Raw genomic sequence first — 56,297 nt, 5'->3', positions numbered from 1 at the left:
GGCGTCCACCTTCTTCTGCATGTCCTGCACCGTGCCCTGCCCCGGGTCCGCGGTACCGGAGGGCGTGGCCGACGGGGCGGGCGGGGCGGCCGAGCCGTGGTCCTGTGCGCAGCCCGCGGTGAGGCCCACGAGCAGGACCACCGCGGGGGCCGCGATCCACAGCGTCCGCCGTCCCCGCATCAGCTCGCCGCCTTTCCGTTCCCGTGGGCCGAGCACCAGCTCTTGACCCCCGCGAGATCCTTCTGCCGCTGCTCCAGCGTCGGTACCAGGGACTTGCGGAAGTCCAGCCGGTGCTGGAGATAGGTGGCGATCTCGGCGTGGCCCGCCTTGTTCGCGTTGTCCACACGCTGCTGGAGCCGCGCGACCGACCCCCGGACGCCCACGCCCCCGTCGAGCCGCTTGAGCGCCCGCTCGATCCGCCGGTCGATCTTCGGCAGCCGCTTGCACAGCGCCTGCGCCCCGTCACCGGTCGGCGCGGGAGCGGTCGGTGCGGAAGCGGCCGAGGTGGCGGCCACCGCCGCCCCGGTCCCGCTCACCAGCAGTGCGGCCGTGGCGAGCCCCGCGAGCAGGGTGCGCTGCCGTCGTCGTACGTTCATCGTCGCCTCCGTTCCCGGACGGGCCTGTCGTCCGTCCGTCGCAACGGAGGCTAGGAAGCGTCTTTGTGGGAACTCTGTGACCGGTTTGCCCCGGCTGTTCCGATCAGCCAGTCCCGTCGATCCGGCAGGGCCCCGCCCGTCCTCGGCAGCCGTATCTCGAACCGGGCCCCGGCACCGTCCGGCCCGTCCATGACCGCGACACTCCCCCGGTGCAGGGCCGTCTGCTGGGCGACCAGGGTCAGACCGAGACCGGAGCCCGAGCTGTCCGGTCCCCGCCGGAACCGTTCGAAGATCCACTCGCGGGCCTCGGGCGGAACGCCGGGCCCGTGGTCGTCCACCGTGATCACGGCCTCGGAGCCGTTTCCGGCCACCCCGACCGCCACGGTCGCCCGCCCCTGCGGATCCCGTCCGTGCGCCAGCGCGTTGACGAGCAGATTGTCCAGCAGCAGCCGCAGTCCGGGTTCCCAGCCGGACACGGTGAGCCCCGGCTCGGCCCGCAGTGTGATCCGGGCCTGCGGAGCGCGGCGCCGGGCATCGGCGACCGCCGCGTCCGCGGCCTCCGCCACGTCCACGGTCCCGAAGGCCTCCGCCTCCACCAGATCGCCGCGCCCCAGCTCACGCAGCATCATCAGCAGGCCGAGCAGGCGGGCGTGCTCGCTGCGCAGATCGGCGAGGACCTCCGTGCGGTCCGGCTCGGGCAGGGCGGGATGGTCGGTGAGGATGTCCAGGTTGGTGCCCATGCTCATGAGCGGGGTGCGCAGTTCGTGCGAGGCGGCGGCGGAGAAGGAGCGGGCCGTCTCCAGGGCCTCGGCGGTGCGGGCGGCCTGTTCGTCGTAGCGGGCGAGGACCGTCCGCAGGGTGGCCGCGAGGTCGTCGACCTCCCGCACTCTGGTTCGCTCGTCGTCCAGCCGGGCGGCGCTGGTCCGCGGGTCGAGACCCGCGGCGCGACGGCCGAGGCGGCGCAGCGGGCCGGTGGCACCGGTGGCGACGCCCCAGGCAAGCAGGCCGGAGAGCGGGGCGGCGAGCAGGGCGGTCAGGACCACCCGGCGCCGCACGAGCCGGAGTTGGGTGCGGTCGGCGGTGTCGGGCCGGAACACCCAGAGGGTGCCGGTGGCGCGGGGGCCCCGGATCGGCACGGCCAGGGCCCGCCAGCTGTGCCCGGCGTCCCGCACGGTGACCGGTCCGACCGACCGCGCGGGCAGGGCGACCGAGGCATCGGGCTGGGGTCCGCCGCTGAAGGTCGCCGTGGGTCCGACGACCCGGACGCCGACGTCGAGCGCGGCGCTGTACAGCTGCCGTTCCCTGGTGTCGGCCGCGCGGGGCCGGTCGGCGGCGGCCGCCCGGAGCAGGGAGCGCGCGTCCGGGGCCACGGCGGCGGCCCGCTGGCGCAGATGCTCGTCCTCCTCGTGGCGCAGGTCCTGGGCGACCAGGCGCAGCAGCAGCCAGCCGGAGGCGAGCACGAGCAGCGGGACGGTGAGCCCCACGGCCAGTCCGATGCGGGTGGACAGTCTCATGACGGCTCCCCCCGCAGGACGAAGCCCACTCCCCGCACGGTGTGCACGAGCCGGGTGCCGCCGTCCGCCTCCAGCTTGCGCCGCAGATAGCTGACGAAGGTGTCGACGGCGTCGGTGCGCACCTCGAAGTCGTAGCCCCACACCCGGTCCAGGAGCTGGTCCCGGGTGAGGACGAGGCCGGCGTTGCGGGCGAGCACCTCCAGGAGCTCGAACTCGCGCCGGGTCAGCTCCAGCGGCCGGCCGGCCCGTTCGGCGGTGCGCGCCGCCGGATCGATCTCCAGGTCCGCGACCCGCAGCAGCTCACGGCCGGCCGGCGGCCGGCGGCGCAGCAGCGCGTGCAGCCGGAGCACGAGTTCCTGGAGGGCGAACGGCTTGACCAGGTAGTCGTCGCCGCCCGCCTGGAGTCCGGCGATACGGTCGGCGGTCTCGTCGAGCGCGGAGAGCATGAGGACGGGCAGGTCCTGGCCCTCGCCGCGGAGCCGGGTGCACACCTCGATGCCGCTCATGCCGGGCATCGACACATCGAGGACGAGTACGTCCGGCGGGGCGTCGCCGATGGCGGCGAGCGCCTCCGCCCCACTGCCGGCGGTGCGCACCGCGAAGCCGCTCAGCCGCAGCCCGCGTTCCAGCGAACGCCGGATGGCCGCGTCGTCGTCCACGACCAGGACGCCCCCAAGGCGTGCCGGATGGCTCATGCGCCCCTCCTCATCGTCCGGACAGGGTACGACCCTCCTTCGAACGGGTGGCAGCGGCGGCCGGCGCCTTCTTCGGCCAGAGCAGATACGTCAGGGCGATCAGCCCGTGGATCACGGTGATCCGCAGCGCCGTCCACTGCCAGGACCTCAGCGGCCCGACGGCGTCCGGGTCGCCCACGTACCAGACCGCCGCCTGGAGCAGGGCGGCTGCCACGGCCGCGGCCAGCAGGGTGCGCAGCCACAGCCGGCCCTCGTGCCGGGCGCGCGGCATCCCGTGGCGGGGCGGTTTCGGCGGGCGCGGGGCACCGGCCAGGCGGTGTGCGGCATGGCCGTCCAGCAGGCGGATCGTGTGATGGCCGTAGGCCACGGTGAAGCCGATGTACAGCGCCGCGAGGCCGTGCTCCCACCCGGGCGCGGCGCCGTTCTTCAGGTCGACGGCCGTCGCCACGAACAGCACGACCTCCAGCAGCGGTTCACCCAGCAGCAACGCCACGCTCGTACGGCGCCACCTGAGCAGATAGCGGACGGCCAGACCGGCCGCCAGCAGCACCCAGAACCCGGCCTCGCACGCCACGATCAACCCGACGATCACGGTTCGCTCCTCTCGTCCCGTTCCCTCCAGGCTCCCTGCGGCCCGCGGCCGGGGCGTCGTCGGCGGTGACGAAGTGCGAGTACATCGAAAGATGCAGTCGAGGACCCTCCCGGGGACGCACGCGGACGGTCCGGGTGCCCTGTTGGATGGAGGCATGGCCCCTCGACTCCCCCACCCCCACCGTGACGATGTGCGGATCGCGGTGGGCGGGCTGTCCGGCGGACTGCTGCTGTGGGGGCTCGGGCTCAGCCCCCGCGTGCTCTCCGACCCGGTGGTGCTGTGGCCGGCGTGGTGGGTGCTGCTGGTGCCGCTCGTCGTCACGGCCGGCTGCGAACTGCTGCGCCGCACCCGCCCGAAGGCCGCCCTGCTGATCGGCACGGCCGCGGTGTGCGCCGACACGGTGACCCGGGGGAACGTGGCCACCGTCGTGATGTTCACGGATCTGATGTACGCGGCCGTCCTCTACGGCACCCCGGCCTCCGCCCGGCGGCTGCCCTGGATCACCGGGCTGCTCACGGTGATCGGCGGGGTCCTGCCGCTGGCCCTGTGGCGCGACCCGCGGGGGCTGCTGATCGGCGTCGGGGTCGGGGTGGTCACCCTCGCGCCCGCCGCCACCGGCTGGGTGGTGCGCGACCACCGCGACGCCGCCGAGGCCGCCCGGCTGCGCGCCGAACAGACAGCGCTGCTCGCCGAGATGGACCGGGCCCAAGCGGTCGTCGACGAACGGGCGCGGGTGGCCCGGGAGTTGCACGACATGGTCGCCAACCACCTCTCGGCGATCGCCATCCACTCCACGGCGGCGCTCTCCCTCGACGACCCGGAGACCTCCCGGGAGGCGCTCGGCGTCATTCGGGAGAACAGCGTGGCGGGGCTCGCCGAGATGCGGCAGCTGATCGGCATCCTGCGCGCGGACGAGAGGGCACCGGCCGCGACCCCCACCCTCGACGGCGTCGGCGCCATGGTGGAGAGCGCGCGCACGAACGGGCTCGACGTCACGCTCGACGCGCGGTGCGGTCAGGTGCCCGCGCCGGTGGAGCTGGCCGCGTACCGGATCGTGCAGGAGTCGCTGACCAACGCCCTCAAGCACGCCGGACCTGGCCGTGTCACGGTGTGCCTCACCCAGGACGACGACGCCCTCGCCGTCCGGGTGACCAGTCCCTACGGCCGCCCGGACGGGCCGCGCGCCCCGGGCTCCGGCTCCGGGCTGGTCGGGATGCGGGAGCGGGCCACGCTGCTCGGCGGTACGTTCGACGCCGGTCCGGACGGGGCGCGGTGGTCCGTGCGCGCCGTCCTGCCCCTCACCCAAGGAGACCCCTCGTGATCCGTGTGCTCGTCGCCGAGGACCAGTCCGCCGTGCGCGCCGGGCTGGTGCTGATCCTGCGCGCCGCCCCCGGCATCGAGGTGGTCGGGGAGGCGGCGGACGGCGAGGAGGCGGTGGCGCTCGCCCGGGAGCTGCGGCCGGATCTGGTGCTGATGGATGTGCAGATGCCGCGCCTGGACGGGGTGTCGGCGACCCGGCAGGTGGTCGGTGAGGGGCTCGCCGACGTCCTGGTGCTGACCACCTTCGACCTCGACGCGTATGTGTTCGGGGCGCTGCGGGCCGGGGCCGCCGGGTTCCTGCTGAAGAACGCGGAGGCCGCGGATCTGGTGGAGGCGGTCCGCACGGTGGCACGCGGGGAGGGGCTGATCGCGCCGGCCGTGACCCGGCGGCTGATCGCGGAGTTCGCCGCGGGGCCGGTCCGGGAACCGCGGGCCGACGCGGCCGTGCTGGACACGCTCACCCGCCGCGAGCGGGAGGTGCTGTCGTGTCTGGGCGAGGGGCTGTCCAACGCGGAGATCGCCACGCGGCTCGACATGGCGGAGGCCACCGTGAAGACCCATGTGAGCCGTCTCCTGCACAAGCTCCGGTTGCGCAGCCGGGTCCAAGCGGCCGTCCTCGCCCAGGAGTTGGGGATCTAGCACTCCACCTGGGGCACTGGTCCAGACCTATTGACCTATGGTCCAGACCTTTCTATTCTCGCCGCACCGTGGGCTGGAGGCTCAGTCATGCCCACGACTCCCGCTGTGGCGCCCCTGGCGCACATCGACATAAGGAGGCGCGGATGCGCTTCAGACACCGAGCCGCGGCAGGGTTCGCAACCCTGTTGCTCCCGCTGGCCGGACTGGTCGGCCTCGCAAGCCCCGCCCCGGCCGCGGCGGACGCCGCGTCGGCCACCGCCACCTACGCCAAGACCCAGGACTGGGGCACCGGCTTCGAGGGCAAGTGGACCGTCAAGAACACCGGGACCAGCACGATCAGCGCATGGACCATCGAGTGGGACTTTCCCTCCGGTACGTCCGTGACCTCCGCCTGGGACGCGGACGTCACCAGCTCCGGCACCCACTGGACCGCCAAGAACAAGTCCTACAACGGCACCCTCGCCCCGGGCGCCTCCGTCTCCTTCGGCTTCAACGGCGCGGGTCCCGGCGCCCCCGCCAACTGCAAGCTGAACGGCGGAAGTTGTGACGGCGGCACCCTCCCCGGCGACAACCCGCCCTCCGCACCGGGCACCCCCACCGCGTCCGGCGTGACCGACACCTCCGTGAAGCTGTCGTGGGCGGCGGCCACGGACGACAAGGGCGTCAAGAACTACGACGTGCTGCGCGACGGCACCAAGGTCGCCACCGTGACGACGACCTCGTACACGGACACCGGTCTGACCGCCGGCACCGACTACGCGTACACCGTCCAGGCCCGGGACACCGCCGACCAGACCGGACCGGTCAGCGGCGCGGTCTCCGTGCACACCACCGGCGGCGGCACCAACCCGCCCCCGACGGGCTCCGCGGTCAAGCTCGGCTACTTCACCGAGTGGGGCATCTACGGCCGCAACTACAACGTCAAGAACCTGGTGACGTCCGGTTCCGCCGCGAAGATCACCCACATCAACTACGCCTTCGGCAATGTCACCGGCGGCAAGTGCGCGATCGGCGACTCCTACGCCGACTACGACAAGGCGTTCACCGCCGACCAGTCCGTCAGCGGTCTCGCCGACACCTGGGACCAGCCCCTGCGCGGCAACTTCAACCAGCTGCGCGAGCTGAAGGCGAAGTACCCGAACCTCAAGGTGCTGTGGTCCTTCGGCGGCTGGACCTGGTCCGGCGGCTTCGCGGACGCCGCCAAGGACCCGGCGGGCTTCGCCCAGTCCTGCTACGACCTGGTGCACGACCCGCGCTGGGCCGATGTCTTCGACGGCATCGACATCGACTGGGAGTACCCGAACGCCTGCGGTCTGTCCTGTGACACCAGCGGGGCCGCGGCCTTCAAGAACGTGATGGCCGCGCTGCGCGCCAAGTTCGGCTCCTCCGCCCTGGTCACCGCGGCGGTCACCGCCGACGGCTCCGCCGGCGGCAAGATCGAGGCGGCCGACTACGCCGGGGCCTCGCAGTACATCAACTGGTACAACGTGATGACGTACGACTTCTTCGGCGCCTGGGACGCGCAGGGCCCCACGGCCCCGCACTCCCCGCTCACCTCGTACAGCGGCATCCCGCACGCCGGGTTCACCACGGCCGACGCCATCGCCAAGTACAAGGCGGCCGGTGTGCCCGCGAGCAAGCTACTGGTCGGCATCGGCTTCTACGGCCGCGGCTGGACCGGCGTCACCCAGGACGCCCCGGGCGGCACGGCCACGGGCCCGGCGGCCGGCACCTATGAGCAGGGCATCGAGGACTACAAGGTCCTCAAGACGTCCTGCCCCGCCACCGGCACCGTCGCGGGCACGGCGTACGCCCACTGCGGCAGCAACTGGTGGTCCTACGACACCCCGGCCACCATCGGCTCCAAGATGGCCTGGGCCAAGTCCCAGGGCCTGGGCGGCGCCTTCTTCTGGGAGTTCAGCGGTGACACCAGCAACGGTGAGCTGGTGAGCGCCCTGAGCAACGGCCTGTCGTAACCCTTTTCGAAGGATTCAGGCCACTGACGCTCCCCCGGCTTCGTCCGGGGGAGCCCACCCAACGAGTGAACGCGGTTACGCCACGTTCACTCGTTGGCCGGGAGGCGCGGCTTCCAGCCACGCCAGGAACCCGGTCAGCGCGTCGTCGCTCATCGCCAGTTCCAGACGGGTGCCCCGGTGGTGGCAGGCTAGGATCACCGCGTCGGAGAGCAGCGCCAGCTCCTCCTCGCCCTCGGGTGCGCGCCGGCCGGCCACCTCGATCGCCGAGCGCTCCAGGACCCGGCGCGGGCGCGGCGCATAGGAGAAGACCCGGAACCATTCGACGCGGTCACCGTTGTAGCGGGCGATGCCGTAGCCCCAGCCCTTGCCGCTGGTGTCGGTCTCCTCCGGGACGTTCCATCGCAGGCTGCAGTCGAAGGTGCCGCCGGAGCGCTGGATGATGCGACGTCTGAGGCCGAAGACGAACAGCCCCACCAGCACGAGTGCCACGACCAATCCGCACGCACTCAGAGCGAGGACCATCGACACCGACCTCCTCGTCTCCTAGGTAACGGAACGGAAAAAACACCCGGATTCGCCTCAGCCGCGACTGGGGCCGGATCGCTCCGGTCCCAGCCGCGGCTGAGTCATGTCTTTACACAGTGTGCTGTGTCAGTGCCCCGACACCGCACGCAGTCGGACCTCCGCGCGGCGCTCGGCGGAGGCGTCGGCCTCCGTCTTCGCCCGCTCCAGGGCCCGCTCCGCGCGCTGAACGTCGATCTCGTCCGACAGCTCGGCGATCTCGGCCAGCAGGGAGAGCTTGTTGTCCGCGAACGAGATGAAACCGCCGTGCACCGCGGCGACGACCGTTCCACCATCACTCGTACGGATGGTCACCGGGCCCGACTCCAGCACACCGAGCAGCGGCTGGTGACCGGGCATGACGCCGATGTCGCCGGACGTGGTGCGCGCGACGACCAGGGTGGCCTCGCCGGACCAGACCTGGCGGTCGGCGGCGACCAGCTCGACGTGCAGCTCAGCAGCCAAGAGAGGCTCCTCGGGTCACCACCCGGCGGTACTGCCGGGTGTTGGGATGAATTCTAGTAGGCGTACGGAGGGGGACGGGACGCGGCCCGGGGTCCGGGTCGGTCTCGTCCCCCTCTGTCACGAGCGCGGGGTCAGGAGACGCCCAGCTCCTTCGCGTTCTTCTTCAGGTCGTCGATACCACCGCACATGAAGAACGCCTGCTCCGGGAAGTGGTCGTACTCGCCGTCGATGATCGCGTTGAAGGCCGCGATCGACTCGTCCAGCGGGACGTCCGACCCGTCGACGCCGGTGAACTGCTTGGCGACGTGGGTGTTCTGGGACAGGAAGCGCTCCACGCGACGGGCACGGTGGACGACGAGCTTGTCCTCCTCGCCGAGCTCGTCGATACCGAGGATCGCGATGATGTCCTGGAGGTCCTTGTACTTCTGCAGAACCGTCTTGACGCGCATGGCGGCGTCGTAGTGGTCCTGGGCGATGTAGCGCGGGTCCAGGATGCGGGACGTGGAGTCCAGCGGATCCACGGCCGGGTAGATGCCCTTCTCCGAGATCGGACGGGAGAGCACCGTCGTCGCGTCGAGGTGGGCGAAGGTGGTGGCCGGGGCCGGGTCGGTCAGGTCGTCGGCGGGGACGTAGATCGCCTGCATCGAGGTGATCGAGTGACCGCGGGTCGAGGTGATGCGCTCCTGGAGGAGACCCATCTCGTCGGCCAGGTTCGGCTGGTAACCCACCGCGGACGGCATACGGCCGAGCAGCGTGGAGACCTCGGAGCCGGCCTGCGTGAAGCGGAAGATGTTGTCGATGAAGAACAGCACGTCCTGCTTCTGGACGTCGCGGAAGTACTCCGCCATCGTCAGGCCCGCGAGGGCCACGCGCAGACGGGTGCCCGGGGGCTCGTCCATCTGGCCGAAGACCAAGGCGGTCTTGTCGATGACGCCCGAGTCGGACATCTCCTCGATCAGGTCGTTGCCCTCACGGGTGCGCTCACCGACACCGGCGAACACGGAGACACCGTCGTGGTTGTTGGCGACACGGTAGATCATCTCCTGGATGAGCACCGTCTTGCCGACACCGGCACCGCCGAACAGACCGATCTTGCCGCCCTTGACGTACGGGGTCAGCAGGTCGATGACCTTGACGCCGGTCTCGAACATCTCGGTCTTGGACTCGAGCTGGTCGAAGTTCGGGGCCTTGCGGTGGATGGACCAGCGCTCGCCCTCGTACTTCTCGTCCACGTTCAGGACGTCACCGATGGTGTTGAACACCTTGCCCTTGGTGAAGTCGCCGACCGGGACGGTGATGCCGTCGCCGGTGTCGGTGACCGTGGCCTGGCGGACCAGACCGTCGGTGGGCTGCATCGAGATCGCGCGGACCAGGCCGTCGCCCAGGTGCTGGGCGACCTCGAGGGTCAGCGTCTTCTTCTGGCCGGCGTTGGCCGGGTCGGCCACCTCGACATGAAGGGCGTTGTACATGTCCGGCATCGCGTCGACGGGGAACTCCACGTCGACGACCGGGCCGATGACCCGCGCGACGCGGCCCGTCGCCGTGGCCGTCTCAACAGTGGTGGTCATGTTCAGTCACTCCCCGCGGTCGCGTCGGCCAGGGCGCTCGCGCCACCGACGATCTCGCTGATTTCCTGGGTGATTTCGGCCTGGCGGGCCGCGTTGGCAAGCCGGGTGAGGTTCTCGATGAGATCCCCGGCGTTGTCGGTGGCCGACTTCATCGCGCGCCGCGTGGCGGCGTGCTTCGAAGCAGCCGACTGGAGCAGCGCGTTGTAGATACGGCTCTCCACATAGCGCGGCAGCAGGGCGTCGAGGACGTCCTCCGCCGACGGCTCGAACTCGTAGAGCGGCAGGATCTCGCCCTTGGGCGCTTCCTCCGCCACCTCTTCGAGGCTGAGCGGCAGCAGGCGGGCGTCGACCGCCGTCTGCGTCATCATCGAGACGAACTCGGTGTAGACGATGTGGAGTTCGTCCACGCCGCCGTCCGCCGTCTCCTTCTCGATGGCCTCGATCAGCGGCGCCGCGACCTTCTTGGCGTCCGCGTACGTCGGCTCGTCCGTGAAGCCCGTCCACGACTCCGCGATCCTGCGCTCACGGAAGTTGTAGTGGGCGACACCGCGACGGCCGACGATGTACGTGTCGACCTGCTTGCCCTCGCGCTCCAGCCGCTCGGTCAGCTGCTCCGCCGCCTTGATCGCGTTGGAGTTGAAGGCACCGGCCAGACCGCGGTCGCTCGTCAGGAGCAGCACCGCGGACCGGGTCACCGTCTCGGCCTGCGTGGTCAGCGGGTGCTTGGTGTTCGAGCCGGTACCCACCGCCGTGACCGCGCGGGTGAGCTCGGTCGCGTACGGCGTGGAGGCCGCCACCTTGCGCTGCGCCTTGACGACGCGCGAGGCGGCGATCATCTCCATCGCCTTCGTGATCTTCTTGGTCGCGCTGACGGATCGGATGCGACGCTTGTAGACCCGGAGCTGGGCTCCCATGAGTCAGGTCCCTTCCTTACGTCACTTGGCGGCAGCGGCAGGAACGTCCTCGCCGAGCAGCTTGCCGTCCGAGGTCTCGAACTGCTTCTTGAACTCGGCGACGGCGTCGTCGATCGCCTGGATGGTGTCGTCCGACATCTTCGCGCCCTCCTTGATGGAGGTCATGAGGCCCTGGTACTTCCGGTGCAGGAAGTCCAGGAGCTCACGCTCGAAGCGGCGGATGTCGACGACCGGAACGTCGTCCATACGGCCGTTGGTGCCGGCCCAGATCGAGACGACCTGGTCCTCGGTGGCCATCGGCTGGTACTGCGCCTGCTTCAGCAGCTCGACCATGCGCTGACCGCGCTCCAGCTGCGCCTTCGACGCGGCGTCCAGGTCGGAACCGAAGGCGGCGAACGCCTCCAGCTCACGGAACTGGGCGAGGTCCACGCGCAGACGGCCGGAGACCTGGCGCATCGCCTTGTGCTGGGCGGAGCCACCGACACGCGAGACCGAGATACCGACGTTCAGAGCCGGGCGCTGGCCGGCGTTGAACAGGTCGGACTCCAGGAAGCACTGGCCGTCGGTGATGGAGATGACGTTGGTCGGGATGAACGCCGAGACGTCGTTGGCCTTGGTCTCGACGATCGGCAGACCGGTCATCGAGCCGGCACCCATGTCGTCGGAGAGCTTGGCGCAGCGCTCCAGCAGACGGGAGTGCAGGTAGAAGACGTCACCCGGGTAGGCCTCGCGGCCCGGCGGGCGGCGCAGCAGCAGGGACACGGCGCGGTAGGCGTCGGCCTGCTTCGAGAGGTCGTCGAAGATGATGAGGACGTGCTTGCCCTCGTACATCCACTGCTGGCCGATGGCCGAACCGGTGTACGGCGCGAGGTACTTGAAGCCGGCCGGGTCGGACGCCGGAGCGGCGACGATGGTCGTGTACTCGAGCGCGCCGGCGTCCTCCAGGGCACCGCGCACGGACGCGATGGTGGAGCCCTTCTGGCCGATGGCGACGTAGATGCAGCGGACCTGCTTCTTCGGGTCGCCGGTGCGCCAGTTGTCACGCTGGTTGATGATCGTGTCGACGGCCAGGGCGGTCTTGCCGGTCTGGCGGTCACCGATGATCAGCTGACGCTGACCGCGGCCGACCGGGGTCATCGCGTCGACGGCCTTGTAGCCGGTCTCCATCGGCTCGTGCACCGACTTGCGCTGCATGACCGTGGGGGCCTGCAGCTCGAGGGCGCGGCGGCCGGACGTCTCGATCTCGCCGAGGCCGTCGATCGGGTTGCCGAGCGGGTCGACGACACGGCCGAGGTAGCCCTCGCCGACCGCGACCGAGAGCACCTCGCCGGTGCGGTGCACCGGCTGGCCCTCCTCGATGCCGCTGAACTCACCGAGGACGATGGCACCGATCTCGCGCTCCTCGAGGTTGAGGGCGAGGCCGAGGGTGCCGTCCTCGAACTTCAGCAGTTCGTTGGCCATGGCCGAGGGCAGGCCCTCGACCTTCGCGATGCCGTCGCCGGCAAGGGTGACCGTACCGACCTCCTCGCGCGAGGCCGCGTCCGGCTTGTACGACTGGACAAAGTTCTCCAGCGCGTCCCGGATCTCCTCCGGCCGGATCGTGAGCTCCGCCATCTGGGTTCCCTGCTCTCCTTGTTGGGCCCGAAGTTTCTGTGGGGGTCTGGGGGCGACCCCCAGGAATCCTCTGCACGGCCCAACGCGGGCCGTAGTACTGCGTATGGAGTTGCTGCTAGCTCGCCATGCGACGGCGGGCGTCCTCAAGCCGGTCCGCGACCGACCCGTTGATCACCTCGTCACCGACCTGCACCCGCATCCCGCCGACGACCTCGGGGTCCACGTCCAGGTTGAGGTGCATCTGGCGGCCGTAGAGCTTGGCCAGTGCGGCGCCGAGGCGCTGCTTCTGCGTGTCGCTCAGCGGGACCGCCGAGGTGACGACGGCGACCATCCGGTTGCGGCGCTCGGCCGCCAGCTTGGACAGGGACTCGATTCCCGTCTCCAGGCTACGTCCCCGCGGCGCGGTCACAAGGCGCTGCACAAGACGCTCGGTGGTCACGTTCGCCCGGCCGCCGAGCAGCCGGTGCAGCAGCTCGGTCTTGGCCGTGATGCCGGCCGCACGGTCCGTGAGCGCGGCGCGCAGCTCCGTGTTGGAGGAGATGATCCGGCCGAAGCGGAACAGCTCGTCCTCGACGTCGTCCAGCGCGCCCGCCTTCTCGGCGCCGGTGAGGTCGGCGAGGTTCGCCAGCTCCTCCAGCGCGTCGACCAGGTCACGCGGCTGCGACCAGCGCGAGCGCGCCATGCCGGCGAGCAGGTCCACGACCGGTCCGCTGACCTGGCTGCCCAGCAGACGCTGGACCAGCTCGGCCTTGGCCTCGGCGGACCGCGCCGGGTCGGTGAGGACCCGGCGCAGACCGGCCTCGCGGTCGAGCAGCGCGGTGACGGCGGCCAGCTCGTCGGCGAGCTGCGCCGCGTCCACGGACGTGGCGTCCGTCAGCGCGTCGAGACGCTCACGTGCGGCAGCCAGGGCCTCGCGGCTCGCTCCGTTCATCGCGCGGCCTCAGCCTTCGAAGCGGCCTCGTCGAGCCCGTCGAGGAAGCGGTCGATCACACGGCTCTGCCGGGCGTGGTCCTCGAGGGACTCGCCGACCAGCTTGCCCGCCAGCTCGGTGGCCAGCGTGCCGACGTCCTGCCGCAGCGTCTGCGCGGCGGCCTTGCGGTCGGCCTCGATCTGCGTGTGACCGGCGGCGATGATCTCCTCGCGCTGCCGCTGGCCTTCCGCGCGCATCTCGGCGATGAGCGTGGCGCCCTGCTCCTGCGCCTCCTGGCGCAGCCGCGCGGCCTCGTGCCGGGCTTCGGCGAGCTGAGCCTTGTACTGCTCGAGCACGCTCTGGGCCTCGACCTTCATGGCGTCGGCCTCTTCGATACCGCCTTCGATCGCCGCGCGCCGCTCCTCCAGAACCTTGTTGATGTTCGGAAGCAGCTTCTTCCAGAAGAAGAAGAACACGATGGCGAAGGCGATGGTGCCGATGAGCAGCTCGGGACCGGCCGGGACGAGCGGGTTCTGCTCGGTCTCCGCGGCCGCCAGCTGCACCAGGTTGGCGATCACATCAGTGCCTTTCGTCGATTCGTGTCAGTAAGAAGTGATTACTTACCGAACACGAACGGCATAACGATGCCGATGAGGGCGAGCGCCTCACAGAAGGCGAAGCCCAGGATCTGGTTGGCGCGGATCAGACCGGCGGCCTCGGGCTGGCGAGCCAGGGCCTGGGTACCGTTGCCGAAGATGATGCCGACGCCGATGCCGGGGCCGATCGCAGCGAGGCCGTAGCCGATCGAGCCGACGGAGCCGTGGACACCAGCGGTGGCGGCGAGGGTCTCAAGAGCGGACATGCCGGTTCTTCCTTCTCTTTCATGGACCGGTGGGGGTTGGCCACCGGACGTCTGGGGGTGTGCGGGCAGGTGGTTCGACTCAGTGCTGCTCGGCGAGAGCGCCCTGAATGTAGGAGCAGGCAAGGAGCACGAAGACGTACGCCTGGACGGCCTGGATGAAGAGTTCGAAGATGATCATGGCGATGGTCATCACGAAGGAGACGCCGGCGGCCGGGATCATGTAGCTGTTCAGCAGGTACCAGGAGGCGACGGTGAACATCACCAGCATCAGGTGACCGGCGAACATGTTGGCGAACAGTCGCACCGCGTGCGTGAACGGGCGGACCAGCAGGTTCGAGAAGAACTCGATGACCATGACGAGCGGCAGGACCGCGCCGAGCGACTTGTCGTAGCCGGTGATGTTCTTGAAGAAGCCGACGAAGCCGTGGCGCTTGAAGGTCAGCGAGACCCACATGATCCAGACGATCGCGGCGAGCACCATCGGGAAGGCGATCACCGAGGAGACCGGGAACTGGGCCAGCGGGATCACCGACCAGACGTTCATGATCCAGACGAAGAAGAACAGCGAGACCATGAACGGGACGTACTTCTCGCCCTCGCGCTTGCCGAGCGTCTCGTAGACGATCCCCCGGCGCACGAAGTCGTAGCCGGCCTCGGCCACCATCTGGAGCTTGCCCGGGACGACCTTGGCGTTGCCGAAGGCCGCCCAGAAGAACGCGACGACCAACACGGTGGTGATCAGCGCGAGCAGCATCACCTTGTTGAACTCGAAGCCGCCCGCCGTGAACAGGGGCTTGAAGAGGAAGGAGTTCAGGCCCGGTGCCGGAAAGCCACACCCGTTGTCGGACAGGATGCGGCAGCTCCAGTCAAAGGCGAGCTGGGTCTGGTCAGCACTCACCGCGGGCTCCTTCGGCGTGACGCATGGGTACGGCAACCTCGTTGTGTCGGCGCGGCGCGCAGCCGCGGATCGGCACCGGACTGGTGTTACGGATGTGGGGGCGGCTGGGGGGCACCAAGCCTCGCGATTGAGCAGGCGTCAGCTCAGATGCCCGCGCCCGCGATGCCGCAGTTGGCACCGGACGATAGCAGGATCTCTCACGCGTCTTTATCCCGGCCCTACCCCTCACGGCGTGGACCCTGTCTTCTCGGGCTTCTCGCTCTTCTCGGAGTCCGGGTCGATGTAGAAGATCTTGGCCTTCATATGCGCGCGTGCCTGCGCCGCCATCCACACGACCGTCGCGATCACAAGTGCGAGCGCGAACGTCTTCGGATCGAAGAGAGAGGTGCCCTTGAAGAGAGCCACGAAGATCAGGAGCAGCAGGAGCTGAGCGACGTAGAGCATCAGCCCCATGGCCTGGAACAACTGCGGGAGCGTTTTTGCCGTCCACTGCAGTACGTAGAGCCCGACCCCCATGAAGACGAGGGCGAGCAGCGTGCCGACGGCCGCACCGAGCGCTCCCTTGCCCCCTGCGACCACGCCACTCACGGCGACGGCGACTACGCCGACGGCCGCTGTGGGCACAGCGATCCGCAGAAGGTTCCGGGCGTCATTGGACGGCATGGCGGCAACTCCGCTTACTGAAGGGGGCAGGGTGTCGTCATGGACGAGCGTAGTCCCGGGGCGAGTGGGGACCTCACGCAGAGGGTCCTCCACGGAGGGCCCTCCGGCTCTATCCCGGGGCTTCTCGTGAACCGTATCACAAACTATTTGATGTGGTCTTTACCAAGGGGTGTGCCCACCGTCACACATGAGAGTGGAGCTGCGCGTCTGTGCGCGCGGAGCACCCAGTTGTCTGGTATTGGGGTGCTATATACCCCCACGAGTTGGCAACGCACTCGTCAGATTCTTACTTTGCGTATCAGCGTGACGACTCGGCTTCGCGCCGCTCCGGACGCGACCGGGCGCCCAGCGCGGTGGCTCCGTTGACCGTCCTGGCTCCTGCGGCGACGGGCGTGCGACGCGTCTCCACGGCCACGGCGACCCCGTTCACCGGCTCCAGGCCCTCCAGACCCTCCCCGCCGGCCCCGGCCGCCATCGGCCCGGCCACGGCGCCGCGCCTGCGGCGGTAGCGCGGCGGCACGAACGCCTCGGCCCAGCGCGGGGCGCGCGGGGTGAACCTCGGCAGCAGGAGCAGCACCAGGCCCACCGCGCTCAGCGCCATGATGCCGAGCACGATCCACATGGACGCCGAGTTGACGGAGTAGGCCAGGGCGCCGAAGGAGATGATCGCCGCCCAGAAGTACATGATCAGCACGGCCCGGCTGTGCGAGTGCCCGATGTCCAGCAGCCGGTGGTGCAGATGGCCCCGGTCCGCGGCGAACGGCGACTGGCCGCGCCAGGTGCGGCGCACGATCGCCAGGAAGAAGTCGGCGACCGGGACGGCGATGATCGTCAGCGGCAGCAGCAGCGGGATGTAGACCGGGACCGTCTGGTGCACCGTCGCCCGCTCGGAACCGGAGAAGAGGTTCATCGCGTCCGGGTCCACCTGGCCGGTGACCGAGATCGCACCGGCCGCGAGCACCAGCCCGATCAGCATCGAGCCCGAGTCGCCCATGAAGATCCGCGCCGGGTGCATGTTGTGCGGCAGGAAGCCCAGGCACATGCCCATCAGGACGGCCGCGAACAGGGTCGCGGGGGCGGCCGCCTCCAGGCCGTAGCCGTACCAGATGCGGTACGCGTACATGAAGAACGCGGCGGCCGCGATGCACACCATGCCGGCGGCGAGGCCGTCGAGGCCATCGACGAAGTTCACCGCGTTGATCGTGATGACGACCAGCGCCACCGTCAGCAGGGTGCCCTGCCACTGCGTGAGCGCGACCAGGCCGACGCCCGGCACGGGCAGCCACAGGATCGTCAGACCCTGCATGACCATGACGCCCGCGGCGATCATCTGGCCGCCCAGCTTGATCAGGGCGTCGATCTCGAACTTGTCGTCCAGCACGCCGATCAGCCAGATGAGCGCGGCACCGGACAGCAGCGCCCGGGGCTCGTTCGACTTGGCGAAGACCTCGTTGAGGTTCTTGAGGTGGTCGGCGACCAGCAGACCCGCGCACAGCCCGAAGAACATGGCGATACCGCCGAGCCGGGGAGTCGGTTCCCGGTGCACGTCCCGGGCCCGGATCTCCGGCATGGCTCCGGCCACGATCGCGAACTTACGTACCGGCCCTGTGAGCAGATACGTCACCGCGGCCGTGATGCAGAGCGTCAGCAGGTATTCACGCACGGGCTTCCCCACAGATCTCGCTGGACGTCCTCAGCCCCACAGCCTAGCTTCGCGTGCATACGGTTGAGGACTCACGGGTAGCCACGATGGTTGCACGCGTGGCTGTGTACTCCGCTGCGTGTACCCCTCAACGGCCGGGATACGGCGGAAATCCGCCGGTGAGCTCCCGCACTTCTTCACGCGCCCGCTTGGGCTCCGTCTCCTCGCGCAGCACGGCGCCGAAGAGAGCGGCGATCCGCGCCATCTCCGTCTCGCGCATGCCCTGCGTGGTGACCGCGGCGGTGCCCAGGCGCAGCCCCCGGACGTCGCCGTGGGGCAGCGCACAGGTGTCGAGGACCATACCGGCCGCCGCGAGCAGTCCGCGGGCGGTGTGGCCCTCCACGCCCAGCGGGGCGGGGTCGACGGTCAGCAGATGGGTGTCGGTGCCGCCGGTGGTCACATGCAGCCCCTCGGCGGCCAGGGCCGCCGCGAGCATCCGGGCGTTGGCCACCACCTGGTGGGCGTAGACCCCGAAGTCCGGGGTCGCCGCCTCCCCGAACGCGACGGCCTTCGCGGCGATGCTGTTCATCTGGGCGCCGCCCTGGGTGAACGGGAAGACGGCCCGGTCCACCCGTTCGGCCAGTTCGCTGCCGCACAGGAGCATGCCGCCGCGCGGGCCGCGCAGCACCTTGTGGGTGGTGGCGCAGACGACGTCGGCGAACGGCACCGGGCTCGGTGCCGCTCCCCCGGCGACGAGCCCGATCGGATGCGCGGCGTCGGCGATCAGATACGCCCCGACCTCGTCGGCGACCTCCCGGAAGAAGGCGTAGTCGACATGGCGCGGATAGGAGATGGACCCGCACACGATGGCCTTCGGACGGTGCGTACGGGCCAGGGTGCGCACCTGCACATGGTCCATCAGCCCGGACTCCGCCTCGACGCCGTAGCCGACGAAGTCGAACCAGCGGCCGGAGAAGTTCGCGGGCGAGCCGTGGGTGAGATGGCCGCCGTGCGGCAGTCCGAGGGCGAGCACGGTGTCGCCGGGCCTGAGCAGGGCAGCGTACGCGGCGAGCACCGCGGACGATCCCGAGTGCGACTGCACATTGGCGTGCTCGGCCCGGAACAGCGCCTTGGCCCGCTCCACGGCGATGCGCTCGGCGACGTCGACCAGCTCGCAGCCGCCGTGGTACCGGGCCCCCGGGTACCCCTCGGCGTACTTGTTGGCGAGCGGGGAGCCGAGGGCGGCGAGCACTGCCGGGGAGGTGAAGTTCTCGGCGGCGATGAGCTGCAGCGTCGTCGACTGCCGGGCGAGTTCCCCGAGGAGGATCTCGGCCATATCGGGATCCTGCCGGCGCAGTACGTCGGTCTCGAGGGTGTGGGTGACCGCCATGGTGGTCTCCGGGGATCCAGGCGTCGGGGTGTACGTCCAATGTAGGCCCGTGCCCCTTGTGGCGCCCGGGCGCCGCGTTTCGCCGAGCCACCCGGCGGACGGCACCGCCAACGCTGTCACGGGCGCCGTGTCAGGCCCGTGCGGGCACTCCCGTCAGTGCGGTCACCACCGGGTCCAGGGCCTGGTGGATCTCGTCCCCGATCGAGCGGAAGAACGTCAGCGGCGCGCCGTACGGGTCGAACACCTCGTCGGCCTCCGCGGTCGGCGCCAGCAACCAGCCGCGCAGGGCCGCGGCGGCCCGCACCAGGGCGCGGGCGCGGTCCACCATGCCGTCCTCCAGCGGAGGCAGCGTGGCGGGGTCTATCGCCCGTACGAGACGGGTGAACTCCTTCAGCGTGAAGGTGCGCAGGCCCGCCGAGTGGCCCATGGAGATCACCTGGGCCCGGTGGTCACGGGTCGCGGTGAGGACCAGGTCGGCCCGGATGACGTGCTCGTCCAGGAGTTCCCGGCCGACGAAGCCGGACGCGTCCGCGCCGAAGTCCGCGAGGACCGCCTCCGCGTTCGCCTCCATGGGGGCACCCTCGTGGCCCCAGGTGCCCGCGCTCTCAACGATGAGGCCGCCCATGACGCTGCCCGCGATGAGGCCGGGCGCGGGGCAGCCCAGCCGGTCCGCGAGAAAGTGCCGGGTCAGCCGCTCGGTGATCGGCGAGCGGCACACGTTGCCGGTGCTGACGTGGAGGATGCGGAAGGTGTCATCCGGAAGACCTGGCTCCGCCAGGCCTCCCGTCCCTCCCCCGCTGCCTATGCCACGCCCCGCGTCGGGCGGTGTCAATTCGCCACCTCGAGGTCGGGTACGACCTTGCGCAGCTCCTCCGCCGACAGTGCGCCCTGGCGCAGCAGCACCGGCACCTTGCCGGTGACGTCCACGATCGACGAGGGGACGTTGCCGGGCGTGGGACCGCCGTCGAGGTACACGGAGACCGAGTCGCCGAGCATCTCCTGCGCGGCGTCACACGTCTCCGGTGCCGGGTGGCCGGTGAGGTTGGCGGAGGAGACGGCCATCGGGCCGACCTCCGTCAGCAGCTCGATGGCGACCGGGTGCAGGGGCATGCGCACGGCGACGGTGCCACGGGTGTCCCCGAGGTCCCACTGCAGCGACGGCTGGTGCCGTGCGACGAGCGTGAGCGCGCCCGGCCAGAACGCGTCGACCAGCTCCCAGGCCATCTCGGAGAAGTCCGTGACAAGGCCGTGCAGGGTGTTCGGGGAGCCGATCAGGACGGGCGTGGGCATGTTGCGGCCGCGGCCCTTGGCCTGGAGCAGGTCGCTCACGGCCTCCGAGGAGAACGCGTCGGCGCCGATGCCGTACACGGTGTCGGTCGGCAGCACCACGAGTTCGCCACGGCGGACGGCGGACGCGGCCTCGCGCAGACCCGTCGCGCGGTCGGTCGCGTCGTTGGTGTCGTATCGCCGTGCCATGTCTAGAGGGCCTCCTCGTACACGTCCTGCTGAGGGAAGAGATGCTGGGGCGCGCTCACGGCAGTGCCTTGCGTGCGGTCGCGAAGCGCGGGCGGTTGTTGAGGTCCGGGTGGTCGGCCGCGTCGGCCCAGCCCCGCTCCTCGGTGAAGATCCACGGCACCTGGCCGCCCTGGGTGTCGGCGTGCTCGATGACGACGACGCCGCCGGGGCGCAGCAGCCGGTGCGCGGTGCGTTCCAGACCACGGATGAGGTCGAGGCCGTCCTCGCCCGAGAACAGCGCCAGGTCCGGGTCGTAGTCCCGGGCCTCGGGAGCGACGTACTCCCACTCGGTCAGCGGGATGTACGGCGGGTTGGAGATGACGAGGTCGACCTGGCCGTCGAGGTCGGGGAAGGCCGTGCGGGCGTCGCCCTGGCGCAGGTCGACCCTGGACCCCTCGACGTTCTTGCGGGTCCACTCCAGGGCGTCCTCGGACAGCTCCACGGCGTGCACCCGCGAACGCGGCACCTCCTGCGCCAGGGCGAGCGCGATGGCGCCCGAGCCGGTGCACAGGTCCACGATCAGCGGCTCGACGACGTCCATGGCCCGTACGGCGTCTATGGCCCAGCCGACGACCGACTCGGTCTCGGGGCGGGGCACGAACACGCCGGGGCCGACCTGGAGCTCCAGATAGCGGAAGTACGCGCGCCCCGTGATGTGCTGGAGCGGCTCGCGGGCCTCGCGGCGGGCGATGACCTCCCAGTAGCGGGCGTCGAAGTCCGCGTCCTTGACGGAGTGCAGCTCGCCCCGCTTGACGCCGTGCACGAACGCGGCGAGCTCCTCCGCGTCATTGCGCGGCGATGGCACGCCGGCGTCGGCCAGCCGCTGGGTGGCCTGGGCCACCTCTGCGAGCAGCAGGTTCACGCTGGTCCTCCGTGGCTGAGCGTTGTGCGGGTACGGGGGCTTACGCGGCCGCGAGCTTGGCGGCCGCGTCCGCGTCGACGCAGGCCTGGATCACCGCGTCGAGCTCGCCGTCCAAGACCTGGTCCAGGTTGTACGCCTTGAAGCCGACCCGGTGGTCCGAGATGCGGTTCTCCGGGAAGTTGTACGTACGGATCTTCTCGGAACGGTCGACGGTGCGGACCTGGCTGCGCCGGACCGCGGCGGCCTCCTTCTCCGCCTCCTCCTGCGCCATGGCGAGCAGCCTGGAGCGCAGGATACGCATCGCCTGCTGCTTGTTCTGCAGCTGGCTCTTCTCGTTCTGGCAGGAGGCCACGACACCCGTCGGGATGTGCGTGATGCGCACGGCGGAGTCGGTCGTGTTGACGGACTGGCCGCCGGGGCCCGAGGAGCGGTAGACGTCGATGCGGAGGTCGTTCGGGTTGATCTCGACGTCGACCTCCTCCGCCTCGGGGGTGACCAGCACACCGGCCGCGGAGGTGTGGATACGGCCCTGGGACTCCGTCGCGGGCACGCGCTGCACGCGGTGCACCCCGCCCTCGTACTTCAGCCGGGCCCACACGCCCTGGCCGGGCTCCAGCTGGCCGCGGGCCTTCACGGCGACCTGGACGTCCTTGTAGCCGCCGAGCTCGGACTCGGTGGAGTCGATGATCTCGGTCTTCCAGCCGAGGCGCTCGGCGTACCGCAGATACATGCGCAGCAGATCGCCGGCGAACAGGGCGGACTCGTCGCCGCCCGCGCCCGCCTTGATCTCCAGGATGACGTCCTTGTCGTCGCTGGGGTCGCGCGGGACGAGCAGGAGGCGCAGCTTCTCCGTCTGCTCCTCGCGCTGCCGCTCCAGGTCCTTGACCTCGGCGGCGAAGTCCGGGTCGTCGGCGGCCAGTTCGCGGGCGGTCTCTATGTCGTCACCGGACTGCTTCCAGGAGCGGTACGTGGCGACGATCGGGCTCAGCTCGGCGTAGCGCTTGTTGAGCTTGCGCGCGTTCGCCTGATCCGTGTGGACCGACGGATCGGCGAGCTTCTTCTCCAGGTCGGCGTGTTCCCCGACCAGTTCCTCGACCGCCTCGAACATCTCCAGCTCCCTGAGTGTCCCCCGCCCGGGTGAGCGTGGGGGACGTACGTACGACAATGAATGGGCTGCACCGCAAAGCGCCGGTCCCGGCGCCCCCGTGCCCGCGCACAGGAGCACCGGAGACCGGCGCTGTGGGCTCGCTACTTCTTGGCAGCGGCAGCCTTGCCGAAGCGGGCCTCGAAGCGGGCCACACGGCCACCGGTGTCGAGGATCTTCTGCTTGCCCGTGTAGAACGGGTGGCACTCGGAGCAGACCTCGGCCCGGATGGTGCCGGACTCGATGGTGCTACGGGTGGTGAACGACGCGCCACAGGTGCAGCTGACCTGCGTCTCGACGTACGCGGGGTGGATGTCGCGCTTCAAGGTGTCTCCTAGGTTTCGGGAGGGCGCCGGGTCGCAGCCGCGGGATGCGGAGGCGTGAACCGGGGCCGACGTACCAGTCTGCCAGGACTGGCCGCATCCCCCAAAACCGGGGGCACAAGCGATCTATTCCCCTTGGCCTCGGAGGGCGCCGAGGGCCGTGGACGCGCGCCCGGACCCGGTCAGGAGGACCTGACCACGTCCGTGGCTTGACCGCTGGCCGAGCCCTTGGTCACGCTCGCCGGGATCGGCCGGTCGTGCTTGAGGGCGTCCCACACCGTCTGGGCCTTGTCCTTCTCCAGCAGGACGCGGTTGGGGTTCGCCGGGTCGTACCGGACCGGCATCGTCACCATGTTCATGTGGGAGGAGCTGATGCCCTTCAGCCCGCTCGCGAAGGACGCCAGGTTCTTGACGGAGCCCAGGTCGGAGTCGGTGGTGACGGTCTTGGTCGCGGTGTCGGCGAGGTTCACCAGCTTGGTGGGGCTGGTCAGCACGCCGAGCTGCTTGACCTGGGCGACCAGGGCCTTGACGAAGGCCTGCTGGAGCTGGATGCGGCCGAGGTCGGAGCCGTCGCCGACGCCGTGCCGGGTGCGCACGAGGCCGAGCGCCTGCCGGCCGTCGAGGGTGTGCTCGCCGGCCTTCAGGTCGAGGTGGCTGTCCTGGTCTGCGATGTCCTTGGTGGTGGTCACCTGGACGCCGCCGAGGCCGTCGACCAGTTTCTGGAACCCGGAGAAGTCCACCTCGATGTAGTGGTCCATACGGACACCGCTGAGCGACTCGACGGTCTTCACGGCGCAGGCGGCGCCCCCGGTGGAGTACGCGGAGTTGAACATCACCCCGGGAGCGGCCGGGTGCACGGTGCCCTTGCCGTCGGTGCACTCGGGGCGGTCGACGAGGGTGTCGCGCGGGATCGAGACGACCGCGGCCTTCTTGTGGCCCTTGTAGAGGTGCACGACCATCGCCGTGTCGGAGCGGGCGCTGCCGTCGTCGGTGCCGCCGCCCAGCGTCTTGTTGCCGCCGGAGCGGGAGTCCGAGCCGAGGACGAGGATGTTCTCGGAGCCGTTGTCGGCCTTCTTGGGCCGGTGGCCGCCGAGGGCCGCGTCGATGTCGACGGTCCTGAGGTTGCCGTCGAGCTTGAAGTAGAGGATGCCGGCGCCGGTGCCGCCCAGGAGGAGGATGCCCCCGGCGGTCCAGGCCGCGACGAGCAGGGCCGTGCGTCCCTTTCCACGCGGCTTGCGGCGGCGGCCCCCGCGACGTGGGTCCGTCGCGGTGCCCTCGTCGGCTATGGCATCGGGTGTGCTCTCGGCGGGCATGTGCTCCCTCTGTCCTCGTCCGGTCGGGTACCCCCCGCGGTCAGGTCCAGGCCTGGCGGAGCGACCCTTTCCCGTCGCTCGGCTCACCCGAGTGGGGGACCCCCGTCGCTCCATCGTCACTCCGTTCGTCAGACGGAGAAACCGGGGCCAGGGTTGCACAACCCGGTCCGGTCGGTACGTACGTGGACGAACACACAAGGTCACAACAAATCTTGGAAGAACGCTGCTCACCTGGGCATTTCCCCGACGGTGCGCCGCCCGGAAAGGCCCCGGCCGCGCCCGGGAGCTGTGGCGAACGTCATCGACGACGTGCCGTCGCGGGCAGGCGGACGACACCGCCCCGGGCAACGCAAAGGGCCGCTCCCCTCGTAGGACGGGGGGAGCGGCCCTTCGACCGGATCAGTCGCCGTTCGGCGTCGGCGTCGTCTTCTGGATCTGCATCAGGAACTCGACGTTCGACTTCGTCTGCTTCATCTTGTCGAGGAGCAGCTCGATCGCCTGCTGCTGGTCGAGCGCGTGCAGCACCCGGCGCAGCTTCCAGACGACGTTGAGCTCCTCGGCGCCGAGCAGGATCTCTTCCTTACGGGTACCGGACGCGTCCACGTCCACCGCGGGGAAGATGCGCTTGTCGGCGAGCTTCCGGTCGAGCTTGAGCTCCATGTTGCCGGTGCCCTTGAACTCCTCGAAGATCACCTCGTCCATGCGCGAGCCGGTGTCGACCAGCGCGGTGGCGAGAATCGTCAGGGAGCCGCCGTCCTCGATGTTGCGCGCGGCACCGAAGAAGCGCTTCGGCGGGTAGAGCGCGGTCGAGTCGACACCACCGGACAGGATGCGGCCGGAGGCGGGCGCGGCGAGGTTGTACGCACGGCCCAGACGCGTGATCGAGTCGAGCAGCACGACGACGTCGTGGCCCAGCTCCACGAGGCGCTTGGCGCGCTCGATGGCCAGCTCCGCGACCGTGGTGTGGTCCTCGGCCGGGCGGTCGAAGGTCGAGGAGATGACCTCGCCCTTGACCGACCGCTGCATGTCGGTGACCTCTTCCGGACGCTCGTCGACGAGGACGACCATCAGGTGGCACTCGGGGTTGTTGTGCGTGATCGCGTTGGCGATCGCCTGCATGATCATGGTCTTGCCGGTCTTCGGCGGGGCCACGATCAGACCGCGCTGGCCCTTACCGATGGGCGAGACCAGGTCGATGATGCGGGTGGTGAGGACGCCGGGGTCCGTCTCCAGACGGAGGCGGTCCTGCGGGTACAGCGGGGTGAGCTTGTTGAACTCCGGGCGGCCACGGCCGTGTTCGGGCGCCATGCCGTTGACGGAGTCCAGCCGGACCAGCGCGTTGAACTTCTCGCGCCGCTCGCCGTCCTTGGGCTGACGGACCGCGCCGGTGAGGTGGTCGCCCTTGCGCAGGCCGTTCTTGCGGACCTGGGCGAGGGAGACGTACACGTCGTTCGGACCCGGCAGGTAGCCCGAGGTGCGGATGAACGCGTAGTTGTCGAGGATGTCCAGGATGCCCGCGACGGGGATCAGGACGTCGTCCTCGGCGACCTGCGGCTCGGCGATGTCGTCACGGCCACGGCGGCCACGCCGGTCGCGGTAGCGCCCGCGACGGCCACGGCCGCGGCCGTCGAAGTCGTCCCCGTCCTCGTCGGCCCGCTGGCGGTCCTGGCGGCCGCCGCCCTGCTGCTGGCCCTGCTGCTGACGCTGCTGGCCGCCCTGGCCCTGCTGCTCGTCGCCCTTGCCGCGGCGGTCGCGGTCGCGGCCGCGCTCACGGCGGTCGCGGCGGCGGCCCTCGCCGCCGTCACCCTGCTGCTCGGACGCGGAGTCGGCGGCCTTGGGCTCGCCCTGCGCCTGCTGGGCCGCGGCCGGGGTCTCGGCCTTCGGCTCGCTCTTCGCCTCGGCGGCGACCGTCTCGGGGCTGCCGGCCTCGGCGGTGGCACGGCGCCGACGGCGCTCGGCCGGAGCACCGTCACCGGCTCCCTGGCCGGGAATCTCGATCTGCTGCGGGGCCACGGACTGCTCGGACTTGTCGGCCTTGGACTCGGCCGCCTCGTCGCCGGTACGGGTCCTGGAGGTGGCCCGGCGCTTCGGCTTGCTCTCGGCGGCGTCCTCGGCCTTGGCCGGGGCACCGCCTCCGGCCTGCGCCTCCTTGATGACCTCGATCAGCTGGCTCTTGCGCATCCGCGCGGTGCCCCTGATGCCGAGGCCGGATGCGACCTGCTGCAGTTCGGCCAGCACCATGCCCTCGAGGCCGGTACCGCGGCGCCGCCGGGAGCCGGCACCGGTGGCAGGCGCGGAAGCGTCCGTGGCGGGCGCGGCAGCGGTGTCCTCGACACGTGCGCCCATCAGATCGGTGGTGTCGCTCACGAAGGGTCCTTCCCTGGAGCGGACGTCGGCCTGTCTGGCTCGGCGACCGGTTGTGCTGTCCGGCTTCGGTCCGGTGTCTGTGGACCGTGCCGGGGCGGTGGTCCGCCAAAGCGGCGGAGGAAATATCTGGAGATTGGCGTTTCCCTGCACGCCGTGGCACCCGGTTTTGTGTCACGCGGCTGGGTCACGCCGATTCCGGAGCGTGCTCTGCAAACAGCTCAGTGTTCGCGTACGACATACCGCTCACGGACGTGATACGGAACACAGCGCGGTTTGGGAAGCTCCCGGAAGAGAGGTTGTCCCGGACGGGGACACGAAGCACCTCGCCATGGCTGGGTCGGGTGCAGACTTGAGATTAACACTACCGGATCCAACAAACATTCCCCCTCTCTAAATCCGGCGACCGTGTGTCAGGGTGCAAGCGGCAACACGCTCGCCCCCTGGCCGTCGAGGTCCAGCCGGTTGGCGGCCCATCCCTCACCCGCCAGGTCGGCCACCTTGTCGGCGCTCGCGTCGTCGGCGAGCGCCAGAACTGTGGGTCCCGCGCCGGAGATGACCGCGGGAATTCCGTCGGCGCGCAGCCGTTCCACGAGCGTGGCGCTCTCGGGCATCGCCGGGGCGCGGTACTCCTGGTGGATCCGGTCCTCGGTGGCGGGCAGCAGCAGCTCGGGGCGTCTCGTCAACGCCTCGACGAGCAGAGCGGCGCGGCCCGCGTTGGCCGCAGCGTCGACGTGCGGCACCGAGCGCGGGAGCAGTCCGCGCGCGGTCTCCGTCAGCACCGGCTTTCCGGGCACGAAAACCACCGGAACGATGGAATCTGCGGGGTCCAGGCGGATCGCCCGGGCGCCGCCGCGCTCCATCCAGGACAGGGTGAACCCGCCGAGGAGACACGCCGCGACATTGTCCGGGTGTCCCTCGATCTCGGTGGCGAGTTCCAGCAGTGCGGTGTCGTCGAGCCGGCTGTCGCCGCCTATCGTCACGGCGCGGGCGGCGACGATGCCGGCGCAGATCGCGGCGGAGGACGAACCGAGGCCACGGCCGTGCGGAATGCGGTTGGCGCAGACGATCTCCAGGCCGCGCGGCTGCCCACCGAGGATGTCGAAGGCGGCACGCAGAGCCCGTACGAGCAAATGGCTCTCGTCCCGCGGGAGCGTCTCGCTGCCCTCGCCGGCGATGTCGATGTGCAGCCCGGAGTCGGCCACCCGGACGACGACGTCGTCGTAGAGCCCCAGCGCGAGGCCCAGGGCGTCGAAGCCCGGGCCGAGGTTGGCGCTGGTGGCGGGGACGCGCACCCGGACGGGGGCGGCGCGGAACGCTGGACCGGCCATCGCTCGATGACTCTCCTTGAGCTGCGTGATGGTCGAATGAATTCGATGCGTACGGAAGACCCGGAGGCCGCAGGGACGACGCGGCACCGCGGCATATGCGGCGGGCGGGTTCGGTACAGCCTATCGAAGGAAGGTTCTGTGGCGACATAGGGCGCACAGGAGGCGCACGATGCGTGTCGTAAGCCCCCTGTGCCCCCTCTGCCGGTTGTCCTCATAGAGGTTGTCCCCCGCGGACGCCCGGGTTACGCGAGTCCGAGCCGCTCGGCCGCCGTGGCCGCGTCGACCGGCACCGTGACCGGCTGCGGGGCGCCGGCGACGGCCCAGTCGGGGTCCTTGAGCCCGTTGCCGGTGACCGTGCACACGATCCGCTGGCCGGCGTCCACCTTGCCCTGCTCGGCGGCCTTCAGCAGACCGGCCACGGACGCGGCGGACGCGGGCTCCACGAACACACCCTCCTGCGCGGCCAACAGCCGGTAGGCGCGCAGGATCTCACGGTCCGTCACCTCGTCGATGGCGCCGCCCGACTCGTCCCGCGCCGCCAGGGCGTAGCTCCAGGACGCGGGGTTGCCGATGCGGATGGCGGTGGCGATGGTCGAGGGGTCCTTGACCACCTCGCCGCGCACGATCGGGGCCGAACCGGAGGCCTGGAAGCCCCACATGCGCGGGGTACGGCCGGCGATGCCGTCGGCGGCGTACTCCTTGTAGCCCTTCCAGTAGGCGGTGATGTTGCCGGCGTTGCCGACCGGCAGGACATGGATGTCGGGGGCGTCGCCCAGCATGTCCACGATCTCGAAGGCCGCCGTCTTCTGACCCTCGATGCGCACCGGATTGACCGAATTGACCAGCGCCACCGGGTAGTTGTCGGACAGCTCCCGCGCCAGCGTGAGGCAGTCGTCGAAGTTGCCGTCGACCTGGAGGATCTTCGCCCCGTGCACCAGGGCCTGCCCCATCTTGCCGAGCGCGATCTTGCCCTGCGGCACCAGAACAGCCGACACCATCCCGGCGCGTACGGCGTAGGCGGCGGCCGAGGCGGAGGTGTTGCCGGTGGAGGCGCAGATGACGGCCTTCGCCCCCTCCTCCTTGGCCTTGCTGATGGCCATGGTCATACCGCGGTCCTTGAAGGACCCGGTGGGGTTGGCACCCTCCACCTTCAGGTGGACCTCGCAGCCCGTGCGCTCGGAGAGCACCTGCGCGGGCACGAGCGGCGTGCCGCCCTCACGGAGCGTGACGACCGGCGTGCTGTCCGACACAGGCAGCCGGTCCCGGTACTCCTCGATGATTCCGCGCCATTGGTGGGTCATTGCTGGTTACTCTCCTTCAACCCGCATGATGCTGGCGACACCCCGCACGGTGTCGAGCTTGCGCAGCGCCTCGACGGTCCCGCTGAGCGAGGCGTCGGACGCACGATGGGTGACGACGACGAGGGAGGCCTCTCCGCCCTCCCGTCGCCCACCACCGCCCTGATCGATGGCGACTGCGTCGCCGCCCCCAGGATTGCGGCCCTGCTGGCGAACCGTATCGATCGAGACGTCGTGCTCGGCGAAGACGGTCGCGACCTGGGCGAGAACACCCGGTTTGTCGGCGACGTCGAGGCTGATGTGGTAGCGCGTGACGACATCGCCCATCGGCGACACGGGCAGGGCGGCGTAGGCGGACTCGCCGGGCCCGGTGGCCCCGTTGAGCCGGTTGCGGCACACGGCCACCAGATCGCCGAGCACGGCGGAGGCGGTCGGTGCGCCGCCCGCGCCGGGACCGTAGAACATGAGCTGCCCCGCGGCGTCCGACTCGACGAACACGGCGTTGTACGCACCGCGCACGGAGGCGAGCGGATGGGTCAGCGGAATCATGGCGGGGTGCACGCGCGCGGTGACCGAGCCCCCGTCCGCGGCCCGCTCGCAGATGGCGAGCAGCTTGATGGTGCAGCCCATCTCCTTCGCCGAGGCGAAGTCGGCGGCGGTGACCTCGGTCATGCCCTCGCGGTAGACGTCGTCGAGGCGCACGCGCGTGTGGAAGGCGATCCCGGCGAGGATGGCGGCCTTGGCGGCCGCGTCGAAGCCCTCGACGTCGGCGGTGGGGTCGGCCTCCGCGTACCCCAGGGCGGTGGCCTCGTCGAGCGCCTCCTGGTACCCGGCCCCCGTGGAGTCCATCTTGTCGAGGATGAAGTTGGTCGTCCCGTTGACGATCCCCAGCACCCGGTTGACCTTGTCGCCGGCGAGGGACTCGCGCAGCGGCCGGATCAGCGGGATGGCACCGGCGACGGCGGCCTCGTAGTAGAGGTCCCGCCCATGCTCCTCCGCCGCCGCGTGCAGGGCCGCCCCGTCCTGGGCGAGCAGCGCCTTGTTCGCCGACACGACCGACGCGCCGTGCTCGAAGGCGGTGGTGATGAGGGTCCGGGCGGGCTCGATCCCCCCGATGACCTCGACGACGACATCGAGGTCGCCCCGTTTGACGAGGGCGGTGGCGTCCGTGGTGACGAGCTCGGCGGGAATGCCCTCCCGCACCTTGGAGGGCCTGCGGACCGCGACCCCCGCCAGCTCGACGGGGGCCCCGATCCGGGCCGCGAGGTCGTCGGCGTGCGTCGTCATGATGCGCGCCACCTCTGAGCCGACAACCCCACAGCCCAGCAGCGCCACCTTCAGCGGACGCGTACGCATCATCCGACCTCGTTTCCTCATGCGGTCTACGGTGGATCCAGTCTCACTCACCGGACGGGGCTTTCTGCCCTTTGTCCGGATCGTGAGACATCTGTTTCATCTTGTCAGCGGCGAAGGACAGGAGATCTTCCGCCGATCCCCGGGGCCCGGCCCAGACTCTCCGGAACGGTCGTCATCCGACATCGAGACGGAGCAGATCCTCCTCCGTCTCCCGGCGGACGATGACCCGGGCCTCCCCCTCGTTCACGGCGACGACGGGCGGCCGGAGCGCGTGGTTGTAGTTGCTCGCCATGGAGCGGCAGTACGCGCCCGTGGCCGGTACGGCGATGAGGTCGCCCGGCGCGAGATCGGCGGGCAGGAACGCGTCCTTCACCACGATGTCCCCGCTCTCGCAGTGCTTGCCGACCACCCGGACCAGCATGGGTTCGGCGTCGGAGGTGCGGGAGACCAGGGCGACGCTGTACTCGGCGTCGTAGAGCGCGGTGCGGATGTTGTCCGACATGCCGCCGTCGACGGAGACGTACGTACGCAGCCCGTCCAGCGGCTTGATCGTGCCGACCTCGTAGAGCGTGAAGGCGGTCGGCCCGACGATGGCGCGCCCGGGCTCGACGGAGATCCGCGGGGTCCGCAGCCGCGCCGCGTCGCACTCACGGGAGACGATCTCGCTCAGCGCCTTGGCGATCTCGTGCGGCTCCCGCGGATCGTCGTCGCTCGTGTACGCGATCCCGAGCCCGCCGCCGAGGTCGATCTCGGGGAGCTCGATGCCGTGCTCGTCCCGGATGTCCTTCAGGAGCCCCACGACACGGTGCGCCGCGACCTCGAAGCCCGACATGTCGAAGATCTGCGAACCGATGTGGCTGTGGATGCCGATGACCTCCAGCCCGTCGAGCTGAAGGGCACGGCGCACGGCCTCGGCGGCCTGCCCGTCCGCCAGCGGGATCCCGAACTTCTGGTCCTCGTGGGCGGTGGCGATGAACTCGTGCGTGTGCGCCTCCACGCCGACGGTGACCCGGATCTGCACCCGCTGCCGCCGGCCCAGGGAGGAGGCGATGTGGGCGACCCGCACGATCTCCTGGAAGGAGTCGAGCACGATCCGCCCGACACCGCTCTCGACGGCCCTGGTGATCTCCTCGGTGGACTTGTTGTTCCCGTGGAAGGCGATCCGCTCGGCGGGCATCCCCGCGGCGAGCGCGGTGACCAGCTCGCCCCCGGAGCACACGTCCAGGTTCAGCCCCTCCTCGTGCAGCCAGCGCACGACGGCACGGGAGAGAAACGCCTTCCCCGCGTAGAACACGTCCGCTTCCGGCCCGAAGGCGGTGCGCCAGGCGCGCGCCCGGGCCCGGAAGTCGGCCTCGTCCAGGAAGTAGGCGGGGGTGCCGAACTGCTCGGCAAGGGTCTTCACATCGATCCCGCCCACCGTGGCGACGCCCTGGCCGTCACGGGTGACGGTCTGCGCCCATACCTTGGGGTCGAGGACATTGAGGTCGGCGGGCGGCGCGGAGTAGTGGCCCTCGGGCAGCACGTCGGCGTGGCGGGGCCCGGCGGGATGTGCGGAACGGCTCATGTCGGTCTGGGCTCTCTCGGGATCTCAGAGGTAGTCGGGTGCGCTGATGCCGAGCAGGGACAGGCCGCCGGCCAGCACCGTCCCGGCGGCTTCGGCAAGGGCGAGCCGGGCGCGGTGGGCGGCCGAGGGTTTCTCGTCGCCGAGCGGGAGCACGGTGTGCTGGAAGGCGAGCAGCCCGTCGGCGACGGCCACGAGCTGCCGTGCGAGCCGGTCGGGCGCACGGTGGGCCGCCGCCTGGGTGAGGGCGTGCGGATACGCACCGAGGGCGCGCGTCAACGGCGCCACATCGGCTACGTCACCGGGCACCGCGCCGAACCCGAGCCGGCCGGCGTTACGACCGAGTGCACGGGCACGCGCATGGGCGTACCGCACACGGAAGAGAGGATTGCTCTCTCGTTGCAGCAGATGATCGGCGGTGATCCGCGGCCGGTCGTGCGCCGCGGGGTGCAACAGCGCCCATCGGGCGGCATCGGGCCCGAGCGGAGCGGGATCCTCCGGCGCGGGAACGGGCCGAAGGTCAACGGCTTCCCCGGGCCGCACATGCCGAACCTCGGCCCGCCCGCCCTGGCTGGCGATGATCCGCACGAGAGTGTCGGCGACGACCTCGGCACGGATGTCGTAGGGGATCCGGAGGGGGATCACCTGGCCGGTGAGGGTGGGGGTGTGGCCGTAGGGGGTGGTTGGGGGGGTGGGGGGTTGGGTGCTGGGGGTGGTTGGGGGGGTGAGGGGTTGGGTGCGGGGGGTGCCGGGGGTGGTTTGCGTGCTGGCGTCGATGGCCGCGTCGACGTTGATACCTCGGTCGACGTCGATACCGCGGTCGACGCTTATGTCTCTGTCGACGCCTTCGATACTTCTGTCGACGTTGATACCTCTGCAGGCATCGACACCAATGTCGCCCACGCCACTCACGCGACTCGTGCCCCCAACGCCGCCCATGCCACCCACGCCGCCCATGCCACTCGTGACACCCACGCCACCCATGTCACCCGTGGCGATGTCGCCGGAGCGCTGGAGGATCTCCCGGACGAGAGCCGCGGTGGCGGTGGCCCGTTCGAGGTGGATGTTGAGAAAGCCCGGCCCGGTGATCTCGACATCGGCCACCCCGGCGGTCTCCCGGAGCAGGGGCCGAAGGATCTCGGCGACATCGAGGGGCGCACGCCCGGCAGGACGGGCCAGCTGAAGCGCGATGTTGGTGGCGTAGTCACCACGCCCCCCGGGCCCCGGCGGAGCGACCACGGCACGCGCCGGCACGGCCACCGTCAGCTCCCCGCCCTCCACAGCACGACGCACCGCGCACAGCACGGTACGGGAGAGCTCAACGGGGGTCACGGGACAAGGGTAGGCGAGGAGGGGGGTGGGTACGCGAACAGGTTTGGGCGGGGGTCCGGGATGTGGACGGGGCACGCTCCGGGCTCCCGGGGACGGCGAGGGCGTGCTCGATGCCCACGGGCGCCGACTCAGCTGCCAGCCGCTCCCAACTGCCCCAGAAATCCCACTGGCCCCATCTCCCCTGCCTGACGATCACCACGGTCGGCGCCACTGCAGCAGCTGTTGTCGCCGTCGAGGTCAGAGGAACGGTCGTAGGCGCTCTCCGGCCCACGACGCCCCATCAGTTCCTTGACGAGCTGCACGAGTTCCGACGGCTCGAAGGGCTTGGCGAGGAACGCGTCGACACCGACATCGAGGCCGCTCTCGACCTCGTGCTGGGTGCAGGCGCTGATGATGGCGACGGGCAGGGAGCGGGTGCGGGGGTCGGCACGAAGCCGGGCGACGGTCCGCAACCCGTCGAGCCGCGGCATGACGACGTCCAGCGTGACGAGATCGGGCCGCACCTGATGGACGACGTCCAGACACTCGGCACCGTCGGCCGCGGTCACGACCTCGAGACCCTCCAGTTCGAGGTTGACCCTGATCAGCTGCCGGATGACCTTGTTGTCGTCCACAACAAGAACCCGGCCGGACGCGCCTGGCACAACTCGAGAGTAGGTCCGCCCAACGGGCCGCGTCCGGCTTTTCCCCACTTCCACCCCGTCCGGGGGATCTCGCCCAAGGGGACCACCAGGGAAACCGTTCATGACGACCCCGAAAGAGCTGGTAGGGTTCTACCCGTCGCCGCGAACACCGCGAGACACGCCCCCGTAGCTCAGGGGATAGAGCAACGGCCTCCGGAGCCGTGTGCGCAGGTTCGAATCCTGCCGGGGGCACTCACCCAACCACCTACGGAAATCCGTACGTGACCAGGGCGGATGCCGACAGAAGAGGGCGGGAGTCAGTCTCACTGACTCCCGCCCTTTCTCATTGCCTCTCACGGTTCGCGACACACCTCCGACACGCCTCAGATGCACGGGCTCACGCCGACGACCGCCACATGATCACCAGGCCAGGTGTTCGCACGTACACAAGCGGTGGCACAGAGCCGCTTCCGTCATGCTCTCGGCACCGAGACGTCCCGGCGACCGCAAGGAAAGACCTTTTAGTCTTGGCTGGACGCGAACAGCAGTGAACGAGAAATGGTGCGCTTGCTTACTTTGCCGGAACTCGCCCGCGGCTGACACAGCTTTGAAGCCAGATTCATGGCCTGCAACAACCAAGTAGTACCAGTGATTCAAAACCACCTACGTACGCACGGCAGGACTGCTAGTCTGCCCGAATGAAGATTTCGCGTATCAGGCTGACCAATTGGAAGAGCTTCGCCGACACAGGCGAGCTGGAGATGGATCGAATCAACGTCATCGTCGGACGTAATAATAGTGGCAAGTCGGCCATCCTGCGAGCGTTGATGCTCATGCAGACTCAAGGCACTTCCACAAGCAACGTTCGCCTTGGCGCTCCTTACGCCGCAGTTAAGGTGACACTTACAGGCGACTCACTTTCGGACGACCTAGTCCGACATTTCCGAAGCGGCACAATCACGCAAGATGAGGCCGTTCTTACAATGACGCTTGGCGCAAGCCCCGATGGGAATACAGCTTTCACACAGGCGAACCGACAATTTGATGTCTTCGGAAACAACTACAGCCCACCTCACATCGAGCCTCACGAGCCACGTAACTTCATCTACCCGTACTTCTCTAAGCGCAAGGTTGGCAGTTTCAACCAACAAGTCGACCGTAACGTCACGAACGCAGTGAATGAAACCCTTGACAATCTCGTGGCGAAGGTCGATCGGCTCGCTTCCCCGGACTACTTTGGAGAGAAGGAGTACACCGAACTTTGTCGGCGCGTGCTCGGCTTCCGTATCGGCGCATATGCATCGACCGGCGGTAAGCAGGCAGGGCTCTCGATCGGTCGCTTTGATCACATCGCCCTTGAGGAGATGGGCGAAGGGGTGTCGAGCCTACTGGGACTCATAACCGACCTTTGCATGGCCGATGGTCACCTCTTCCTCATTGAGGAGCCCGAGAACGACGTCCACCCTGAGAGCTTGAAGGCCCTCCTAAACGTCATCATCGAGAAGTCCGCCGAGAACCAGTTCATCATCACGACGCATTCCAATATTGTGACGCGCTACCTGGGTGCGGCTGAGAACAGCAAGCTTTTCGTTGTTGAGTCGGACTTTGAGACCCAGAAGACGCCCACATCTAATATTCGCGAGATCGACAGTGACCCTGACTCCCGCATTGCAGTACTGCGGGATCTTGGGTATGAGCTGTCGGACTTCTATCTCTGGGATGGTTGGTTGATCCTGGAAGAGTCATCGGCACAAACCGTCATCCAGTACCTCATTGAATGGTTTGTTCAGCGCCTCATGCGCGTCAGGATCGTGTCGGCGAGTGGCGTAGATAACGTCGAGCCGATGCTCAAGGAGTACCGTCGCCTCTTCCTCTTCGCGCATCTTGAGCCTCATTACAAGGAGCGCACGTGGGCGATCGTAGATGGCGACGATGCAGGCACCCGCGTGGTCGCAAGTCTCAAGAAGGACTTGCGCTCATGGCCGCAGGATCGGTTCCGTGCTCTCGGTGAAAAGAATTTTGAGTACTACTACCCGCCACAGTTCCGCGATGAGGCGGATGCAGCGCTGGCACTGACGGACAAGGCGAAGAAGAAGGAAGCCAAGCGGGTTCTCGTCAACAAGGTGGACCAGTGGTGCAAGGAAAACCCCGGCGAGGCACGGGCAGCCTTCGATCAGTCGGCAGCAGAGGTAATCGCGATCCTCAAGGAGATCGACGACAGCCTCTTTGGAAGATAGATGAATAGGTCCAATTCTTAGGGAACGGGCGGTCCTGAAAGACCGCCCGCCGTTGTGCAGGGAACCGCGTAGCGACGCACTCCCTAAGCGGCTATATCCCGTCTCCCTCGTCCTCCAGCGACTTCGCGATCTTGGCATTGGCCGCTTCCTCGTGACCGTCGATGCAGCCGTGATACCGGCGGTGGATCACCTCCGGGGAGTTGCCGACCCGCCGGGCCACCTCAGCAATGGGCACTCCCGCGTTCAGCCATCGCGTGATGCAGGCGTGCCGAAGGTCGTACGGCCGCCCGGCCAACGGCGAGTCGATGCGCTCCGACGGTAGGGCGTAGCCCCGCGCTTCCTCCCATACCCGCCAGTAGGTGGATGAGCCGACCAGTCCCCCGCGCTCGTTGCCGAACATGCGCCCTTCCTTGGCGGTCCCGAACTCCTTCAGGTGGGCGCGGAGGATCGCGACCAGTATGCGCGGGATGGGGACGGGCCGGTCGGTGGACGCCTCCCGTGCCTTCAAGCCCCGGCGGTCGTGCCGCTCGCCGGAGTCGGTCCACTGCTTGCCAGAGACGGGGCGCGTCTCCCGCAGTGTCAGCGTGCCCCAGCCCTTTTCCGGCAGGTGGCAGTCCGACAGCCGTAGTCCGACCGCCTCAGAGGGGCGGAGTCCCGCGTAGTACAGGACCGCGTAGAAGGCCACTAGGCGCCGCCCACGGCAGCGATCCCACGACCCGACGTAGGAGACGGCCGTGAGTAACTGCCGGGCCTGTACGGCGTTCACCAGAACGCGCGGGTCCACGACATCGTTGGAGCCCACGCGCTTCCGGCGAGTCCGCTGGAGTGGATTCTCCTGGAGCTCCCCGACCGCCACAGCGTGCTCAAGAGCGGCGTTCAGGGCACGACGGCGGCGCTTGTACGTGTCGCCCGCAGCCGGGGTGCCGTCCAGCTTGTAGCTCACGCGGTACAGCACGTCTTCGAACACCTCAGCGTTGACCAGGTCATCCAACGGCCGGTCGACCGTCGTGACCCACTCATACGCGGCCTTGAGTTCGGCCGGTGGCTCCCCTCCCGCGTTCGCGGGCACAACCCCCCACCTGAAGGCCAGTCGAAGCGCCTCATCGTCGGGAACACCATCCCCGCGCTTGACCATGGCGAGCGTCACGGCCGCAAGGCCGTCTGCCATGCCCTCACGCGTCTTGGCCGCGTCCGTACGCCACCGCCCGGCCACGTACTTCCGGCAGAACTCGAACCACCGCAACGGCGGCTCGGCGTCCGCTGCTTCGGCGGCTTCGGCCGCTGCGCGCACCTCGGACTCAGGCCGTCCAGATTCGATCTCGAACGCTTCGCCGCGCCGGTTCATGGCCTGCCACAGCTCGGACCGTCGGCTCTCCGCGAGAGCCAGCGTGGTGAACGTGTCGCCGTGCACCTGCCCTGCGACCACCCATCGGAGGCGCCACGGGCGTGACTTGCGCCCAGTCTTGGAGACCTTCCACAGCTTGACGTCGAAGGAGTAGCCCTGCCGGGCGGACCCGCGAGGGCGCCCGGCCGGGGTGTCGTTCTCAGTGCTCACGCAGCGTCCTCCCGCTCCGCAAGCCAACGCTCGTACTCCGACCGCCGGATCCGCACGTCGCCGTTCGGGAGCTTGATCGAGCGGGGCCCCTTCCCGAGCTGGCGCCACCGGTAGAAGGTCGACGGGGCGACCCTCAGATCAGCGATGACCTCCTTGACGGTCATCTTCTCGTCCCGTGTACGGGCGCTCATTTCGCCATCCCTTCGGCTTCGTCCGCACCGGACAGGCCGGACAGCTCCAATTCCGACTGTCCGGGGTGATCGTGCTGGTCAGATGTGGTGTCCGGACAGCCGGACAGTGCGGACACCTCTTGGGCACCCTGCGTCCGGGTTTCGGTGTCCGGGTAGTACCGGCCGCCGGCGTCCTTGCTGAGCTGTCCGGCGTCGGCCATGCGGTTGCAGGTGCGGCGGATCGTGTCGATATCGACGTGCGGCAGCTCCCCAGCCATGTCCTTCGGCTTCGCCCCGGGGTGGGCGCGGAGGAAGCGCAGGATCGTGGCGCGGGTGTCGCTGACGGTGTGGTCGGTGACCGGGCCGTCCAGCAGGTGCCAGGCGCCGGAGGCGGGTTGGAAGCTGAGGGCGTACTCGGCTTCGTCGACGTCGCGGCCGGTGACATGCAGGATGCCGTCCGCCTGACCGCGCGCCCGCTTCAGTACGAGGGTGGCGTCCGCGGCTCCGGCGATGCCGTTGGTGCCGGAGACCTCGGTGAGGAAATCCTCGGAGCCTGCCTTGCGGACGTGGTGGACGAGGACGACGGCCACGCCGTAGTGGTCGGCGAGCCTCTTGGCGTAGCCGACGGCGACATAGTCGGCGTCGTAGGCGGACACCCCTGTCGGGGCCGGGCCGCGCATCTTGGCGAACACGTCGATGACAACCATGCGGGCGTCTGGGTTGCGCTCGAGCCACTGGGCGATGGCCTCGGTGCCGCCCTGGGGGAAGGGCGGGCATTCGGTGACCAGGGTCAGGCCGGCGGGGGCCGGCTGTCCTCCGAGGAGCTTGCCCATGCGGGTCTGGAGGCGGCGGGGGGTGTCTTCCAGGGCGAGGTAGAGCACCGGTCCGCCCTGGACGGGCACGGAGTCGAACGCCTTGCCGCCGGCCGCAACGGACAGGCCCAGTCCGAGGGAGAGCCAGGACTTACCGACCTTGGGCGGTCCGGCGAGCACGCTGACGCCTTCGGCGAGGATGCCGGGCACGGCCCATTTCGGCTCGGGGAAGTGCGCGGCCATGAGCTGGTCGGCCGTCCATGCGGTCCGTGGCCGTTCCCGCTTCGGCGGCGCCTGCGGGGCCGTCTGGGGGTCGCTGGGCACGGAGTACAGGTGCAGGGGCGGGATAGGGTTGGTGCTCATGCCGCGACCGTCCGGGGGCGCCGCGCTCCGGCACGGAGTCCGGAGGCGATGGTGCGCCGTGCCTCGCGTTCGGCCTGGCCGACGTGGAGCGCGGCCGTCAGGAGCCAGCCGGTGACGTCGGCTTCGCTCAGCTCGCCTCCGGCGACGAGCTGTCCGAGGGCGAGGGCGGCGATGTAGAGGCTGTTGTTGTGCTCGTGCGGGCCGGAGCTCGTCACGCGCTCCACTTCGCCGTTGACGGCGGACCGGAGGAAGGCGGTACGCCGTCCGCGGCCCGTGAGGGCAACCGTGATGGGCGTCTGCGGAGGCAGCGGAGCCGGGCACAGGAGTTCGGCGAGCCAGTCCGGCAGGGGCGCCACGGGGGCGTTGCGGGTGACCTCGTACGGGCGTCCGGCGAAGGTGCTGCCCGCGGCGACCACGAGTCCACCCCACGCGCGGGTGTCGACCTTCCAGCCCAGCCCTCGGGCACTGTCTCCCGCGGTGTTGCGCAGGGGCTCGCCCTCGGGCGCGGCGAAGTACAGGTGGGTTCCGCCGCTCCAGGTGCGGACCGTGTACGTGTCGGCAGGGAGGGGCTGTCCGTGTTGCTCGCAGAGGACGGCGAGGACGTCGGCGCCGTCGGTGACGCCGTGCTCGGCCCATGCGGCCGGCGGGGTGTCGCCGGGGTGCTTGGGCTTGTCCAGGTCGATGACGACCAGGCCGGAAGGGCCGGTGGCGAGGCCGACGTTGAAGGCGGCGGCGGACCACGCGCGGGTGATGCGGTCCGGGTCGATGGTGGCGCGCGTCTCCCACTCGGAGACGGCCGGGCGCTTGTCGGCAGGGATCAAGGGGAAGACGCGCCAGCCACGCGACGCTGCGTCAAGCGCGGCGATGAGCTGGGCAGAGCCGACCGGGTACGGCATGCTGGGGTTCTCCTGTTCTGTCTGCGGATGGGCGGGGAGAACCGCGGCGGCGGGCGACCTTGCTGGGGAGTCCCGCCGCTGCGGCGTTGCTACTGGTTCTTGGCCCAAGCGGCGTACTGCTGCCGGACGTAGCGGCGCGAGTCGCAGAGGGCGGCCGTGCCGTCCAGCTCCATCAGCCGCTGCGCGGCTCGGGTGGCGAGGTCGGCCGCGTCGCTGGTGACGCTGTCGGCTTCATCGCTCAGCGCGATCCGGTCCAGCAGCGCGGCCTTGCGGAGCCAGAACTCCCGGTTCTGCCCGTCGTAGAACGGCCGGTCGGCGGCCGTGCGGGCGGTCCAGCCGATCTCGCTGATAATGCTCGGGGCGAGCGCGTACGCCTCTTCCGGCGTGGGCCACGGCTCCGGTTCGGGGCGGTGGTCGGCGGTGATGTACAGGCGGGTGCGTTGGCCGTCGCGGGTGGCCTGCTGGCGCGTGGGGCCGGTGGTGAAGGCGGCGGCCAGGGCCGCGTTGACCCGGTCGGTGTCGGCCGGGTCACAGATGATGCGGATCTCGAACACGGTGGCTCCTCCGGTCAGTCGGTGTCGAGGGTGGGTTGCTGCCAGGTGGGCAGCGCGTCGAGGACTCGGGTACGCCAAGCCAGGGCGTAGGGCAGGCAGTTGGCGCAGTTCTTGTGCGGGTGGCCGGGCAGGGCGGGTCTGCGCCGGGCGTGGTAGCTCCAGGCCGCGGAGTCCGCGGAGGCGAGCAGGTGGCCGACCCGTTCCAGGCCGAGGGTCTTGAAGCCGAAGCCGTGCAGGCGCAGCCCGTGCGCGGCCATGGCGGTGACGATGGCGGCGCCCTTGCGGGTGGACTGGAGACGGCACACGGAGCCGAGACCGACGGTGGGTTCGCGGGTCAGATCGATGCCGGCCTGCTCGTACAGGCGTACACAGTGGTCGTAGTCCTGCAGCTCCCAGCCTTGGAGTACCGGGATGATCGGGAGCTCAGGGGCCAGGGAGCGCAGTTCGAGGTAGTTCGCCACCGTCCGGCGCTGGTGCTCGCGAACACTCAGGTGCGTGCCAACGAACCGCAGGGGACCGATCGTGCCGCCGTGGATGATCAACGGTTCGCACATCCAGTCCTGCGGTGCCGCCCAGTCGAACGGGCCTACGCCCTCCCAGATCCGGCGCAGGTCATCGATGTACTGGCGCGGGCTGCGTATCCAGCAGCCATGCTGTTGAAGCATGGTGAAGCCGCCGGAGTCGATCGCGTAGCGGGTGAGGGTCTGCGGGAGAGTGCGGGCTCGCTGGAAGTGCTCGGACTTTAGGAACAGCGGCACGCGCGTGGTCTTGACCCAGTGCTTCTTGTGCGTGGTCAGGTAGAACCTCACCGGTCCTCCCCTGCGGCGGGGAGCTCCGGCAGCCCGGTGGCTTCCACGGCCTTGAAGTCGAAGCCGGGCAGGGCTGCGCGGGTGTGGAGGGCTTGGGCGAGCTGTTCTGCGTAGGCGGCGCCGCTACGGGCCACCTCGATCTGGGCTCCGGCGCGCAGGGCCTCGACGCGCTCGATGTGCGCTTGCTCCTCGCGGCGCGCGGTGCTCTGCCGCTCGTGGGCGATGCGCTCGCGGCGGTCTGTGCGCCAGTACCGTGCGGCGAGTCCGTAGGCGATAGCGGTGGCCAGAGCCCACAGCAGCAGAGGCAGGGACAGCCCGTCGGCATATCCGGCTACGCCAGCGAGAGCGAGGCTTCCGGAGGCGGCGAACGCGGTACCGGCGATGGCAGAGTCCCCGGCGCGGCCGACGCTGGCGCAGACGCCCGCGGCGGCGGCTCCGGTGGACAGGGCAGTCATCAGCACGGCGTTGCCGATGGAGTGTTCGGCGCCGTTGGCGTTCCAGATCCGGGCCAGCGCAAGCACGGTCGTGGTGGCGAGGGCGGGCGCGGCCTTGGGCATGGCGGCGGCGAGCCAGTGGCGGGCGACGATGGGGTCGTTCACGAGGGTTCTCCCGTCAGTTGCCGAGCTGGGACAGGAAGCGGGCGAAGGACGCCACCAGGTCGTGGATGGGGCCGTAGGCGCCGGTCCCGGCGGTGAAGAAGCCGAAGAGGAACAACAGGACGGCGGCGCCCGCGCCGGTCGACTTGGTCCTGACGGCGACGACGGAGGCTGCGCCGAACAGCAGTACGGCCGAGAAGGTGAGGGTCATCGGGTGGCCTCCGGGCGGGTGTCGGCGCCGGCGCGGTAGATGCGGGCCCAGCGGTTGTAGAGCCAGCGGCCGACGCGTATGCGCTTGCCGGTCGCGTGGCAGCGGCGGCAGTCCTTGCCGCGCTTGAGGCGTCCCTTGCGGTCGGTCTTCATCTCAAAGCCCCAGCCGGAGCACTTGCGGCAGTTGCCGAACGGCGAGACCGCGCACAGTCCCGCGTAACCAAGAGTGACGGCGAGTAGGCAGGCGATAGCGAGGAGGAGGGGGGTCATGAGGGGCCCTTCCAGGCGGTTTTCAGGCGTTTCCGCAGGTGGGGTGCTATCCACTAGTTCGCAGGTGGGGCACGGTTTGGGCTGCTAGCGGGGGTGCTACCGGTAGCAGGCGTGGGTGCTACCGGTAGCACCCCGTCAGGCCTATGCGGCGCCCGGCTTTTCGCTACGCTCCGCAATCGCCTTCATGAGGTCGGCGCGGACGATGCCGCGGCGGGTGGTGCGGGTGCCGTCGTCGGTCGTCCCGGCCACGTCGCGGGTCTTGATGCCGTGCGGCTTGAGCGCCGAGGTGACGTTCTCGCCCTTCCAGCCGCTGTAGACCTCCGGCCGCAGCTCGGCCAGGCGGGCGGCGATCCGCTCGTTCCACACCCGCTCCTCCTTCTCCGGCACCACGGCGGCGATGTCGGCGAGCAGGTCGTAGGACGGGCCCGTGACATCCTCGGGGGTCTCCCCGAGCGCGTAGCCGGAGAGCAGTCCGGCCTTCTCGCGGGCCTTGCGGGCACGTGTGGCGATGGCGTCGGCGCCGGGGGCGTCCACGTAGACGGAGGCGACGATGCGGGCGTCGGCTCCCTCGCCCACGAAGTAGTGGATGCCCTTGTCGCCCCAGGCGAACATGGTCGCCCGCACGCCCCGCTTGTACGCGGAGGTCCCCAGCACCATGTCGTTCTCCAGCTGGCCCATGACCTTCAGGCACCAGCGGGCGGACGCGTTCGCGCTGATCCCGGTAGGCAGCGACTTGGCGTCCGGGCGCTGGGTGGCCAGCAGGACCACGATGCCGGTGGCCGGGCCCCGCTTGACCAGGTCCGTGATGATCTCCTCGAACTCCTTGCCGTGGTCGGGGTGCTCGAACAGCACCTGGCACTCATCGACCCCGACCACGATCGGGTGCAGCCCGAGCGAGCGCTTGTCGGCAAGGGCGCTGGTCACCTTGGACTCCGGGCAGATGTCCCGCGGCAGGGAGCGGATCACCTTGGTGCGGCGCCGCAGTTCCTCGCGCAGGGCGCGGAAGGCGGCCAGCGCGTACTGGATCGCCTCGTCGTCGTCGCCGGCGGCGTGCCGGTGGGAGACTGCGTTGCCGACCGGGTCCAGGTCGCCGGTGCCCTTCATGTCGTAGGTGTGCAGCTCGGCGCGGGGGTCCAGGGCCGCGATGAGCAGCAGCAGCCGAAGCAGGAAGGTCTTGCCCATGCGCGGGATGGCGCCGATGACGCCCGCGATGTACATGAGGGTGATCTCCACCCAGCGTCCGCGCTGGTCGGTGCCGAACGCGACGGGCTTGAACAGGTCCACCAGCCCGGTCTTGGCCAGCGGCCATGCGGGCTTCTTGGCCTTGTTCATGTCCTGGTCGCCCACCCACAGCACGAGGTGCCCGGTGTGCTCGTCCGGGACGGCCTCGGGCCACACGCACCCGAGCGGGCGGCGCAGGCCGGAGGCGAGCCGGTCGCGGCGCTCGATGACGTCGGTCACGGTAACGCCGTAGGGGAGATTGCCCTCAGCGCGCCAGCCGGGGCCGTCGCGGGTGATCGGGGCGGTGAACTCGAACCCGTCCCGGCCCTTGGCCTGCGCCTGGTTGATGGCGGGGATGCCGAGCGCGCCCAGCGCCCGCAGCACGATGTCACTGGTGAGCTTGGTGGCCTTGGGCAGTTCCACCGCGCGGTGGATGACCGGGGCATCCGGGCGGCGGCCGGCGAACCCGAGCGCCATCACGACCGCGCTCACCGACACCGCCTGAAGCCAGTCGGGCGCGAGCACGTACATGGCCAGCGCGGTGCCCAGGCCGACGAACATCGCCAGCACCGTCACGAGGGTGCGCAGGCGGACCCGGCCGTCGCGCTGCCGCGACAGCTTCAGGTACTCGGCCGCGTCCTCGCGGCGGACCGCGGCGAGTCGGACCGGCTCGCCCTCGCGGTCGGCCGCCCACCGCATGGTGCCCCCGATGAACCGGGCGGCGCCAGTGGGGGCCTGGAGGGTGAGGCGGGCGGCGTAGACGGGGGCGCGCAGCGCGTGGTACCCGGCGGCGTGGGCGTAGTGGCGGGCCACCCATGCGGTGGCGGTCCGCAACTCGGCCACCGACTGCAGCCATACCGGGACGACGGCCCGGCGCTGCGCCCCTGCCAGCCGACCGAGGTAGCCCGGACCGGTGGCGGTCGGGGTCGGCTGGTCGACCATCGCGGGCGCGGTCGGGTCGGTCGACTCGGTATCCGACCGGACTGCGCCGGAGTCGGGTGACCGGTCGGCGTCGGGTCGGGCGGTCGGGTCGGCCGACTCCCCACGGGCCGACCTTGCCTTGTCCAGGTCGACTACCTCGCCGCCGGAGGCGGCGGTCATCTCTGCTTCCAGTCGGCTGAAGAGTTCGTTGTCGTCGTCGGGGTGCTTCACTGGGGGTTCCTTCTCTCTGGGAGGGATGCGGGGCCCGGCCGCTGCTTTGGTCGGTTGAGACCGGGCCCCGTACAGGTCAGGCGGCGCGCTGTTCCTCGGGGTAGGCGCAGGGGATGCACATCCCGAGCGAGGTCGGGATGCAGTAGCTGTAGGTGATCCGGCACTGAGGGCAGGTGCGGCGGGCGAGCATCGCCAGGGCGAGCGCACCCCACTTGCGAGAGGTCATCGGCCGAACCGGCGTCGCGCGGTCGACGAGGTACAGGTAGGCGACCTGCAACCCGCCCCTCCGGCCCCGGTGGCGGCGCATCACCTGAGCCGCGACGGGCTGTCCGCCGGGCCGCAGCCCGGCCGCACGGAGCTGCCGACGGGTGGCGTAGCCGTCCGGGGCGAACCGCCACGGAAACGTGGGGACCCCGAACCGGACGCCGGAAGGATCGAAGCACTTGCCGTATGCGGCGGACATCAGGCAGCCGCCTCGGTGGTGTCGTCGCTGTCATCGGCCACGGGGCGGAGAGGTCGTCCCTCTGCCCGCTCGCCCAACAACAGGTCCCGCAGCACACGGGAGTTGGCAGCCGAGCAGTGCAGCGTGGTGCGAATGGCTTCCGCGTTGATCGCGTCGTCTGCCCAGTCGGCCGTTGTCTTGCGCGCCTCGGCCAGCAGTTCCGCGGGGGTCCGCGGCGCCTTCGCTGCCTTGCCCTTGGCTTTGGTGGGCCGCTTACGTGGCTGCTTGGGCGCCTCCGGCTTCGGCGGCTGGTCGGCATCCTGCGGCGGCGCGGGCAGGACGTCCTCGCTCGCGGGGGCCAGTTCCCCCAGCTTGAGCAGCACGCGTTCGGGGCGCGGCGTCTTCGACCGCCACCGCCAACCGTGCCGCTCCCGCAGCCGAGCACGGGCTAACTGCCGCTCTCGCTCCCGAGCCAGCGCGTCGGAGTAGGAGGTGATCTCCCAGAGCGTCATCCGCCGCCACAGGGCGAACGTGGACAGCGGTGCGAGCATCCAGCGGGAGAACCGCACCTTCTCCATGCGGCGACCGGTGGCGGCGCCGATCCGGACGGCGTAGACGTGGGCGCCGATCTCGGAGAACACCACCCACAGCAGCGGCATCGTGCCGTGCGCCACCTTCGCCCACAGCGAGTGCCCAGCCGCGATGTTCAGCCCGCACGTGACCAGCGTCAGCGCCCACGGCACGAACCGCACCCACGCCAAAGCCATGTCCATCCGGATCAACAGCAGGTTGGCCACGGTGAACACCGGAATGGCCACGTCGATCCCGACCGGCAGCATCCACGGCTCGCCGAAACCCCAGCGAGCCGCAGCAGAGGAGACCGCGTCGAACGAGGCGATCAGCCCCAGCGCGCCGACCCCGGCCGCGGCCAGCGCGCCCAGTCCGGCCAAGCCCATCTCGGGTTTCGTCAGCGGAGGCACCGCCGGCTGACTGGTGACCTCAGTCGCGGTGGTCATGCCGTGTCGCCCTCCTCCGAGGCCCGGAGCTGGGCGTCCATGAGTTCGGCTGCCACGTCGTTGACCTGACCGTCAAGGATGCGCTGGTAGACGGCCTCGCTCTCCAGGAACACGCGGTCCTGGAAGTTCGGGCTGTCGCTCATGCCGCCGCTCCCTTCCGGGAGGACCGGTGGCGGACCGGGCGCGCCAGTGGGACGACGTTGAAGAGCTCCGGCGCGTGTGCCTCGATCACCTCGGCGGCGATGCGGGCCACGTCGTCCGGCAGGTTGCTGTACTCCGGGTCGGCGAGGATGTCGCGCGCCGCGTCCAGACGGGCCGCGCGCTCTTCATCCGTCTCTCCCTCGGCCCCAAGCCACAGCTCAACCGGGGTCCCAAGGGCCAGTTCGACGAAGTCCTCAGCTGAGACGGGCTGTTGATGGCCGATGTACGTACGCATGGACGTTCTCCTGAGTCGAAGAAGCGGGGAGAACCGCGACGGCGGGCGACCTTGCTGGGGAGTCCCGCCGCCGCAGCACCTTCAGATTGACCTAGGTCAATCTGACTGTCAAGGGGTTCTACGGGCGATCAGAGATTGACCTAGGTCCGGCTACTCTCGAACCCATGGAGCAGAGCTCAGAAGCGCCCAGGCAGACGCCCACGGCCAAGGACATCGCTGCAGGATTCCGCACGAAGATCACCGGCCCGAACCGCGAGTACGAACCGGGCGACCAGCTTCCTGCTGCTCGCAAGCTCGCCAAGGAGCTTGGCGTGCAGCTCATGACCGTCCAGGGCGCGTACGGCCAGCTCCGTGACGAGGGGCTGATCCTCACCCAGCAGGGCCGTGGGACGTTCGTCCGCGACCCGTCTGCGCCGCTCGGCACCGAACCGGGCAGCAGCCCTGCATTCACTGCCCTGGCAGCAGAACTCAGCTCGATTCATGACGCTCTTCGTGTGCTCGGCGAGCGGCTAGACCGTCTTGAGCAGATCGTCGGCAACGGGACTCCACCCTGGCGGTGAGATCGTCCGCACGCCTCAGCAGCCGCTCGGCCTCGGCACGCGCCTCGCTCAGACTCACTTCGATCACGGCGAGTTCCAAGGGGGTCAGCCCTCCTGGCTCGCCACTTCGCTCATTGCTCCCGGACATGCCAACGAGGATGCGGCCGGAAGCGGCAGAGGACCCGGACAGACTGTCCGGGTCCTCTTTCCTTGCAGATCAATCGGGTTGACGGCCCGTCACCCGGCTGCCTCGTCCACTGCATCCAGTACTGCCCCCCAGGGAAGTTCACGCCCCGCCGGCGCCTCCCTCGGTTCGTACAGCGGCCACACGGCCGGCCCGTAGACCAGGTGCACTGCCCCAGCCCGAAGGGCGTCGATATGGCCTTGCCACGCGGGGTGGCGAGCGTGCGCAGCATTCACCCGCGGGAAGACGACGACCGGGAGACCAAGAGTGCCAATAGCCTCGCTAACCTGCGTCAGAGCCTGGTTGTCCATCAGCCCAGTGGCGAGCTTGGCAACCATGTTGGCCGACGCGGGAGCGACCACGTAACAGTCAACCGGCGGGTGCGGGCGAGCCTCCCTCGGAAGTCGCGGTTCGTCACGCACCGGCAGGCCAGTGAGCTTCTCCAGTCGCTCAGCCTCGCCGCTCATCCGCAGCCACTGACCTGCCGTCGGCGTCAGTGTCACAGCCACCCGCCATCCTCGGTCCATCGCGGGCTCAACAAGGCCAGTGCGTAGCGCCTCGACGCCCCCGGCAGCTGCCCCGACGACTCCGAGCACCCCTCGCTTGCCTGAATTCACTGCACCGCCCTGCACCGCTGAGCCATCGCGAACACCTCGGACGAACGCGACCCGCCGGTCACCGGAGACTGCTTCATGAGGTCTCGCAGCGTCTCGCGCACCCTGGGATTGTTGCGTACGAGCTGCGGCGAGGTGCGCTCAGCCGTACGCAACTCCGAGAACGCCTCATGACCCTGCCCGGCCAGCGCCAGAGCACGCGCGAAGTCGATGCGGTGCGAAACGCTGCGTTCCTGCGGCATGTGGTCAACGTTGATCCGCCCGTGCTCCACCACGTAAGAGACGTTGTCGAGGTCCAGTTCAATGGACAGGCGATGGAGCAGCACGTTCGTCGGCCCGAATCCGGTCTGCCAGTAGTTCTGATCCGACCCGAGGTCATCCGCAAGTTCTTCCGCTCGGTCCAACAGCGCCGTCGCGGTAGGCCGGTCTTGATGGCGGGCCGCGGCGACGGCGGCGCGCAGATGGATCATCCCCAGCAGACTGAGCGCGGCCGGGTTGCTATCGGTGACCTGAGACGACAGCCACGCGGATGCCGTGTTCCCCAGCTCCAGGGCGTCGTCGTAGCGCCCGTTGGCCAGCAGGGCATGCGTACCGGAGCGTGCGGCCGACGCCAACACGAGCGGGTCGTCCGACTCGTCAGCGGCTCGCATCGCGCGCTCAGCAGCAAGCCAAGAGATGTCTGACTCACCGATCTTCGCGAGCGTGGTAGCTGCAAGGTGGTGCGTACGGGCGGACACTGCCCAGCAATCGCTACGCTCATCGCCTCGGCGTACCGCTCGGTCCTCCAACTCCTGGGCGGTCTGCAGTAGAGCGGGGAGAACGGCGATAACGCTGCCGAGTCGTCCGCCCTGATAGTCGTTCCATGCCTGCTCAACGCGTACCGCTACGGGGGCGGGCGTAGGAAGCTGAGCTTCAGCTTCGGGGCCGAACAGCAGGCGCGAAAGCCGACGCGGGCTCATGAGGGCGTCGCGCACAGCGGGGACGTCATCCTGTTGCTGCTCGTCGTCCATGAGAACGGTCTGACCTAGCAGGTCCCCGAGAGGCACGCGCAGGACGCGCGACAGCTCCGCAAGCATGTCGATGCGGGGCGGCTTCCTACGCCCCGTCTCGATCTTCGCGAGCCAGTCCGTGCTACGACCGACCAGGCCGGCCAGCACCTCTTGCGTGTAGCCGCGGCGCTTCCGGTAGAACGCGATGCGCTCGCCGATGCTGAGGTGATCTCCAAGACCACGCATGGGGCGTTGCCTCCGGCTGCTGAGTAGGGGCGTCATTCACAGTACCGACGCGGCGAGGAACGGGTAAGCGGGCTCAACTCGTACCGCCACGCAGCATGCGGCACTGAAGAGGACGGGACCCGGACGGATTGTCCGGGTCAAAGGAACCCGCATCACGTGTCCGGACTGTCCGGCTGTCCGCAAATGGCTCCTACCTGGGAAAACGGGCCGGACAGCTCAAAGTGCGGGTGTCCGGGCTGTCCGGTCACAGACGGGCTGCAACACTCCGGGTGTTGCAGCCCGTCGGCGGAGCCGACCTCTCGATGGACTTCCGATCTGCTCTGCCTCACGAGCGCTGAACTGTCGACGTGGAACTTTCCCTACCTGATCAAGGCGGCTCGCTCCGCTCCCCGCGCACGGCCCGGCCCCCGGCCGGGCCTGCGCTCCTGTCTCCGCCCCGCTCCAGCCCGGCCGGCACCCGCGCCGCGCACAGAGCAGTTAGCCGCCTGATGTCAGAGAAGGTGTACGTCGTCGCTGGGGCAGTCAGGTCCAAAGCCTGCCCGAGTTGCCAACCAGCGTACGGCCCCCCTGGCGATGCTCGACCCCAGGCTGGGCAGGCCACCAGCCAAAGCCCTCCGTCACCCAGTTCGTCTCAACTCCGCTGAACGCCAGGTTTCCAGCCCTCCGATCCGGCACCATGGCGGTGTGACTCGCTACGACCTCACTCGCATGGGCCCTCAGGAGTTTCAGCGCCTGTCTCAGGCACTCCTACTGGCCGAGTTTGGATCCCATATCCAGATCCATGGACTAGGCCCAGACGGAGGCCGAGATGCAAGCACACGAAGTGATCTCACAATCTCCCGAAATAATGCACCATGGACTGGCTACACGGTAATTCAGGTAAAACACAAGGAGGAACTCACTCGGCGGACAGTTGACGCCCAATGGCTACTCAAAGAGCTCAAAAATGAAGTTTCACACTGGCTAAAAAGAGAGGAGAAGCCAGATCAACTCCTCGTCATGACAAACGTTATTTTGACACCTTCCCCCGGCGGCGGCGAAGAGTTGATTAATGAGTACCTTAATTCAGTTGCACCAAGCCTTGGGTTGAAGGAATGGGATGTATGGCATGCAGAGAAGATCTGCCGCCTCCTGGATGCGCACACCAGCGTCCGCCAAAAATATATGGGGGCAGTCGTAGGGGATCTCCTCTCTACACTTACAGACCTTCTAACGGGCGACCAAAACGATATTGCTGATGCAATCTCCGGCCATTTGGCCAGGGTTTTTAAATCCGAAAAGTATGCCGAGCTCGATCAAGGCGGGGGTGTTGACGACCGCAAGGTCCCACTTGCGCGAGTATTCGTCGACATTCCCTACGGAGACACGAACAGTGATGAAGAATTCCTATTCGACGAGGAGGACACCACTAGGTCCGCCAGCACAGCAACCATAATTGAGCAAGCAGATCGGGCGGCTACGCCCACGGACCGCGCCCAAGATCCTCAGAGAGGGCGCATTGTGGTTATCGGTGGGCCAGGACAAGGAAAGAGCACGCTCGGAAGATTTGTTTGCCAAATCTATCGCGCAGAGCTGCTCGACAGGCACGAGTATTTGCGGCACCAGCCTGAGATCAGGATGGAGGTTCAGCGGACTCGGACTATATGCCGAGAAGAAGGAATTCCTCTACCTACTGCGCTCCGCTTCCCTGTATTCGTTTCTCTCCCGAAGTTCGCGAACTACCTCGCGGCCAACCGATCGGGTTCCCTGCTCTCATTTATCGCAGAGAGAATAGGCGGTGGCGCGAACCTTCGCGGTATACGTCTTTGGCTACGGACATATCCTTGGCTACTCGTGTTGGATGGGCTTGACGAAGTCCCCAGTACGGCTAACCGAGGGACGGTCATGGACGCCATCAGCACTTTTCATGACTCCGCTGATGCTTGCGGTGCCGACATTGTAGTTCTCGCAACGAGCAGGCCGCAAGGGTATAAAGAGGAGTTCGCGAACTACTTTTTGATGCGCCTGACTTCACTTACACAGAACCAGGCTCTCCGTTACTCGCAGCGACTAACTACTATAAGACATGGCGAGGGCAGCGAAAAGTCTCAAGAAATCATGCAGCGAGTTAAAAAGGCTGCACTCCAGACAGAGACAGCCCGACTAATGACCACCCCGCTCCAAGTAACTATTCTGGTACTTCTACTGTCCCGCTCCAGCCGCGCCCCAAGCCAACGGTTTGTCCTATTCGACAATTACTATCAAGTGATCTACGCGCGCGAGCTGGAGAAGGACACGCCTCACGTTGAGGTTCTCGACCGCTTCAGAACTTTTATCGATCTGCTCCACTGGCGTGTCGGTTTGCGGCTTCAGAATGACGCCGCGAAAGCATCTCACACCGAGGCATCCCTGAGCCGTACAGAACTCAGCGTCGAGCTAGAAGGGATCCTCCAAGACGAAGGCTACGAAGAGCACGATCGTAGCGAGCTGGTATCTCAAATCATGAACGCTGCTACGGAACGTTTGGTCTTTCTCGTAGCCAACACTTCGGAAGAGATCGGGTTCGAGCTTAGGAGCCTTCAAGAATTCTGCGCAGCTAAGGGACTACTGGAAGGCAGTGATGATCAGGTTTACAGTCGGCTCGCTATAATCGCGTGCAGCGATCACTGGCGAAACACGTTTCTGCTAGCCAGCGGTGCAATATTCTGTAGCAATAGTGCCCGACGAGACATGATCATTACTATTTGCAGTGCACTTAATTCGGGAGATGTCGAACAGTTCCCCGGCACGAACGGTCCCCTTATGGGATCGCGGCTCGCCGTCGACATTCTCGTCGACCGAGTGGCGGATACAGCACCACGCCATCAGCGGCTTTTGACTGATATCGTACTAGCGGCTATTCGGCTGGCATCTCCGAATCCCCTAGTTACGCTGGCTCGCGTCGACTTCACAGATAAAACCTCTGCCTCCAAGGTAAAGGATGCACTTTCACGCGCTCTTTCCTCACCGGATCTCTTTTCTCGTCTTGGAGCTCTGCTCACCCTATCTGCCAAAGCAGATCTGGGAAGCACTGACGATCTCGAACTGATGCGTTCACACTTGCAGCACGAGGGCGTTGAAGCTAAGCACATATTTTTGCAATCTGTTTCTTCTGTAGCCGGACCCGCCGTTTCGCTCTCACGCCTACTTATATCTGAGATCTTGGAGTGGCCACCGGAGTTGGTTAACGTGGCTACACTTACAAGGGGTTACCACTCGCTCCGCAGCAATAGTGAGGAGACTGACCAGGTTCCCTTTTCGCCATCCACTCGAATGATGCTTGGTTTGACTAGAGTCCCCAGTGTTAGCTACGTGCTCGACGGGGTTGAGCGCCAAGCAATGCGGATACGGATGATTCGGGGGCCTGAACAGAAAAGTCCCCTATCGGACACGACGGTGGCGTACGCGACAGTCGCCGGCGACATGGGTCCCTGGGAGTTTCTGCGCAAGTCGGTGCTATTTACTGATGACCCAAGTCCGTCGACTTGGGAATCTGCCACGGACGCGCTAAGGATTGCCGACGGGGATCTTGTAGCGAAATGGTGGACTGCGCTCCCTTGGCCACTAGCGATCTGGTGGGAGCGGGATCGACCATCTCTCGAAGTTACGTCAGAAACAATATCTCACTGGCAAGAGGCTCAGCGAGCCTGGATCGACCTCGACGTAGAACAAGTTGGGGAAACTCCTCCACAAATCTCACCCCGGGTCTCTGGCGTGCCGGCCGTTGCGCTATCGATGTCCCAAAAAGATCCATCTCCAGAAATGCTCCTCGGAATATTTTCGCGAGTATCTCGCTGGCCGCGAGATCGTTTCAAAGATGGGCTCCTGTCGTGGTGGTGGGGCGCAGTCGGCAATCTCCGGAATGGCGTGGAGGACGTGTTTCTCTCGTTCTCCAACGACGTATGGGAGGAATCGGTAAAGTGTGCTCTCTCCGTACCATCGAGCCTTATCGTGCAACTTTCAGTAACAGACCATCCAGAGCTCGTCCAACTAGCCGACACGCTAGGCAAGTTGGCACCGCGTATGAGCATTGACCAGAGGATGCCTCGTATGCAGTCGGTTCTGGTTCCCCGTGCGTACATGACCTGGGAGCGGAATCCCGAGCATTGGGGTATCGGAAGAGCCTTGATGCGATATCCGCACTCTCGCACCGCTGTGCATCGAAAGTGGGGAGATGTAGAGCAGCTTGACGACGATCCGACGAACATCTACCGCAAGCTTTCTGTCGCCTGGGGAGGGAGTTGGGATGAGGATGAGGTTGAGGCGATTGCTGATTACCTCTATCGTCACGCGAAGGGCCAGGAGACGGTGCCCCTTGGTTTCTTTGCAAAATTCATCGACGGCTGTGGAGGCGCTGAATTGATCAGCAGGCTGACCGCGACCAATGATGAGCGACTGAGGACAGTCGTTAATAACCTCGCTCGACGCCATGCGAGCAGGGTAGTTCCGCTCCCTGAGCCAACCATCAGAATGAATCCAGATAACAGCAAATGGCAGTAGCTAAGAGGTGGATTTCCTCGACGAGTCGTCGCTGCTCGCCTCGGTGTTGAGAGCAGCAACCCATGGGGCGATCGGTCTGAGCTGACGTCATTGAGCCGGCACCCGAGCTCCAGCGCTGAAGTCCGCCGCACCACAAGCGCACCAGATCGAGCGTGGGACAGCGGGGAACCACGAGAAAGCGGCTGATTGCGTAGGATCACGATCAGCCGTTCGCCCAGCACCCAGCATGGCCGCGAATGATCGCAGCTTCGCTGGGGTTTCTGCCGTGGTCACGGGACGGCCGTTACCGTCTGCTCTAGTCGACGGAAAAAATCGGTAGCGCGGCTGAGGCCGGTGTGGGTGCAGCGAGGCATACGCGTGCGAGGTCGGTCGACGCACCCGCCATCGTGGCTGACTGTCGTCGGCTGAGGTTCGTGCCACTGTCGTGCCAGATGCAGCGGTCAGCCAAGGTCAACGGGGGCTTCTGGCGGTCGAGTTGCTGGGCATCTCACCAGTCATCGACGCCCCAGGTCACCGGCACGACTGCCCAGCCTCTCTCCTAAAGCGGGGCTGCTCCAGTCCGGCCCGACGTCAGGCGGGACACCCCCGGGCCCTGGCAGATGGGGAAGCGATGACGGCGAGTACGCTCCGCGCATGGCTCTCACGGTGCACATCCCCGAATATCTGGAGGACTGCGAGCTGGTAGCAGGCGAGGATCTCGCGCGCGAGCCCGCCTTCTGGCTCGCACATCTCATGTTGACCGTGGGAGATCCAAGCGAGGATCCAGAGCTCTACGGGGTGGACGCGTCGGTCTACGAGGAGATGGTGGAGCGCCTCAGCAACCCTGAGGAGCCCTGGCCTGTGCTGCGGGTCCCCTTTGAGGGAGGCCATACCGCTTACGCCGTGTACGCCAACTTTGACGACGCTAACAACGTCGACTTCTTCGTACGCCACCCCCAGTGGGGCCGACTCGGCTACCTCGGCCAATGCGGCGCTGACGATGCGGGCCCCGGACTGTCCTGGACGGAGCTCGCCACACTCGCTGAGGCCGCACACGACAGCAGTGAGGGTTTGACCGACAGCTCACAGCGCCTTCTGCTCCTGCTTCCGATGCTCGGCGACGCCGAGATGCCTCGCGAAGCGCGCCACATGGTGGGGCAAGCACTGATCCGTTGCGGCATACGTTCCGATTCAGCCGACGAGTTGGCCACCGTACTGGTCGGCGAGCAGGAGGCCGATAGCGAACCGCGCTGGGCCGTCATGACAGACAGCCCGATCGCAGTGTGTTCGTCGCCCTACAGCCCCCGCCACATACCGCTCGCCCTCGGCATCACCCCAAGCCAAGCCCAGGCCCTCGCGGGCGCCCTCAACGGACGTGGGTGACATCCAGGGCTGACATCAACGTCGAGGTACACCAGCGGTCCAGGGCAGTCAGACATGACCGCGCCCTTCTGTGGTGAGGCGCCTCCCGAGGGCCCGTGCTCAAACTCCTAAAGCGGGGGTCCACGCCTGACGGATGAGACCATCCGTCGATGGCAGACGCACAGCTACCCCCGGGCGGACCCTTCAACAGATCCGCGATTCATCCGGGGGACCGAGAGGACGAGATGGGGACTCTCGGAACCCAAGTCGAGTACGAGATAGTCAAGGTTCGCGACATGCTGGCTGATTCGGTTGCGGTCCTTGACCCGAATGACAAGCATCCACTGCCCACTCGGGTGCTCGCTACCAACCTGGGTGTTGACGCCGGTTTGCTACTCGGCCTTCATTACACGTGCCTCGTTTCCCGTGACCCGTACGGAACTACTCGATCTGACTACCGCCTGAGGCGCAGTGGCAGCTTGCCGCCGACAGCTCAGCCGGGGGTCTAACGCTGAGCGGTGCGGCGGCGGTCGCCTCCCCAACACGAGTCGAATGCCCAGCCAGGTTCCTTCGGGACGATAGTGTCCCTGCTCGTGGTGTAGGCGATCAAGGCGCCGGAATCCCCAGGTCAGGGGCAGTGACTCCTCCGGGCCCGGGTTTCAACTCGCCTCAGCAGGGCTCCTCGTGGGCTACCGCCTCCGCGGAGATCGTGCAGGGCCTCGTACCGGAACGCGTGACGCTTGATCCCCTACACCACGACGCGGGACACGACCCATGAGATCACGACGACACGCATGCACGTGGTTGCACCGTTCTGACATCCACGAGTGACATCAACGACTGCGGACAGCGGCGACAACCAGCAGCCACCTACGGCACCGGTGTAGGAGGCGGGCCCTAAGAACTCCTAACAAAGTGAGAGGTTGACCAGTCGGCGCCAGCAGATGATGCCGCAGGCCAGGCTGAGGAACGCTTCGTGGATGTCGTCGCGGATCTCCCAGCGGATGCGTAACCGACGGAACCAGTGCAGTAGCGCGAAGCTCTGTTCGACCACCCACCGGTGGACGCCCAGACCTGAGCCGTGGTCGGTGCCGCGGCGGGCGATAACGGGGGTGATCCCCAGGGCCTGGACCTGCTTGCGGTACTTGTCGTGGTCGTAGCCGCGGTCGGCGTAGAGCGCGACCGGTCGCCGTCGGGGCCGCCCTCGCCGGCCGCGTACGGGCGGGACGGCCTGGATCAGGGGGATGAGCTGGGTGACGTCGTTGCGGTTTCCGCCGGTCAGCGAT

At 68.4% G+C, this 56,297-nt stretch carries 54 protein-coding genes and 1 tRNA gene (1 of these 55 running past the window's edge); 8 read left to right on the top strand and 47 right to left on the bottom strand.

Annotation, left to right across the window (positions count from 1 at the left end; translation table 11 throughout):
• The 5 genes in view from ACFYX0_RS25260 to ACFYX0_RS25240 are tightly spaced (at most 50 nt apart) and all read right to left on the bottom strand, a layout consistent with a single transcriptional unit that may run on beyond the window.
• Positions 1-180 carry the 5' portion of a hypothetical protein gene (locus tag ACFYX0_RS25260; RefSeq protein ID WP_388973309.1) on the bottom strand. Its footprint begins 60 nt before the window's first position, so only the first 180 of its 240 coding nucleotides appear in the window; the start codon lies at positions 178-180; the stop codon falls past the left edge of the window.
• Entirely contained in the window at positions 180-596 is a 417-nt protein-coding gene (locus tag ACFYX0_RS25255; RefSeq protein ID WP_355915598.1) for a hypothetical protein, read from the bottom strand. Before ACFYX0_RS25255 ends, ACFYX0_RS25260 begins: the two co-directional genes overlap by 1 nt.
• A gap of 50 nt (positions 597-646) precedes the next feature.
• Complete coding sequence (locus ACFYX0_RS25250; protein ID WP_388973307.1) at positions 647-2,110, bottom strand: sensor histidine kinase; 1,464 nt, start codon at positions 2,108-2,110, stop codon at positions 647-649.
• A complete protein-coding gene (locus tag ACFYX0_RS25245) occupies positions 2,107-2,805 on the bottom strand; it encodes a response regulator transcription factor (protein WP_355915592.1) in 699 nt (232 codons plus the stop codon). The genes ACFYX0_RS25250 and ACFYX0_RS25245 overlap by 4 nt, the downstream gene beginning before the upstream one ends.
• A gap of 10 nt (positions 2,806-2,815) precedes the next feature.
• Positions 2,816-3,397, bottom strand: a complete 582-nt coding sequence (locus ACFYX0_RS25240) for a hypothetical protein (protein ID WP_388973305.1) — start codon at positions 3,395-3,397, stop codon at positions 2,816-2,818.
• Positions 3,398-3,551: 154 nt separating this feature from the next.
• On the opposite strand from ACFYX0_RS25240, the gene ACFYX0_RS25235 reads away from it, so the two are divergent.
• The 3 genes from ACFYX0_RS25235 to ACFYX0_RS25225 all read left to right on the top strand — a co-directional run bounded on the left by ACFYX0_RS25235 (position 3,552) and on the right by ACFYX0_RS25225 (position 7,332).
• Positions 3,552-4,718 (top strand): sensor histidine kinase, encoded by a 1,167-nt coding sequence (locus ACFYX0_RS25235; protein ID WP_388973303.1) that lies wholly within the window; start codon positions 3,552-3,554, stop codon positions 4,716-4,718.
• On the top strand, positions 4,715-5,356 hold the full coding sequence (locus tag ACFYX0_RS25230) for a response regulator transcription factor (protein ID WP_355915584.1): 642 nt from the start codon (positions 4,715-4,717) through the stop codon (positions 5,354-5,356). The genes ACFYX0_RS25235 and ACFYX0_RS25230 overlap by 4 nt, the downstream gene beginning before the upstream one ends.
• Positions 5,357-5,499: 143 nt before the next feature.
• Positions 5,500-7,332 carry a glycosyl hydrolase family 18 protein gene (locus ACFYX0_RS25225; RefSeq protein ID WP_388973301.1) on the top strand — a complete coding sequence of 611 codons (1,833 nt, stop codon included), beginning with the start codon at positions 5,500-5,502 and terminating at the stop codon, positions 7,330-7,332.
• Positions 7,333-7,407: 75 nt separating this feature from the next.
• On the opposite strand, the gene ACFYX0_RS25220 is transcribed toward ACFYX0_RS25225, so the two are convergent.
• The 25 genes from ACFYX0_RS25220 to ACFYX0_RS25100 all read right to left on the bottom strand — a co-directional run bounded on the left by ACFYX0_RS25220 (position 7,408) and on the right by ACFYX0_RS25100 (position 33,964).
• Positions 7,408-7,854 (bottom strand): DUF2550 domain-containing protein, encoded by a 447-nt coding sequence (locus ACFYX0_RS25220; protein WP_311697345.1) that lies wholly within the window; start codon positions 7,852-7,854, stop codon positions 7,408-7,410.
• Positions 7,855-7,983: 129 nt separating this feature from the next.
• Complete coding sequence (locus ACFYX0_RS25215) at positions 7,984-8,358, bottom strand: F0F1 ATP synthase subunit epsilon (protein WP_311697346.1); 375 nt, start codon at positions 8,356-8,358, stop codon at positions 7,984-7,986.
• Between the two features lie 131 nt (positions 8,359-8,489).
• Positions 8,490-9,926 (bottom strand): F0F1 ATP synthase subunit beta, encoded by a 1,437-nt coding sequence (gene atpD, locus ACFYX0_RS25210; protein WP_355915577.1) that lies wholly within the window; start codon positions 9,924-9,926, stop codon positions 8,490-8,492.
• A gap of 2 nt (positions 9,927-9,928) precedes the next feature.
• Positions 9,929-10,840 carry a F0F1 ATP synthase subunit gamma gene (locus ACFYX0_RS25205; protein WP_388973299.1) on the bottom strand — a complete coding sequence of 304 codons (912 nt, stop codon included), beginning with the start codon at positions 10,838-10,840 and terminating at the stop codon, positions 9,929-9,931.
• Positions 10,841-10,861: 21 nt separating this feature from the next.
• Positions 10,862-12,454, bottom strand: coding sequence for a F0F1 ATP synthase subunit alpha (gene atpA, locus ACFYX0_RS25200; protein ID WP_355915571.1), 1,593 nt, complete (start codon positions 12,452-12,454; stop codon positions 10,862-10,864).
• Between the two features lie 115 nt (positions 12,455-12,569).
• A complete protein-coding gene (locus ACFYX0_RS25195) occupies positions 12,570-13,385 on the bottom strand; it encodes a F0F1 ATP synthase subunit delta (protein WP_311697350.1) in 816 nt (271 codons plus the stop codon).
• A complete protein-coding gene (locus ACFYX0_RS25190; RefSeq protein ID WP_355915568.1) occupies positions 13,382-13,942 on the bottom strand; it encodes a F0F1 ATP synthase subunit B in 561 nt (186 codons plus the stop codon). Before ACFYX0_RS25190 ends, ACFYX0_RS25195 begins: the two co-directional genes overlap by 4 nt.
• Positions 13,943-13,980: 38 nt before the next feature.
• On the bottom strand, positions 13,981-14,226 hold the full coding sequence (gene atpE, locus ACFYX0_RS25185) for an ATP synthase F0 subunit C (protein ID WP_059130009.1): 246 nt from the start codon (positions 14,224-14,226) through the stop codon (positions 13,981-13,983).
• Between the two features lie 79 nt (positions 14,227-14,305).
• Positions 14,306-15,076, bottom strand: coding sequence for a F0F1 ATP synthase subunit A (gene atpB, locus ACFYX0_RS25180; protein ID WP_355915706.1), 771 nt, complete (start codon positions 15,074-15,076; stop codon positions 14,306-14,308).
• Positions 15,077-15,349: 273 nt separating this feature from the next.
• Positions 15,350-15,787 (bottom strand): hypothetical protein, encoded by a 438-nt coding sequence (locus ACFYX0_RS25175; RefSeq protein ID WP_355915565.1) that lies wholly within the window; start codon positions 15,785-15,787, stop codon positions 15,350-15,352.
• A gap of 298 nt (positions 15,788-16,085) precedes the next feature.
• Complete coding sequence (locus ACFYX0_RS25170) at positions 16,086-17,450, bottom strand: MraY family glycosyltransferase (protein WP_388973298.1); 1,365 nt, start codon at positions 17,448-17,450, stop codon at positions 16,086-16,088.
• A 127-nt stretch (positions 17,451-17,577) separates the two neighbouring features.
• Positions 17,578-18,819: a serine hydroxymethyltransferase gene (glyA, locus tag ACFYX0_RS25165; RefSeq protein WP_388973296.1), complete on the bottom strand. Its 1,242-nt coding sequence runs from the start codon at positions 18,817-18,819 to the stop codon at positions 17,578-17,580.
• Between the two features lie 130 nt (positions 18,820-18,949).
• Entirely contained in the window at positions 18,950-19,651 is a 702-nt protein-coding gene (locus tag ACFYX0_RS25160) for a protein-tyrosine-phosphatase (RefSeq protein WP_311697356.1), read from the bottom strand.
• Positions 19,648-20,295: an L-threonylcarbamoyladenylate synthase gene (locus tag ACFYX0_RS25155; RefSeq protein WP_311697357.1), complete on the bottom strand. Its 648-nt coding sequence runs from the start codon at positions 20,293-20,295 to the stop codon at positions 19,648-19,650. Before ACFYX0_RS25155 ends, ACFYX0_RS25160 begins: the two co-directional genes overlap by 4 nt.
• Positions 20,296-20,350: 55 nt before the next feature.
• The gene (prmC, locus tag ACFYX0_RS25150; RefSeq protein ID WP_311697358.1) at positions 20,351-21,196 is read right to left on the bottom strand and encodes a peptide chain release factor N(5)-glutamine methyltransferase; all 846 of its coding nucleotides are present in this window, start codon (positions 21,194-21,196) and stop codon (positions 20,351-20,353) included.
• 40 nt (positions 21,197-21,236) lie between these two features.
• Positions 21,237-22,304: a peptide chain release factor 1 gene (gene prfA / locus ACFYX0_RS25145; protein WP_355915553.1), complete on the bottom strand. Its 1,068-nt coding sequence runs from the start codon at positions 22,302-22,304 to the stop codon at positions 21,237-21,239.
• Positions 22,305-22,444: 140 nt separating this feature from the next.
• The gene (gene rpmE, locus ACFYX0_RS25140; protein ID WP_103838593.1) at positions 22,445-22,666 is read right to left on the bottom strand and encodes a 50S ribosomal protein L31; all 222 of its coding nucleotides are present in this window, start codon (positions 22,664-22,666) and stop codon (positions 22,445-22,447) included.
• Positions 22,667-22,845: 179 nt separating this feature from the next.
• Positions 22,846-23,976 carry an LCP family protein gene (locus ACFYX0_RS25135; RefSeq protein ID WP_388973295.1) on the bottom strand — a complete coding sequence of 377 codons (1,131 nt, stop codon included), beginning with the start codon at positions 23,974-23,976 and terminating at the stop codon, positions 22,846-22,848.
• Positions 23,977-24,375: 399 nt separating this feature from the next.
• On the bottom strand, positions 24,376-26,343 hold the full coding sequence (gene rho, locus ACFYX0_RS25130; RefSeq protein ID WP_388973293.1) for a transcription termination factor Rho: 1,968 nt from the start codon (positions 26,341-26,343) through the stop codon (positions 24,376-24,378).
• Positions 26,344-26,753: 410 nt separating this feature from the next.
• Complete coding sequence (gene thrB, locus ACFYX0_RS25125; protein WP_388973291.1) at positions 26,754-27,671, bottom strand: homoserine kinase; 918 nt, start codon at positions 27,669-27,671, stop codon at positions 26,754-26,756.
• Between the two features lie 242 nt (positions 27,672-27,913).
• On the bottom strand, positions 27,914-28,972 hold the full coding sequence (gene thrC, locus ACFYX0_RS25120) for a threonine synthase (protein WP_355915541.1): 1,059 nt from the start codon (positions 28,970-28,972) through the stop codon (positions 27,914-27,916).
• A 6-nt stretch (positions 28,973-28,978) separates the two neighbouring features.
• Positions 28,979-30,325, bottom strand: a complete 1,347-nt coding sequence (locus ACFYX0_RS25115; RefSeq protein ID WP_355915703.1) for a homoserine dehydrogenase — start codon at positions 30,323-30,325, stop codon at positions 28,979-28,981.
• A 172-nt stretch (positions 30,326-30,497) separates the two neighbouring features.
• Positions 30,498-31,889 (bottom strand): diaminopimelate decarboxylase, encoded by a 1,392-nt coding sequence (lysA, locus tag ACFYX0_RS25110; protein WP_388973289.1) that lies wholly within the window; start codon positions 31,887-31,889, stop codon positions 30,498-30,500.
• A 24-nt stretch (positions 31,890-31,913) separates the two neighbouring features.
• Positions 31,914-33,218, bottom strand: coding sequence for an ArgS-related anticodon-binding protein NrtL (nrtL, locus tag ACFYX0_RS25105; RefSeq protein ID WP_388973287.1), 1,305 nt, complete (start codon positions 33,216-33,218; stop codon positions 31,914-31,916).
• Between the two features lie 128 nt (positions 33,219-33,346).
• Positions 33,347-33,964: a response regulator gene (locus ACFYX0_RS25100; protein WP_388973285.1), complete on the bottom strand. Its 618-nt coding sequence runs from the start codon at positions 33,962-33,964 to the stop codon at positions 33,347-33,349.
• A gap of 57 nt (positions 33,965-34,021) precedes the next feature.
• Here ACFYX0_RS25100 and ACFYX0_RS25095 point away from each other — a divergent pair.
• Positions 34,022-34,093, top strand: a tRNA-Arg gene (locus ACFYX0_RS25095).
• 446 nt (positions 34,094-34,539) lie between these two features.
• Positions 34,540-36,078, top strand: coding sequence for an ATP-dependent endonuclease (locus ACFYX0_RS25090; protein ID WP_388973283.1), 1,539 nt, complete (start codon positions 34,540-34,542; stop codon positions 36,076-36,078).
• A 91-nt stretch (positions 36,079-36,169) separates the two neighbouring features.
• On the opposite strand, the gene ACFYX0_RS25085 is transcribed toward ACFYX0_RS25090, so the two are convergent.
• The 14 genes from ACFYX0_RS25085 to ACFYX0_RS25020 all read right to left on the bottom strand — a co-directional run bounded on the left by ACFYX0_RS25085 (position 36,170) and on the right by ACFYX0_RS25020 (position 46,580).
• Entirely contained in the window at positions 36,170-37,633 is a 1,464-nt protein-coding gene (locus ACFYX0_RS25085) for a tyrosine-type recombinase/integrase (RefSeq protein ID WP_388973281.1), read from the bottom strand.
• The gene (locus ACFYX0_RS25080) at positions 37,630-37,824 is read right to left on the bottom strand and encodes a helix-turn-helix transcriptional regulator (RefSeq protein WP_388973279.1); all 195 of its coding nucleotides are present in this window, start codon (positions 37,822-37,824) and stop codon (positions 37,630-37,632) included. Before ACFYX0_RS25080 ends, ACFYX0_RS25085 begins: the two co-directional genes overlap by 4 nt.
• The gene (locus ACFYX0_RS25075) at positions 37,821-38,978 is read right to left on the bottom strand and encodes an AAA family ATPase (RefSeq protein ID WP_388973277.1); all 1,158 of its coding nucleotides are present in this window, start codon (positions 38,976-38,978) and stop codon (positions 37,821-37,823) included. Before ACFYX0_RS25075 ends, ACFYX0_RS25080 begins: the two co-directional genes overlap by 4 nt.
• On the bottom strand, positions 38,975-39,874 hold the full coding sequence (locus tag ACFYX0_RS25070; RefSeq protein WP_388973275.1) for a bifunctional DNA primase/polymerase: 900 nt from the start codon (positions 39,872-39,874) through the stop codon (positions 38,975-38,977). The genes ACFYX0_RS25075 and ACFYX0_RS25070 overlap by 4 nt, the downstream gene beginning before the upstream one ends.
• An 89-nt stretch (positions 39,875-39,963) precedes the next feature.
• Entirely contained in the window at positions 39,964-40,428 is a 465-nt protein-coding gene (locus ACFYX0_RS25065) for a hypothetical protein (protein WP_388973273.1), read from the bottom strand.
• Between the two features lie 14 nt (positions 40,429-40,442).
• Complete coding sequence (locus ACFYX0_RS25060; protein WP_388973271.1) at positions 40,443-41,237, bottom strand: hypothetical protein; 795 nt, start codon at positions 41,235-41,237, stop codon at positions 40,443-40,445.
• Positions 41,234-41,836, bottom strand: a complete 603-nt coding sequence (locus ACFYX0_RS25055; protein ID WP_388973270.1) for a hypothetical protein — start codon at positions 41,834-41,836, stop codon at positions 41,234-41,236. Before ACFYX0_RS25055 ends, ACFYX0_RS25060 begins: the two co-directional genes overlap by 4 nt.
• Positions 41,837-41,849: 13 nt before the next feature.
• A complete protein-coding gene (locus tag ACFYX0_RS25050; RefSeq protein WP_388973268.1) occupies positions 41,850-42,044 on the bottom strand; it encodes a hypothetical protein in 195 nt (64 codons plus the stop codon).
• Positions 42,041-42,313 carry a hypothetical protein gene (locus ACFYX0_RS25045; RefSeq protein WP_388973266.1) on the bottom strand — a complete coding sequence of 91 codons (273 nt, stop codon included), beginning with the start codon at positions 42,311-42,313 and terminating at the stop codon, positions 42,041-42,043. Before ACFYX0_RS25045 ends, ACFYX0_RS25050 begins: the two co-directional genes overlap by 4 nt.
• 141 nt (positions 42,314-42,454) lie before the next feature.
• Positions 42,455-44,686, bottom strand: coding sequence for a cell division protein FtsK (locus tag ACFYX0_RS25040; protein WP_388973264.1), 2,232 nt, complete (start codon positions 44,684-44,686; stop codon positions 42,455-42,457).
• Between the two features lie 76 nt (positions 44,687-44,762).
• A complete protein-coding gene (locus ACFYX0_RS25035; protein WP_388973262.1) occupies positions 44,763-45,149 on the bottom strand; it encodes an RRQRL motif-containing zinc-binding protein in 387 nt (128 codons plus the stop codon).
• Positions 45,149-46,144: a DUF2637 domain-containing protein gene (locus ACFYX0_RS25030; RefSeq protein WP_388973260.1), complete on the bottom strand. Its 996-nt coding sequence runs from the start codon at positions 46,142-46,144 to the stop codon at positions 45,149-45,151. Before ACFYX0_RS25030 ends, ACFYX0_RS25035 begins: the two co-directional genes overlap by 1 nt.
• Complete coding sequence (locus ACFYX0_RS25025) at positions 46,141-46,287, bottom strand: hypothetical protein (RefSeq protein ID WP_388973258.1); 147 nt, start codon at positions 46,285-46,287, stop codon at positions 46,141-46,143. The genes ACFYX0_RS25030 and ACFYX0_RS25025 overlap by 4 nt, the downstream gene beginning before the upstream one ends.
• Positions 46,284-46,580 (bottom strand): hypothetical protein, encoded by a 297-nt coding sequence (locus tag ACFYX0_RS25020; RefSeq protein ID WP_388973256.1) that lies wholly within the window; start codon positions 46,578-46,580, stop codon positions 46,284-46,286. The genes ACFYX0_RS25025 and ACFYX0_RS25020 overlap by 4 nt, the downstream gene beginning before the upstream one ends.
• Positions 46,581-46,744: 164 nt before the next feature.
• On the opposite strand from ACFYX0_RS25020, the gene ACFYX0_RS25015 reads away from it, so the two are divergent.
• Entirely contained in the window at positions 46,745-47,140 is a 396-nt protein-coding gene (locus ACFYX0_RS25015) for a GntR family transcriptional regulator (protein ID WP_388973254.1), read from the top strand.
• Positions 47,141-47,356: 216 nt separating this feature from the next.
• Here ACFYX0_RS25015 and ACFYX0_RS25010 read toward each other — a convergent pair whose 3' ends face one another.
• Positions 47,357-47,899, bottom strand: coding sequence for a flavoprotein (locus ACFYX0_RS25010; protein WP_388973253.1), 543 nt, complete (start codon positions 47,897-47,899; stop codon positions 47,357-47,359).
• Positions 47,900-47,916: 17 nt separating this feature from the next.
• On the bottom strand, positions 47,917-49,152 hold the full coding sequence (locus ACFYX0_RS25005; protein WP_388973251.1) for a helix-turn-helix domain-containing protein: 1,236 nt from the start codon (positions 49,150-49,152) through the stop codon (positions 47,917-47,919).
• Positions 49,153-49,836: 684 nt separating this feature from the next.
• Between ACFYX0_RS25005 and ACFYX0_RS25000 the strand changes: the two genes are divergently transcribed.
• Both ACFYX0_RS25000 and ACFYX0_RS24995 read left to right on the top strand, forming a co-directional pair.
• On the top strand, positions 49,837-53,670 hold the full coding sequence (locus ACFYX0_RS25000) for an NACHT domain-containing protein (RefSeq protein ID WP_388973249.1): 3,834 nt from the start codon (positions 49,837-49,839) through the stop codon (positions 53,668-53,670).
• A gap of 633 nt (positions 53,671-54,303) precedes the next feature.
• Positions 54,304-55,032, top strand: coding sequence for a hypothetical protein (locus tag ACFYX0_RS24995; RefSeq protein ID WP_388973247.1), 729 nt, complete (start codon positions 54,304-54,306; stop codon positions 55,030-55,032).
• Between the two features lie 886 nt (positions 55,033-55,918).
• On the opposite strand, the gene ACFYX0_RS24990 is transcribed toward ACFYX0_RS24995, so the two are convergent.
• A partial coding sequence (locus ACFYX0_RS24990; protein WP_388973245.1) for a transposase occupies positions 55,919-56,297 on the bottom strand: 379 nt, incomplete at its 5' end.

It is taken from the genome of Streptomyces sp. NPDC002573, from assembly GCF_042889625.1.
GTDB lineage: Bacteria > Actinomycetota > Actinomycetes > Streptomycetales > Streptomycetaceae > Streptomyces > Streptomyces gibsoniae.
The sequence above is the reverse complement of the archived record's forward strand: the minus strand, read 5'-3'. Positions and strand labels throughout refer to the sequence as shown.

What these genes read in the sequence shown, in the direction of transcription:
- ACFYX0_RS25255 (WP_355915598.1), bottom strand. Translation starts at nt 596, where the DNA reads ATGAACGTACGACGACGGCAGCGCACCCTGCTCGCGGGGCTCGCCACG.
- ACFYX0_RS25250 (WP_388973307.1), bottom strand. Translation starts at nt 2,110, where the DNA reads ATGAGACTGTCCACCCGCATCGGACTGGCCGTGGGGCTCACCGTCCCG.
- ACFYX0_RS25245 (WP_355915592.1), bottom strand. Translation starts at nt 2,805, where the DNA reads ATGAGCCATCCGGCACGCCTTGGGGGCGTCCTGGTCGTGGACGACGAC.
- ACFYX0_RS25235 (WP_388973303.1), top strand. Translation starts at nt 3,552, where the DNA reads ATGGCCCCTCGACTCCCCCACCCCCACCGTGACGATGTGCGGATCGCG.
- ACFYX0_RS25225 (WP_388973301.1), top strand. Translation starts at nt 5,500, where the DNA reads ATGCGCTTCAGACACCGAGCCGCGGCAGGGTTCGCAACCCTGTTGCTC.
- ACFYX0_RS25220 (WP_311697345.1), bottom strand. Translation starts at nt 7,854, where the DNA reads ATGGTCCTCGCTCTGAGTGCGTGCGGATTGGTCGTGGCACTCGTGCTG.
- atpD (WP_355915577.1), bottom strand. Translation starts at nt 9,926, where the DNA reads ATGACCACCACTGTTGAGACGGCCACGGCGACGGGCCGCGTCGCGCGG.
- ACFYX0_RS25205 (WP_388973299.1), bottom strand. Translation starts at nt 10,840, where the DNA reads ATGGGAGCCCAGCTCCGGGTCTACAAGCGTCGCATCCGATCCGTCAGC.
- atpA (WP_355915571.1), bottom strand. Translation starts at nt 12,454, where the DNA reads ATGGCGGAGCTCACGATCCGGCCGGAGGAGATCCGGGACGCGCTGGAG.
- ACFYX0_RS25195 (WP_311697350.1), bottom strand. Translation starts at nt 13,385, where the DNA reads ATGAACGGAGCGAGCCGCGAGGCCCTGGCTGCCGCACGTGAGCGTCTC.
- atpE (WP_059130009.1), bottom strand. Translation starts at nt 14,226, where the DNA reads ATGTCCGCTCTTGAGACCCTCGCCGCCACCGCTGGTGTCCACGGCTCC.
- ACFYX0_RS25175 (WP_355915565.1), bottom strand. Translation starts at nt 15,787, where the DNA reads ATGCCGTCCAATGACGCCCGGAACCTTCTGCGGATCGCTGTGCCCACA.
- glyA (WP_388973296.1), bottom strand. Translation starts at nt 18,819, where the DNA reads ATGGCGGTCACCCACACCCTCGAGACCGACGTACTGCGCCGGCAGGAT.
- ACFYX0_RS25155 (WP_311697357.1), bottom strand. Translation starts at nt 20,295, where the DNA reads ATGGCACGGCGATACGACACCAACGACGCGACCGACCGCGCGACGGGT.
- prfA (WP_355915553.1), bottom strand. Translation starts at nt 22,304, where the DNA reads ATGTTCGAGGCGGTCGAGGAACTGGTCGGGGAACACGCCGACCTGGAG.
- ACFYX0_RS25135 (WP_388973295.1), bottom strand. Translation starts at nt 23,976, where the DNA reads ATGCCCGCCGAGAGCACACCCGATGCCATAGCCGACGAGGGCACCGCG.
- thrB (WP_388973291.1), bottom strand. Translation starts at nt 27,671, where the DNA reads ATGGCCGGTCCAGCGTTCCGCGCCGCCCCCGTCCGGGTGCGCGTCCCC.
- thrC (WP_355915541.1), bottom strand. Translation starts at nt 28,972, where the DNA reads ATGACCCACCAATGGCGCGGAATCATCGAGGAGTACCGGGACCGGCTG.
- ACFYX0_RS25115 (WP_355915703.1), bottom strand. Translation starts at nt 30,325, where the DNA reads ATGCGTACGCGTCCGCTGAAGGTGGCGCTGCTGGGCTGTGGGGTTGTC.
- lysA (WP_388973289.1), bottom strand. Translation starts at nt 31,889, where the DNA reads ATGAGCCGTTCCGCACATCCCGCCGGGCCCCGCCACGCCGACGTGCTG.
- ACFYX0_RS25100 (WP_388973285.1), bottom strand. Translation starts at nt 33,964, where the DNA reads ATGAACGGTTTCCCTGGTGGTCCCCTTGGGCGAGATCCCCCGGACGGG.
- ACFYX0_RS25090 (WP_388973283.1), top strand. Translation starts at nt 34,540, where the DNA reads ATGAAGATTTCGCGTATCAGGCTGACCAATTGGAAGAGCTTCGCCGAC.
- ACFYX0_RS25080 (WP_388973279.1), bottom strand. Translation starts at nt 37,824, where the DNA reads ATGAGCGCCCGTACACGGGACGAGAAGATGACCGTCAAGGAGGTCATC.
- ACFYX0_RS25075 (WP_388973277.1), bottom strand. Translation starts at nt 38,978, where the DNA reads ATGAGCACCAACCCTATCCCGCCCCTGCACCTGTACTCCGTGCCCAGC.
- ACFYX0_RS25070 (WP_388973275.1), bottom strand. Translation starts at nt 39,874, where the DNA reads ATGCCGTACCCGGTCGGCTCTGCCCAGCTCATCGCCGCGCTTGACGCA.
- ACFYX0_RS25050 (WP_388973268.1), bottom strand. Translation starts at nt 42,044, where the DNA reads ATGACCCTCACCTTCTCGGCCGTACTGCTGTTCGGCGCAGCCTCCGTC.
- ACFYX0_RS25045 (WP_388973266.1), bottom strand. Translation starts at nt 42,313, where the DNA reads ATGACCCCCCTCCTCCTCGCTATCGCCTGCCTACTCGCCGTCACTCTT.
- ACFYX0_RS25035 (WP_388973262.1), bottom strand. Translation starts at nt 45,149, where the DNA reads ATGTCCGCCGCATACGGCAAGTGCTTCGATCCTTCCGGCGTCCGGTTC.
- ACFYX0_RS25030 (WP_388973260.1), bottom strand. Translation starts at nt 46,144, where the DNA reads ATGACCACCGCGACTGAGGTCACCAGTCAGCCGGCGGTGCCTCCGCTG.
- ACFYX0_RS25025 (WP_388973258.1), bottom strand. Translation starts at nt 46,287, where the DNA reads ATGAGCGACAGCCCGAACTTCCAGGACCGCGTGTTCCTGGAGAGCGAG.
- ACFYX0_RS25020 (WP_388973256.1), bottom strand. Translation starts at nt 46,580, where the DNA reads ATGCGTACGTACATCGGCCATCAACAGCCCGTCTCAGCTGAGGACTTC.
- ACFYX0_RS25015 (WP_388973254.1), top strand. Translation starts at nt 46,745, where the DNA reads ATGGAGCAGAGCTCAGAAGCGCCCAGGCAGACGCCCACGGCCAAGGAC.
- ACFYX0_RS25005 (WP_388973251.1), bottom strand. Translation starts at nt 49,152, where the DNA reads ATGCGTGGTCTTGGAGATCACCTCAGCATCGGCGAGCGCATCGCGTTC.
- ACFYX0_RS24995 (WP_388973247.1), top strand. Translation starts at nt 54,304, where the DNA reads ATGGCTCTCACGGTGCACATCCCCGAATATCTGGAGGACTGCGAGCTG.